This is a genomic window from Acidaminococcales bacterium (genome assembly GCA_031290885.1).
In the GTDB taxonomy this organism is placed as follows: Bacteria; Bacillota; Negativicutes; order Acidaminococcales; family JAISLQ01; genus JAISLQ01.
Map to the genome: position 1 here is coordinate 1 of JAISLQ010000065.1, position 54,366 is coordinate 54,366.

A 54,366-nucleotide genomic window follows, 5' to 3' on the forward strand; every position below is an offset into this window, starting at 1 on the left:
AATAGTCATTTTTACAATTGCTTCTGCGCCGTGATTGTAAGAACCACCGTGACCATATAGCAAGAAATTCTTCATCTTCTCCGCGCTATCCTCAAATAAGCTGTTCTGCCGGTTCGAATCGCTTAGACTTTCCCGAAAAACCATTGCAATACTCGCAAGCAGAAAGATACTCTGAAGATACCATTCTGATTATCTTATCCTGGATTTCATTTATTGAGGACGATTCATCCATCGTATCTACAAAACTATCGGAATCTTTAGTAATGCGTCCAGCGAGCATTGTCGAATACGAACGGGCACAGCGATGCAGTAGCCCATTAGTCATCGCCAAGTACGGAATTAGCAACGCATTTTTAATGATTTTGTTTGGCATTGGTGTATACGTGCCGGTATGTTGTTTTGGAGTTGTTGCTATTACACATTCGCGCAACAAAGCTTTAGTCTCGTTATGCGAATGTTTATGAGTATAATCACCTAAGTCTACCCAACCGCCCATATGGGCGTTCGTTCCATGATAGATTCTGACCTTGTGATTTATCCCTTTTTCGTTTAATATTGCGTCAATTTTTTCAGCATTCGGAGAATGCTTTCCGTAGTTATCTATCATCACAAACATAGTGTCTTTATTTTTTTGCAGTATGTCAAGTACCGCATCTTTAGGAACTATTGTTCCATTTGTAATTATTTCCAATATATCAAACTGTTTCTTGTACTCCAATATAGCTTCGACTATTTCTGGCAAATCCGTCCTTAACATTGGTTCTCCGCCACCCAACGATAGTTTACGGATATATTTGACTGTCTCGAAATATCGCTTTACACAGTGCTCAATGCTTTTGACGCTAAAATGCGGAGGTGGATTTTGATACGGCGATGCCGTACAACACAGTTTGCACTTTAAATTACACCTTAAAGTCAGTATAATTGCGCTCGTGTCAATTACGATTCCAGAATATGTTCTCATGTTATAATCACTCCTGCGTAAAGTATTAAGATATTGTGACATCAAAAAAAGCGTAATTTTACAGTACACGAGGACGAGTTGCTCGCACGACAGTACTTGGCCCGTACGGCTTTGTTACCCGGCATATTCCTTTAACTGCTTTATTTCAAAATCCTGTATGTGCCCACATTCTAAAAAATCCCTGCGACATATCGCCAGTTCCCGCTGCAACCTCGCCGCAAACTGTTTGCAGTCCACAAGCCCGAGCCGGTCAACCTTTTCCACCATGCTCAGCCAAAACGACCACTCAAAATATCTCCATGCGGACGCGCTGTCCGGGAACTTCCGGCACAGCCAATCGGTGCGCTCGCGGTAGACCGCAAGATACTCGGAAAGCGTCGCGGCGTCAAGCAGGCTGTGATCGGTTGTCCACGCGGAGTTGTTGCCGGGATGTCGATGAAAGGTATACTTAGGCAGGCCATGGAACGCGACCTTGTTGGCTTTGGCCAGCATTTTGGGCATGAGCTCAATATCGTCGTATTTGGCGCTATCCGAGAACCGATTGCCATCAAACAGCTTGCGCCGCAACAGCTTTGTGGGGAACTGTACATTGAACCTCTTGCGCCAAAGAAGCTCAATAACGGCTTCTTCCGCAGAATACACGCGCCTTTCGTCAAATTCTCTATCCACCGCCCCGCAAATAGCGATGTCCGCGTTGTTTTCCATCGCCAGATTGTGTAAAAACGCTAAGAAGTCCGGTTCACACCAGTCGTCATCATCGACGAAAGCGACCCATTCGCCAACTGCCGCGTCCAGCCCGGCGTTGCGGCCTATGCCGATGTTGCCGCGCTCGCGGTGAAGTACGCGGATGCGCGCGTCACGTTTGGCGTATTCGTCCGCAATAGCGCCGCTGCGGTCAGAGCTGCCGTTGTCCACGATGACAAACTCAAAGTCGCCAAACGTCTGCGCGAGGACGCTTTCGATGGCGCGGCTCACCAGCGTTTCGCGGTTGTAGGTCAGCATTATCACGGAAATGACAGTCATAGCGCATATCACCACTAAACTGCATACAGTATAGTATCCCAACAACCATATTTGTGCTGCCGCAGACAAAATTTATAATCGTCGCGTATCGAAAGTAGCGTTTGCGGAAGTTCGTAAACATCCTCAATTTTGTGATACGCGCAAATCGCGAGTTTCGGTTTCGCTTTTTTTATTATGTTCGCGGCGCCGATAAGCGCCTCTTTTTCCGCGCCCTCAATGTCCATTTTTATGAACGTCGGCAGCTGCGGCTTGTCCGCAAAAAAGGCATCAAGCGAGGTGACAGGTACGCGAACCTGGTCGGCGTCCGTAGCAATCACGAATGACGAACCCGCCATATTTTCCGGATTTGGCGTGAACAAAAGCTCCGTTTCACGGCTCCACAATCCCTTTTGCGTGAGCGTAACGTGCTCGTACTTGGCAAGATCTTGCGCCGCTTTGGCATAATTTTCCGGATCAGGTTCGAACGAGTATACGTGATACCCAGCAACATTGTTTCTTTTTATAAAATCTTCCGCTGTGTCCCCCGTATACGCGCCGCCATCGACAAACACCTCGTTAGTGCCGAGCGCAATAACTCCCTCTTCATAATAACAAGCTGATTTTGTGTTCGGCTTCAGCGGCCTATCTAACAAATACAAACGTATTTTGTCAAGCACAAGGGCTTTTGACGACTCGTCGGAGAAAAAGCTGTACGCCCAAGCATAGCCACTAACGTACCGCACAAAACCTTTTACGGCCAAATAATTCCCAAACTCAATCGGGCAACCGATAATTCGTTCATCCGGGAAACCAAGCCCGGAGAGCGTATTCATGATGTCATCTTTGTATGCCTGAGAGCACACCATAACCAGCGCATCGCTAAACTCGCGCCGAAGCCGGTCCGCGTCAATAACCGGAATGCCGTCTACGGCATCGATAGCCCTTCGGTCACAAAACGCGGCTACGGCCAAGCCCAGTTCACGGCAAGCGTCCAAAAACGCAACGCCTAACTGACCAGCGCCGTACAACACTAACGGGCGCAACCCGATGTTTGCCTTTATTTTCCTCAGCAACGAAGCGATCTTGCTGTTTGGTATTTCCGACTTTATTTCTTCAAACTTTTGCGCAAATATGTCCGACATTGATTTAATCCTCCCATACTTTCCATTGTGCCCGGCCATCCGCCCACATCGCTTCCAGCGCGCTTTTGTCCCTGGCCGTGTCCATGCAATGCCAGAAGCCGCCGTGCTTGTAGACGCCAAGCTTGCCGTCCGCCGAAAGCCGCTCCAGCGGGGCGCGTTCCAGAACCGCCGCGTCGCTGTCCAGATAATCGAAAATGCCCGGCTCCATTATCATAAAACCGGCGTTTATCCAGTTGCCGTTTTCTTTTGCTTTCTCGCGAAAGCCGGTAATCGTCCCATCGCGGTCGTTAATGTCGAGTACGCCGAAGCGGCCGCCCGGTTGAATCGCCGAGAGCGTTACCGTCTTGCCGGACTTCTCGTGCGCGAAAATCAGCTTCGTCAGATCGACGTCGCTCACGCCGTCGCCATAGGTCACAAGGAACCGCCCGTCCCCGATGTATTTGCGGACGCGCCGTATGCGCCCGCCGGTTTGCGTTTTCAGGCCGGTATCCACCACCGTCACGCGCCAAGGTTCGGCGACATTGTTATGCACTTTTATCGCCCCGCCGGCGGAAAAATCAAAAGTCACGTCGCTGCGATGAAGATAGTAGTCGGCAAAATATTCTTTTATAATATGCCCCTTGTAGCCGCAGCAAATTATAAAATCGTTCACGCCGAAGTGGGAGTAGTATTTTAAAATATGCCACAGAATCGGCGCGCCGCCAATCTCAATCATCGGCTTGGGGCGAAGGTGGGACTCTTCGCTTATGCGCGTACCGTACCCGCCGGCGAGGATAACAGCTTTCATTTTATTACCATTCCTGTCCTGCGCAGATCAATAATTAACATATCGCCACTACCCTTGAGAGTTCGCGTATCAAATCGCGGCCGTCCCAAACAAGCGAGAAATCCATTGTCCTGCCGACCGGGACGATCCGGTCGACGCCGGGCGGCGCGTTTGCCAATATGAAATCGCGCAGCTTTGCCGCGTCAAGGCCTATATAGGAAAGCGTCTGGCATTTGCCGCCGCAGAGCGGGAGTATTTCGTCAAGCGCTTTCGCGTCGTATTCATAGAAATAGCCGCTGTTTTCCAAATTGTCCAATATGCTGCGGCCAAGCTTTTTCACAGCGACCCGCATAAGTTTGCAATCGTCCGCTTTGGCCAGTTTGCAAGCCGAATTGGCCGCAAACCGGTAAAACGTTGACAGTTTGTTTACCGTCTGCGCCGGCTTTAGTTCATAGCCTTCGAGTTGATCGGACAAAGACGCCCAAAATATTTCCCTGGCCTTTTCGATTTCCCCGCCGAGCCAGATAACGGCGCGCGGCGAAGTGCAGGCGTTCTGGTCGGTCAAATAGGTGTCGTTGTAAAAATCCCGCGCTGCTTTTGCTTTGTCGTAATCGGCCAAGTACTTGTCAGAGTTTATGAGACAGATTGAGTAGCGGTCGGAGAAGGTTATCTCGTTCGCCCGCGGCGGCAGGGGCGACTGGCGGATTTGCGCCACGGTCGCATCGCCGCCCCAGATGATGCGGGAATTGCAAAGCGCGCTTAAAGCGTCCGTGGTTTTTTTGTCGCGGGCGTATTTGACAAGGCACAGACGGGCGGCGATGTCCGTGAATTCGCCGCTGTAGAGCAGCTTCGTTATCGCCTCGCACAGCGGCGCTATCTGTTCAAAGTCTTTGGACGGCAGCCGCACGACATTTGCGTTGCCGGCCAGCATGCCGACCGCCATCGAGTACGCGAAGTTCAGCGGCACATTGGACGGAGCGATGTGGAACGCAACGCCTCTGCCCAATCTGTCGCTGTCGTCATACTGTTTCCGCAGCAACAAAAGGTTGGCTTTGCGGCACCAGAACGCGAATGTTACCGCGTCGGGAAACCGCCTCGCTTTCGCGGACTTTAATATTTCGCCGGACAGCGCGCGCAAAAACGCGGTAACCCTCCCGTCGAATATCCGCATTGCCGGTTGCTTTTGCATATTGGCAAGAACATCCTCGCTGCCGGCTATATAATCAACCTGTTCAAAAACTTGCCGCATATGCATCGCTGCATCCTCTTATCTCCGCGTCTTTCAGCCTGCCGAGCACTTTAAAATATTTGCCTTTGCGTCCGCACGGGCAGTCGTCCTCGCCAAGGATTACGCCTTCGTCTTCCGTTAAGAGGACGTGTCCGCAATATGATTTCGGCAACGCCGACACTACCTCAATAATGCCCGCCTCGCCGTAATCGCAGACGGACAGATCCGCCCGGCGCGTAATTACGTCCGAGAATACGCTCGCATGCAAATGCCCCTTCTCACATTCCATATACACGCAGCCCGTCTGCTCCACCATGCCGTAATAATTGTGGACATGGTCTATGCCGCACACGGCTTTGAGTTCCGACTTGAATACGCCGGGGCTTACGCTCTGGCCGGCGAGTTTTTTCCACCCGCCGCCGTGAATAAGCACGCCGCCTGACAAGTCCGCCATGCCCGAAAGATTTTTCAGTTTTGCGCAGAAGTGTTGCCATACCATAAAAGTAAAGCCAAACAGCAGGATGCGTTTTCCGCTGTGTTTTGCCAAAAAAGCGGCCAGGGCTTTTACGTCAAGGTTCATATCGTCGTCCAGCGCGTATATCTTATCGTTCCCGAATATGGAAAAGCCCAATATTGCCGCGCCGCGGGCGGAAAACATCCGCCGGTCCCTAACGGACGACGGGCAGTCGATTATGATCATCGGCAGCCTTGCCGTACCTAAAAACGACGCCACTATCCTGACGAGCGCCTTTTGCTGCTGTCCGGCCGTCGCGCGGTCGAGAAAAATCCTAGAAGTCGCCTGGCCTGTAGTGCCGGAGGACGTCATAGTTTTAAATATTTCCGCATCGCTGACGCTTTTCAGCGTCAGTTCCTTGAACAGACGGACGGGCAAGAACGGCAAATCGCGGCAGCCACCAGTAGCGCCGCGAGGGTCAAAGCCCAGCGCGTCAAGCATGGAGCGGTACTCGCGGCAGTTGTCGTAGTGAAACGCCGTCAGGTCCAAAAGCGCGCGCGCCAATATTCGCTCTTTGTCCGTTTTCAAAAGCGAAAACGGCTCTACATTCATCAGCTCGTCAATCATGTCAATCATCCAATGCCGAATACAAAGTTTTCCCCGAGTCGTTTTTCGGGATGGCACCAATAACCTTGACTTCAAACGCGGAAAAGTGCAGCCCGGTTTTCTCCGCTATGAATTTCCGTAAGTACCGGACAAGCGCGGCATCGGTCACATACACTTTCATTTTGTCGTCTACGCCGGCGCAGGCGCACTCGCAACCGCACGCCGTCTTGACGAGACGTTCAGCCTCGTCAAGGTTGATCCTGTTGCCGAATATTTTCAGAAACCTTTTTTTGCGTCCGACAATATAATAGTACCCGTCGCCGTCGCGTTTTGCCATGTCGCCGGTAACAAGGACGCCGCCGCGCTCGTCGCCTTTTTGTAAATCATCGCCGCGTTCCGCGTAGCCGAGCGTTACGTTGGCGCCTTTGTACACAAGTTCTCCGACAGTTTCGCTTGCGGCGATTTCCTTGCCGTCCGCGTCAATCAGGCTGAACTCGCCGCCCGGTATGGCTATTCCCATGCTGCCGTACTTTTCAAGCGATTTCTCGTAAGGCAGGTATGACATTCGCGCGGTCGCCTCGGCCGATCCGTACATAACGACAAACCGGCGCCCCGTGTCCTTCGCGTACTCCGCAAACTTTTTGTGAAGTTCCGGCGAGAGCTTTCCGCCCGCCTGCGTCATTGTCCGCAAAGAGGGCAGCTCCATGCGGAAGAAACGCAATCTGTCAAGCATTTCAAAAGTATACGGCACCCCGCCGAACGAAGTCGCTTCGTAATCTTTGAACTGCTGCCAGAACTCTTTCCCGATAAGCGTCTTTTGCGTCAGGATTATGGACGCGCCGGCCCAAAGATGCGAATTGATTATTGACAGCCCGTATGTGTAACTCATCGGGAGCGTAGTAATCGGGCGCTCCGCTTCGTCAAGTTCCAAGTACCGCACAATTGACGCAGTGTTCGCCCGGATGTTATTGTAGCTTTGCCGCACAAATTTCGGGCTGCCGGTTGAGCCGGAGGTCGTCAGCAGCAAGGCCAGATCGTCGTTTAACGCGAAAGCGCGGGCATGACGGGTTTTTAGCAGGGAGTAGCCCCAAGCCGCATAAACGTTCCCGCAATCGCCGAACCTATCCGCCATATCCGAAGGAAGCCACAAATAATCGGGCCTATAGTTTTCGAGCAAAGCGTCAAGCATTTCGCGGTCAATATCGGCGTTCAGCAGGAGCGGGACGATGCCGTGGTTTATGAACGACGCGTAGCCAAGCGCCGAGCCTTTCTCGTTCCGGCACAGTACGAACGCGAGACAGCGGCCGCCGGCCGCCGCCGCCAGCTGCTCCCCCTCGCGCGCCAGCTCGGCATAATTAGTTTTGCCGCCGTCCTCGGCAATGAACGCGGTATTTTCCGCAAAGTCCTCAAATTTCCACATCATACTTTTTCAGGATCTCCTTGCCTTTTTCAAACGAACCGAAATCAATAATGTCCTCCGTGTCAAGCATTATATCGAACGCCGCTTCCAGCGCGGCCATAAGGGTCATGTGCCCCACGCTGTCCCAGTTCGCGACTTCCTGGTACTTTGCCGTCTTTGCCTCGCCCTCGCTGATGCCGAAAGATTCGGCAAAGGCTCGGCTGTATTTTTCGAGATTTGTCATTTTGATCCCTCTCCCTGAAGATTTCCGAATTTTATTGTTTGTATTCTTCTAATATGCTTTGCGCTAATTGAGCCGGCAACAGCCCGGCTTTATCCAGCATATAACTGTATCCGCCCGCGTGCGGGTAACCGTCGGCAATGCCGATTATCCGCTGCGGCGGCTTGCGCTTTACTCTTGCGAGGTATTCGGCGACCGCTCCGCCCAACCCGCCGGCTACGCGGTGTTCTTCAACCGTTACAATCAGCCCCGCGTCAAGGGAAGCGTCAATCGCGTCCGCATCAAGCGGCTTGATTGTGTGCATATTTATCACGGAGCAGGAAACATCATGGGTTTCGAGTATTTTAGCCGCCTCAAGCGCGTAATGGACCATGCTCCCTGCCGCCAGCAGCGCAATGTTTCGCCCTTCTTGCAACTTTACGGCCTTTCCTATCCTAAACTCATAGTCGCCTTTATAAACGATGGGATTATTGGCCGCGCCCGTAAGCCGCAAATAAACAGGCTCGTCTAAAGTTGAAATTGTCTCGACTGCCTTGACTGTTTCGAGCGCGTCCGCCGGGGAAACTATGTTTATATTTGAAATCGGGCGCAATGCCCCGACATCTTCCAATCCGTAGTGCGTATATCCTAAAACACCCATGCCGAAGCCCGCGCCAAAACCGACAAGTTTTACCGGCGAACGCATATAGCCCATAAAGTGCTTGGCGAACTCATTTGCCCGCAGCGCGGCAAAGTTGGCAAAGGTCGCGGCAAAAACATTGTACCCGGCATCAGCTAACCCTGCGGCAATCCCGACCATGTTTTGTTCGGCTATGCCGACGTTGGCAAACCTGCCGGGGTAATTTTTCGCGAACCGGCCAAGCCCCGCGCTATTTTGCACATCCGCCGCCAAAGCGAATATTTTGTCATTGCCTGCCGCCAATTTATCAAGCGTCGCGCCGAATGCGCCACGCTGCCCGAGCATTGAAAGCGTCCGGATTTCGGATGGTTTATATTCCAACGCGCCCTACCTCCTTCGCGGCTTCTTCATATTGCTTGTCCGAAAGGCGGCTGTGATGCCACGCGCTATTGTTCTCCATAAACGATACGCCCTTGCCCTTGACCGTTTTCGCCAAAACCGCCTGCGGGGCAGCGGCGGGGGAAACATCAAGTTCCTCCCGCAACGCGCTTAGCGAATGTCCGTCACACGCCGCCGTCTGCCAGCCCGCCGCTTTCCACATGGCCGCCACGTCAACGGCCAGAATGTCGGCGGAAAACCCATCAAGCTGCATTCCGTTATAGTCCACGACGGCGACTAAATTATCCAGTTTCTGATGGGCGGCAAACATTGCCGCTTCCCAGTTTGACCCCTCGTTTAATTCGCCGTCGCCCAGCAATACATATATATTTTTGTCCTTGCCCTGCTTTTTCGCCGCCAAGGCAAGCCCACAGGCGTAAGACAGCCCCATCCCCAAACTTCCGCTCGAACAAATAATTCCATTATGTATATTTTTAGACGGGTGCGCCAAAAAGCCGCTGCCATTGGTTTCAAAAGAGTCCAATTGTTCTTCCGTAAGCAGCCCGGCTTCTTTAAGGACGGCATAATAGGCCAAACCGGCATGCCCCTTGCTTAAGATAAACGCATCCTGCGGCCGGAGAACGCCGAAAAACAGGGCGGTCAATACCTCAACCACGGAAAGCGAAGGGCCAATATGCGTCCCGTTTCCGCCTTTGTTTGCTTGATTGGCCAGTCGCAGTATATTCAGCCGCGCGTTTTTGGCGGCCGACTCGATTCTTTCATTCATTCGATATACCCCCCTCCCCCGTCAACTTTCAAAACTTGGCCGGTAATAAATGACGCTTCGTCAGAGGCCAGAAAGTATATCGCTTGCGCGATTTCGTTCGGTTTTCCCAATCTGCCGAAAACAGAATGGCGCAAGGTGCTTGCCCGTAATTTTTCTTCCATTTCCTGCGCCATGTCGGTTTCGGTAAGTCCCGGCGCAACGGCGTTGACCCGCACTTTGCCCTGCAATTCCGCTTGCAGCACCTTTGTCCAGGCGATCAGCGCCGCCTTGGAGACGCCATAGGCGCAGTTGCCCGCCCGAAAATCAATCCCCGCTACGGACGCGACATTTGTAATGCTGGCGTTCTCCTTGGCCATAATCTTTAAGATAAGCTGCGTAAGTTCCATATGCGCAAACAAATTTACGGCAAACACTTCTTTTATCCGGGCGACGGGCGTCATTTGAAACAAGCCGCCGTGCGCGACGCCCGCGTTGTTCACCAGCGCGTCAATGGTTATCTTGTCTCTCCGGAGCTGCTTGACACATTCTTTCATCAAAGCGGCGTCAAGCATGTCGAAACAAACGGGAAGAACATTTTCTGTATCTATTTCCCGTGGTTTGCGGGAATGGGCAACGACGCGCCAACCATTTTCCAGAAACTTTTCCGCCGCAGCTTTGCCTATTCCCCGGTTAGAACCGGTAATAAATACAGTTTTCATTTATAGGATATAGCCCCCGTCCACGCCCAGCACCTGAGCGGTAATATAGTTGGAGCTGTCTGACGCAAAGAACAAGACGGCGTTCGCGATATCTTCGGCGGTTCCGACGCGGTGCATTCCGACGTTGTTGTCCACGTAGCCTTTCAATATTTTATCATCCGTGCTTTACGTATACATAACGCGCTGACGTTATTTGACCTCCAAGATACAAATTCATTCTCAATGACGACATATTGTTGGAGGAAACTGCGCCGCATAAGGTCTTGGCACCAGCTTCCGCCGCGTGCCTAAGCTGCGCAGCGAGAACGCTTGTCCCGAAGCCGGCGGCCTCGAACTCCTTATACACTCCTATAAACAGGCCATGGTTGCCATCCTTTTTCAACCGCGAAACAAAAAAACCAACGGCTTTGCCTTTAAACATGCATTTGTATGGTTCGTAGCCGTTTTCAAGCGCGTCTGCAATCCAGCCCATATAGCGCTGCGCCGACTGCTCCTTTGTAAAGTGCGGGTCGACATACACCCGGTCAGTATGAAAAACGCCCAGCTTTAACTGACGCTTCAGCTCGGCCAAGTCCGCATCGGCCATCCGCCGGTAACTGATGCTGTCCGCAAACCTTTTTGTTATGCGATCGAGCGTTGCGCCGATATTTTTAAGGTCGTGCCGAACGGCAAACATCGTTTCTATATAACGATAGCCCATATCCTCCAGCTGGAACATCAATTCAATGGCTCCCGCCGGTACCCTCGCGACGGCATACTCGCAGTCAAGCCCGCGAAGCTGCTCTAAATCGGAAAGCGTGTCGTTTGCGGCAAGGTTGATTTCTTTGGCGACAACCCCGAGGTTTCTTTTTTCCCAAACGGCGTCAATAATTTCCATTTCACCCTATCCCCTAAGTTTTGCACACCCTGCCAATTTATTGTTATATAAGGCACAGCCTTTGATAGCAAGCTGTTTTGCCGCAGCAAAAGCCCTATCCGGCAATAAAATTGCCGAACTGACTGAGGGCAACTTTGCCATATTGCACCGCGCCAGTAAATATATTGCCATATATAAAGCAATTCCGCCGAGCTGCCAAACAAAAACAGCAAGGCAGATTGTTGAGCGATAGTAAAGAAATTTTTAAGGACAATGGGTTGCGGTACGTTAGGGCGTAACAGGAGGGCAAACAAAACAGAAGCAAAAGAAAAGCAAAACCCGCCGCCGCACGGCAAAAAACAAAGCCTGCGGCGTTGGAGCGGACATGCGTCAGCTATCTTTTTTGCAGGCTTTGCGCGCGAAAGCAAACCCGAAATTTTCGCAATCCGACAGTTCCGCGGCGTTGGGCGCCCAATTAAGCGTAAGCGCCGGCTCCAGCGACATGCCGGCTTTTTGCAAAAGCTCGTCCATTTCTTTTTGCGCGCCGCCGCTCCAGCCGTAGACGCCGAAAGAAGCCGCCAGTTTGCCCACCGGCTTCAAGCCTTTCAGATAAAGGAGCAAGGCGCCGACAGAGGGCATCATGCCGTAATTGAGCGTAGGCGACCCAAAAAGCGCGCCGGCCGCATCCAGCAGTTCGGCGACTATACGGCTGTTTTCCGCATGCCCGGGTTTATACAGCCGGGCGTCAACGCCCGTTTTGGCCGCGCCTTCCCAAATGGCTTTCGCCATGCGTTCGGTCGCGCCCCACATGCTGTCGTAAACAACCAGCACTTTGTCTTTGACTTTGCCCTGTCCCCAAAAGGCGTATTTATCCAAGATTTCTTTTATATGGGAACGCCAGATGACGCCGTGGCTGGGCGCAACCATGTCGATCGCCAGCCCCTGCGCCTTGTTGAGCGCGCCGCCGATCAGCTTGCTGTACGGCATGAGAATGTTGGCGTAATAGTTTTGCGCTTCTTCCATGATGGCGGATAGCTCGCTCCCGCTGTCGAAAGGGTCGCTGGCGCAAATGTGCTGCCCAAAAGCGTCGTTGGAAAAAAGTATTTTTTTCTCGGGCAGATAGGCCGCCATGCTGTCAGGCCAATGCAACATGGGCAAGGCAACAAAATGCAGGCTGTTTTCGCCAAGCGCAAGTTTGTCGCCCTCTTTTACGATATTATAATCGTACTGTCCGTAAAGCCGCGCCGCTTCTTTTGCCCCGGCCGCGGTAATGACGATTTTCGCGCCGGCGGCTTTGCCTATGACCTGCGGCAAAGCGCTGGCGTGATCGTTCTCCACATGGTTAACCACTATATAGTCGATTTTTTCCGGCGGCACGATTGAGGAAATCCGCGCCAGCAACTCATCGGCAAAAGTATTTTTCACTAAATCGACCAAGCAGATTTTCTCGTCAACGATCAAATAAGCGTTGTAGGTTACGCCGCGCCCCGTGGTAAACCCGTGAAAGTCCCTCAGTTTCCAGTCTTTGCAGCCGACATAATATATGCCTTTAGCCAATTCTATTTGCTTGATAAAAATCACTTCCTAACTGAAAATAAAGACGCCGCTCATATACGTCGTCTTTATTTTAATCAAGTTAGGCTAAAATGTCAATAATATTGCCGGGGAAATTGCCAAGCGGCGCGGGAGCTGGTTCGACGGATTCGGTCATTTTCAATATGTCCTGCCCGGACTGTTCGGCCAGATCGAGCGCCATTTTCATTATGCTGAAGCTGGCCTGTTCTTTTACGGATTGATACTTCATTTTGACAGCCATGTCAACGATTGGATCCAAGCCCAAAGTTATCACCTCCCTATCTATATATCGTATGAAAAGGATTTTTTATTAAGGGGATCTTGAATCAACGAAATCAACGGTTTTCCCATTCTGTAAGCAATGTTTCCCATTCCGCCGTAAGGGAATCGATGCCGGCTTTTTGCCGGGCATATTCCGTGGAGAGGGCGCGGCTGGCGGCGAAATCGGCGTGTTCCGCCGGATCGGACAGGCGCTTTTCCAAGACCAAAAGCAAACCCTCTTGTTCGCGCAGGGACAATTCCACCGCCGCCAACCGCCTTTCCACGCTGCGCGTTTTGGGGCTTTCCTTGACGGTTTTTGCCGCCGCCCGCGCCAGCGCGGGCGGCGGCATATCTTTGGGGCGCGCGTTTTTTTGCTCGCGGCAATAGCTGTAGTTGCCGGGATAATCGAAAAGCCTGCCGCCTTCAATTTCCCATACCCGCCCGGCTATCCGGTCAATGAAATAGCGGTCATGGCTGACCAGCAACATGCCGCCGCCCCATTGCCGGAGGGCTTCCTCTACCGCCGCGCGGGCGGCGGCGTCCAAATGGTTCGTCGGCTCGTCCAGCAAAAGAAAATTCGCCCCGCCGAGCAAAAGGCGCAAAAGAGCCAGCCGCGCCCTTTCGCCGCCGGAGAGGTCTTCGAGTTTTTTAAATACATCGCCGCCGCGAAACAGCATGCCGCCCAAAAATGTTCGGGCCTGCTCCTCGGATAGGCCGAAACCGGCGAGTATGTTTTCCAGAATGTTTTCCCCGCCGGACAAGCCCTCATGTCCTTGCGAGAAATAGCCGACCTTTACCCGCCCGCCCGCCGTTACGCGCCCGGACAGGGCGGGCAGGATGCCGGCTATGGTTCTTAAAAGAGTGGTCTTGCCGGCGCCGTTACGTCCGATGACCGCTATCTTCTCGCCTTTTTGGATGGTAAAATCAATGTCTTTTAAAAGCGGGCAGCCGTACCCTACCGTTAATTTTTCCAGCGTCAATAGCCGGTCGGAACATTCGGGCGGAACCGGCAGTTTAAGTTTTAAGCCGTCCGAAGGCGATGCGGGGGCGACCCTTTCCAGCCGGTCAAGCTGCGCTTGCCGCCCGCGAGCCTGCCGGCTTTTGATGCCGGCTTTGTTGCGCCTTATATATTCTTCGGTTTTTTTTATATGCGCGGCTTGTTTTTCCCAAGCCGCCGCTTGTGTTTTGTCTTCCGTTTCTTTTTGTTTTTCATACAGGCTGTAATTGCCTTTGTAGATTTTTACCCGTCCCGCTTCCAGGAGCGCGATCTTGTCCACCGTCCGGTCAAGAAAATAACGGTCATGCGAAACCAGGAGCAGCCCGCCTTTAAATTCGCGCAGATATCCTTCCAGCCATTCGGCCATGGCTATGTCCAAATGGTTGGTGGGCTCGTCCAAAAACAAAAAATCCGGTTCGCCGAGAAGCGCCGCCGCCAAAAGCATCCGCGTTTTCTGCCCGCCGGAAAAATCTTTTGCCCGCCGGCGCAGGTCTTCGTCGGAAAACCCTAGGACGAAAGCCGCCTTGCGCGCCTTCAGTTCGTGATCGTAACCGCCTTGCCGTTCATAGTCCTGCCTGAGATCGGAATATCGGGCAAGAAGTTTCCCCCGGGCGCGCTCGTCGGGCTGCCCGCCGATTTGTCCTTCCAAGTCGCGTATTTGCCGCGAAAGGGCAAACAGTTCCTGCCGGGAAGCCGTCAACTCCTCCCACAACGAACCGTCGGCCGGCCGGGCGTCTTGCGCGGCATAGCCTATTTTAGCGGCCGGGTCGGAAAAGACGCGCCCGCCGTCGTATTCGTCAAGCCCCAGGATGCAGCGCATGAGGGTGGTTTTGCCCGCGCCGTTGTTGCCGATCAGTCCAATTTTGGCGCCTTTTTCCAAGCGAAGGTTCACTTGGCGGAAAATTTCCTTCCCGCCAAAACATTTAGTAAGATTTTCGGCCAATATCGACATGTTTTGCTCCCGCGCACGCGCCACCGACAGCGCCCGCCGCCGGGCACTGAAAGCAAGCGACAATTTTCAAGCTTTATCGCCGCAATCGGCCGGCGCCGGACGGGGGACGATCCTGTCGCGCAGAGAAGGCCCGGGCGGCTAAAGGCGCGGCTTGAATGCCTTTCCGTCTGTCCGCAGCATGGAAAAGAAAATTTCCCCGCTGACTATTATCGACAAAACTAACAGAACAACAGAAACAACCGGGATGAACGAATGCCCTTCGCCAAAGAACCAGCCCGAATAAATGGCGTTAAACAAAGTCCAGTTGGACATCATCAGCATAATGACGGACGGCACGAAGGAAACCAGCCATACTGCAGACTGCGGACGGCTTTTCATCAGCCAGAAAGATACGCTGGCAAGCACAAGCGCCGCCAGCAATTGGTTGGAAGCGCCAAAGGTATTCCAAAATACCCGCCACACCGGGACGATCCGGCCATCGCCGTCCACGATGGTCTGGAAAATCAAAAAGCCCGGCGCGCACATGGTCAAGGCCGCGCCCAGGAAGCCGCCCGCGCGCCCCCTCCAGCCGGTTATTTCTTCCACGACGTAGCGCCCGAGGCGCGTGCATACGTCAAGCGTATCGTAAACAAAGGTAGTGAAAGCCAAAAGGCCAAAGGTTATGCCAAATACTATCGGCACGCCGATAAATTCCATGAAACTGCCGATGCCGGTCGCGTAAACGAAATTGGGCGCCTTGCCCAAGATGGGCGAATCTTTGGCCATTATCATTACGCAGACGATAGATATAACCGCGACCATGCCTTCCAGCAGCATGCCGCCGTAGCCTACCGCCCTGGCGTCCGTTTCGTATTCTAACTGCTTGCTGGTGGTTCCCGAGGACACAAGCGAGTGAAAGCCGGAACAAGCTCCGCAGGCAACGGTAACGAAAAGCAGCGGGAACATCGGGAGCCAAAAGCCGCCGCCGAAAAACCCTCCGGCGCCAAGCATGGTAAAAGCCGGATATTCTATTGAATAGTCGCCGAAAATAATGCCGATGCCGGAAACAAACAAAGAAACATACAAAAGGTATCCTCCCAGCAAGCCGCGCGGCTGCACCAGCAGCCATATCGGCAGCATGGAAGCGGCAAAGCAATAAATCAAAATGATGGCGCCCCAAATTTTCTGCTGCGAAGAAACATCGGAGAAAGGCAAAGAAACCGGGAAAACCTGTCCGGCCCAGATGCATAGCACCGTAAGTGACAGGATGGCGATGTTGGCAATATACGCGTTTATTTTAAAATAACGGGTCATAAGGCCTATAATGGCCGGAAAAACAAGATACATAAGCGACGAGCTGGCAATATGCGCGCCCATTACCGTATCGCCTGCCCTTATCTCAATGTTGCTGACAAAAGAACTGGCGGTAATGTCGGCGAACACTACGATCAGGTAAACGAGGGTCAGCCAGATAAAAATCATAAAAAGCAGCCAGGCCCTTTGCGAAATGTTCACCCGCACTATTTCGGTTATGGACTTGGCGTTGTAGCGGACGGAGGCTATAAGGCTTCCCATATCTTGGACGCCGCCGACGAAGACGCTGCCGACCAGTACCCAAATCAGCGCCGGCGCCCAGCCGAAAAGCATGGCGGCCAAAATAGGGCCGTTGATCGGGCCGGCGGCAGTAATCGTCGAAAAATGCTGTCCCAGGAGCGCGTATTTCGTGGCAGGAACGAAGTCAAGGCCGTCATTTAACAAAACCGCCGGCGTAGCCGCGGCGTCGTCAAGCTGAAAAACACGCTCGCCCAGAAACCGGCCGTAGATATAATAAGCCGCCGCAAATAAGGCCGCCGCGCCTATTACCACCGGAAGAACATTCATCTGTTTTCCTGCTCCTTCACAAAGCGTATTGACACACGGCCATTATAGCACAATCGATACAATACGCAAAATGTATTTTAATGCTGCCACCATCGGCTAAAGGCGCCCACAGATGACCACACGGTCGGAGCCTTCGTCAGTTTCGCGCAGGCAAACGCTGATAATTTCGCTTTTGCCCGTAGGCACGTTCTTTCCCACATAGTCGGCGCGTATCGGCAGTTCCCGATGTCCGCGGTCAATAAGCACGGCCAATTGTATGGCCTTGGGCCGGCCAATGTCCATAAGCGCATCCAAGGCGGCTCGGGTAGTCCGGCCTGTATAAAGGACGTCGTCTACCATGATGACGACTTTGCCCTCAAGCGGAAAATTTATCTCCGTCCCGTGTACAACGGGCTGATAAGACAAAGTGGAAAGATCGTCCCGGTAAAGAGTTATGTCCAAAAGGCCGACAGGCGCTTCCACGCCTTCGATTTTCTTTATTTCCCCGGCTATGCGGCCAGCCAGGGGCGCTCCCCTGCTCCGGATGCCAACCAAGGCGATGTCGCGTGACCCTTTGTTGCGCTCGGCTATTTCATGGGCTATGCGTATCAGCGCCCGTCTTATGGCGCTCTCGTCCATTATCACGTTTTTTTCCGTTATCTGCGCGCTTTTTTCCATTGTCCGGCCTCCTTGGATGCTGGTGTCCGGGAAACGGTTTGGCAACCGCTAAGGAGCGGAGGGAAAATCCCCGGGGGCGGTCAGCCGCATTTTGGCTTCAGGCGCGCTCTGGCGCCGGCCAGCAACATCTATGTGCATAATAACATAACGGCGGCGATTTTACAATCGTCCGCGCCAGGCAAGGCCGCAAAAGAAAAGCGCCCTGAATATTTATCGGAAACATCCAGCAGCGCCGTTGCGCCGGATGTTTTCCCGCCCTTTGCGGGCCGCCGCCCGAACAAAGGGCGGCCTGCGGTACATTTTCGCGCGCCTGCGGACACAAAGCCGCTGCCGTCACGCCATGCGAAAAGGCATCCCGCCTTGCACTGCCCCCGGATTAAAACACCCCTTTAAGATTTGCGCGATAATTTGCCGCCTTGCGCGGCGCAAAACTCAGACGAACCTATAAGTCCGGCGAGTATTTAAGGCAAGGCAGTAAATTGGCTGCGGCGGCAGTATGATTCCAATCTGGGAACAGCAAGAATCCGCAAGCGTTTATTTGGATGTCCCCTGTACATTTGTCGGCACATAAACCACTAAACCCCGCAAGGCGCAAAAATGATCCTTGCGGGGTTTTTGGCCTTGCCGGAAAAGCTGCCCTTGCCAAACGCGTTGTAAGGCATCGCGGATGCCCATTATCCAAGTTTCAACCGAAAAACATCATGGTTGCCAATACTTGCTGCCTTCGTCGGTCAAATCCTTAAAAAGCACGGTGGACAAGTAACGTTCCCCGGTATCGGGCAGAAGCGCCACGATGGTTTTGCCCTCGTTTTCCGGGCGCAGGGCAACTCTGGCCGCGGCAAAGGCCGCCGCCCCCGACGATATGCCGACCAGCAGCCCTTCGGTTCTGGCGAGCACGCGCGCGGTGTCGATCGCTTCTTCATTTTTTACTTTGTAGATTTCATCAACTACTTTAAAGTCAAACACTTTAGGCACAAACCCGGCGCCGATACCTTGTATTTGATGCACCCCCGGCGCCCCGCCCGACAGGACGGGGGAGTCCGCCGGCTCGACGGCGACGATCTTGACGGCGCTTTTTCTGCTTTTCAGCGCCTCGCCCACGCCGGTAACGGTGCCGCCCGTACCTACGCCGCCAACGAAAACATCCACTTTGCCGTCCGTGTCCCGCCAGATTTCCTCGGCGGTAGTCGCCCGGTGTATGGCGGGATTGGCCGGATTGTTGAATTGCTGCAATATAATGGCGGACGGTACGGAAACGGAAAGTTCTTCCGCTTTCCTTATGGCGCCTTTCATGCCGTCCGCGCCGGGCGTCAGCACCAGTTCCGCGCCCAGCGCCTTGAGCAGGGATCGCCTTTCCAGGCTCATGGTGTCGGGCATGGTCAGGATGATCCTGTAGCCGCGAGCCGCCGCCACAAAGGACAGCCCGATCCCGGTGTTGCCGCTGGTCGGCTCAATAATAACCGAATCGGCGCGCAGCAGCCCTTTTTCTTCCGCATCCAGAATCATCGACAAAGCTATTCTGTCCTTCACGCTGCCGGCGGGGTTGAAATATTCCAGCTTCAGCAGAAGGTCCGCTTTTATCCTGGCTAATTTCAAAAATGATTTCGGCCGCAAAAGCGGGGTATTGCCGATCAGGTCAGTTAAAGAATCCACAGCGGTGGCCATTTGCATACTTCCTTTCTTTGTTGAATTATCACAGTTGCGCTTCTTTTATATTATCAAAAGGATTGCTTTCGTACCACTCCTTTCGGAAAGGCAAGGCTACGTTGGCCGCTATTTTTTTCGCCAGATTGGTATTTTGGAAAGCCCTCGCCGCTTTTCTGGCCAGCTCAAAGGCGCCCGAATAGCCCATGTAGTTAAAGGACTGCCCATAAAGCGGCGTAGTCGTCAGCCCCAGTTTCGTCGCCCAGCCGTTGGCGCCGCCGTGCCCGACATATAAATCGGGCTTAAGTTTTTTCAAAATGACCATCTCTTCCGCCGGTTGGCCTGGCGCAACGTCAATAACGGCGTCCTGGTCGTTTATTTCCTCAATCATCGGCACGGCGAAATGATCGAAGTTGTGCGGTTTTAAGCCCAGCACCCTCATTCCCAGCGACTGATAAAATTCGGCGGTGGTAAATATGCGCGTTTCCCCGCCGCCGACAAATACAGTCTTGTTCTTGAGCGCCGCTTTCAGCGGCTCCAGCGCCTCCGTCAGTTGGCTTGTCTCCAATTGGATGAGGTTCTCGGTTTCTTTTTCCAGGCGCATGGCTTTGCCAATGGCGCGCAGCCATTTGTTGGTATTTTTGATCCCGATTGGCAGAGTGTCTATTATATACTCCGTGCCGAACCGTTCTTTTAAGTGCCCTACCAGATAATCGTCGTGCGTGGCGCAAATGCTTATATTAAGCGCCGCTTCGCCCATGCGGGCGATTTCGTCAATATGCCCGAAAAGCGGCAGCACGTTAACTTTGAGGCCCAGCGCCGTAAGCAGCCTGGAAAGCTCCACCTCGTCGCCATAGCTGGTAGATCCGACGTTTAAAAGGTTGACCGTTCTGTTTCTTACATACTCTTCCCCGGCGTCCAGAAGCGCCGCCCCAACATCGTTCGGCACGGCGCGCCTGTAACGGGCGGGCGGGTCGGCCAGTTTTTTCAGCAGGCCGTGGTAAGCGGCGTCATAGCCGCTGGCGACAAACTTGCTCCGAAACCCTTCGCAGTGTACCGGAACCACGCGGGCGGACAATTGCGCGTCCAATTCGTCAAGCAGCGGGTCTATGTCGTCGCCGATAATGCCCGGGACGCAGCTGTTGCCTACTACGATGACGTCAGGCCGGTACTCTTTTTCGGCGTAAAGCACCGCGTCGCGCAGTTTCTGCTGGCCGCCGTCAATAACGTCGCGCTCGTCAAGATTGGTATGCATCCATACTACATCCTGGACCGGCTTCCCTTTCAGCGCGCGCGCCGTCTTATTAAACCCCGCCAGCCCGATGTTGTTGGAAGCGCAGCCAAGCGGGCCGTGTATGATGACCACGACATTTTGAAAAGTCCGCACTATGCCGAGCGCCAAAGTGAGCTGGCAACCGTTGCCCTGCGCGAATTTCCTGCTGTTGAACTTGAGGCATCCTTGCCCCATGCCCGTCTTCAAGCCGCAGCAAGAACCGCCGAAAGCGGTCGTCGCCTGTATGCGCTCCTCGCGCGTCGGAGCGGCGTCCGCTCCAAGATAATTATAGGTCAAGCCTTTGGTCAATTCGTTTTCCGCCATTTACTTCCCCTCCCCGCGCCGTTCATTTTGCCGAATGTGCGCTTTTCGGCTACCGGTTGGCCACCAGCGCGGAAAAAATGTCCTCCGCCAGCGTCAAGGCGCCCCGATAACCTGTATATCCTTTATTTAAAACCGCCCTGTTGGTAACCGGAAAAACTACCGGCAAAAAGCCCGCGCCCACCTTTTGCGCCGTGCCGGCTTCCAAACTGCTGCCGATGAGAAACGCGGGGCTTAAAGCGTTGTAATATTTATCGTTGCGATTTTGCGGCCAGCTCTCTTTGATATGTTTGAGCAGCTGCCCGGTGTTTTGTTCAAAAACCAGCTTGGGCTTTGCCAAAGAAGTGATGTTTTTATACTTTTTTTCGTATTTTTTCCGGCTGAAGTCGTCCAGTTCCTCGTTTATCACCACCAAGTGCGGTATCCAGCCGAGATCCTCGCTCAAAAAACTGACGAGGGGATAAGCGTAATTAATATCGGCGGAAACTATGGCGTAACGCTGCAGATCAATGTCGCCGTAGATTTCCAGGAAACGCTGGAAATAACTGTAATAATATTTTCTTTCTTCGTTTATGACCGTTTCCAGGTCAACATCTTTAATTTCCAGGGGATCGGCTATTTTGCGCAGGAAGTTTTCCGTTCCCGTGTCGCCGATCGGCAGATCGGTCGTTATATAGGGCATGCCGTGTTTTTCTTCAAAGGTTTGCGCGGCCTGCAAACCGTGTTTTTCCGAAAACACTATATTAAGGCCCGCGCCGCCGTATTCGCGTATTTTGGCGATGGTCTCCCCGTCGCCGAAAAAGCTGTTGGCCTTTATGCCCAATTTGCCGAGCAACTGGACTATATTGCTTATATTGCCCCGGCAAAAAACATCTTGCCCCGGCATGATGCCCAGAATATTTACGGTTTTCTTGTCCTTTTTTGCCTTGGGGCTGATAAAATCGGCGGCGAGCGTACTGAGCACCAGATCGTAGCCCTTGAAGCCATTGCCGGCGAAACCGGGCGTACTCGCGCAAAGCACCGGATATTTCCCGCCTTTGAACCGCCCGGCTACGCTCTGCGCGTCGTCGCCGATAATTTCCACCTGGCAGCCTGTAACGACAAAATACAAATCGCCGTCCATTACCTTGATCGTATGCTCAATTTGCTCTTCTAACCGGTCTTCGCCGCCAAAAACAATATTCTTTTCAATGATGTTGGAAGTCGGGGTCATGGTGCCGCTGCAATAATCCGCCCCCTTGTAAGCGCCGCCAAGATTGTAGGCGGCGGAAAGCGTCTGCGCGCAGCCGCCGGAAGCGTGGACGACGGGGATCGCCCTGGGCAGGGACGAAATAGTTACAAGGGCGCCGCCCAAAGCGCAGGTGGTTTTGGCTCGTTCAATAAAACCTGACACAAAAACATCTCCTTGCTTTTTACTGTTCTATGGCCGCGTTAAGATCGCGCACAAGCCGTACGATGTCTATCCCATGCGCCGCCGCCCCTTGCTCTATGCTCTCAAAATGCGCTATGGCGCAGCCTATGCAGCCCATGCCGTGCCGGGAGAACACTTCTGCGGTCTCCGGATGCCGGCCCACTACTTCGCCGATGCCGTTTTCTTTGGAAATGGACATGTTCCCACCTCATTTTATTTTTGCTCATATGTTTATGGCCAAAGCTTGTTGTTCCTTTTCATGCGCCGCTACGCTCTGCTGGGCGATAATGGCCGCGCCCAGCGCTCCGGCGTAGATGGTGTCAAGGTTGACTTTGCTGAAAGGATATTTTAGAATGTCTTCCAACGCTTTTTTCATGCCGGCGTTATTAGAAACTCCGCCGGTGAAAATGATATCAGGCGCAAGCCCCATCCTATTCAGCAGATTTTTCACGCGGCGCGCTGTGGCTAAATGTATGCCGGCCGCGATATCGGCGCGTTTTCACAGGTTCTTACTTTTTGTAATAAGGATTAAACTCGTTAGTATAAATATCCGATGCTTTTACATCGCCTTTTATCTCATCGAATTCCCGTAACAAATCGATCCACACTGTAATAGTTTCTTCTTTGATTATGCCGTCCGGCGCGTAGTAGCCTTCCGTCATGTCCTGGCCTTTCAAGCCGCCGCCGGCCGCTTTGGCGGATATTTCCATCGCCTTTTCCGGGTTGGCGTTGGCCCAATTGAGCGTCTCAGCTGTAGCTGCGACAAAATTTCTTACTGTCTCGGGATTGCTTTTAATAAACTTGTCGGAGAAAAAGAGCGGGGTAGCGCCGCCAATCGTCCCCCAAATGTCATAATCGGAAAAAAGCACTTTAAACTCGCCGTCTTTGTCTATCTCCGCAGGTATCTTGTGCAACATGATCAAATCAAGGTCGTTCTGCCTGAGTGCCTGTTGCAGTTGTTTTTCCGGCAATATAATGATTTCCACTTTGCTTTTGGGGTTTTCCACGCCGTTTTTTTGCAAATAGGCGTAAGGAGTATATTCATGGCATCCACCTGTTTGGGTTATGCCAATTTTTTTGCCCAAAAGATCCTTTGCGCCTTTGATAGGGCTGTCTTTCCTGATAACGCCAACCATGTGCGGAACGCGTTTGGATGTTTCCTGTCCGCCTACGACCGCCTTGACTTTGGCACCAGCAGAAATGCCGGCTATTGTCCTGTTTATGTGGGAAGGATGCGTAACGTCGACTTTGTCTGCCACTACTGCGGCAATGGCCTGCGATGAAGGGACAGAGCCCACGATCTCTAATTTGATGCCATGTTTGACAAAGAAGCCCTGACTGTTTCCCACCTCGAAAATATCGGGCGTAAGCGAACCGGACTTTTTCGGCACCCTGACGACGGAAAGTTTCCTGCCGCCTGCGTCTGCCGCTTCTTTGCCCGCTTGTTTCCCGGTGGAGCAGCCGGCACATAAAATTAAAACAAAGAATAAGGCAAACCAAAATCGTGTATTCTTCTTCATACTGATATCCCCTTTCCTCTACCGTTTTCCCGCCAACGACCTGTTGCGGCAAAAGCCGTCAGGCCAGCATTTCCACAAAAGCCTTTATCCTTGTCAGCACTTGCCCGCTGGGATTGCCTACTTGGAAAGACCCTTCCAAACTGATGCTTGGTATGCCTTTTTCATGAAAATATTTCCGCCAAAGCTCCCTGTCCACGCTGGCGAAAGAGCAGCCCAAATAGCCATAGAAAATGATTCCCTTGGCTTTTAGCCGCTCCACTTCCGCTTCGATAAAATCGCGGGCATACACGCTGGCACCAGCTCTTTGGCTGTTGTACACATAATTGATTAAAGATTGTATAGGCGGCAGGGTTTCGTCATATAGTTTAGGTATGCTGCGAAAGCCCAAAAGTGCACCGTTGGACTGGTCAATGGCTTCATAAAGGCCAAATTCCTGGCCTGTGCCACCTCCCCAAACCAAAGGAATCACTCGCTTAAGCTCCGATTCATTAACAGGCTGGTTTTCCAATTCAGCCAGCAGAAGATCCACCGCATCCTCAAATTCATCCGGTTTGCCAAAATAATTGCTGACGCCGACATTCAGCATAAGAATAGTGGGCAGGCTACGGATATAAAACGGGTGTTGAACGCGTAAGTCCAATATTTTTTTGACTTTTTTGATCAAACGGTTGCTGCGCAGAATTTCGCCGCGCAATTTTTCTTCGTCAATTTCTCTTTTGCCTGTCAGCCATTCGGCGACATCATAAAGCTGTTCGGCGAAAAAATTGGCAAGCTCCTGCAGCCGGATGCCGGTGACGGAAGGCGCACGATACAGCACATCGTAGTTAAAAACGTCATAACCCTCCCGGCGCATGATTTCCCAAGACAGATTGTAAGGTTCGCAATTGGAACTTCCGCCGAGTATCTTTTTAATTCCGCCGCCCTGTCGGAGATGCCATTGTCCCACCGTACATTTGACCATAGAACAGGTTTCGGCAGGAAACTGGTAGTAATCCTCGGCGATGAGCATTTCATCCATAGTGCTGTAACGGCCCATTTCCGTGTACCCCGCTGGAATGGCGTCAAGGCTGTAGAGAAAAAGCGGCTCCCAATTATAAGTATGGCACCAGACGGCTTGCCTGCCGTTCGCATGGGCTTTCTCCGCATCGGGGATATAAGAGGCCACAAGATTGAGTATCTTTTTCACCGCCGGAGAGTAGTCGTGCAATTTTTTGTTGTAAGAAAGATAATCTTTCTGAAACCCATCCGTTTTCGCGCTGTCCATGCCTTGCACCCATCATCCCTTCTCTCATCTTCTTAAATAATGTGGATTAAATTTATTGGCTCATAAAAACATAAACTCTACAAACTGCCTTTTTCTTGGCGCCCGCTTGTTATCTGACCGCTGCCGCAGATAGGGCTGAATAAGCGCAATCTGCACGGCCAATGAAAACAAAGATTCAAATTGCCAGCCTGCATTTTCTTCCCCTTATCGTTTAATTTTGCCGAGTGCTTTTAGATGTTTATGGCCAAAGCTTCCTGCTCGTTTTCATAATTTTTGATGCTTTGCTGCGCTATGGCAGCCGCCCCCAAAGCACCGGCATAAATGGCGTTCAGCCTAACAGCGATGAATTTTTGCCCGAGCACTTCTTCTACTGCCTGTTTCATGCCTACATTATTGGAAACCCCGCCGCTGAAAAGAAGTTCCGGCACAAGGCCGATGCGGTTAAACAGGTTCTTGACGCGCCGGGCGTTGGCCAGATGTATTCCGGCCGCTATGTCGGAACGTTTTTCATTTTTGGCCCGCAACGAAATTACTTCCGATTCAGCGAAAACCACGCACTGGCTGCTGATATCGGAAGGCTTGGTGGCTTTTAAAGCTTCTGCGCCCAGTTCTTCCGTAGTGAGACCCAGCAGTTCGGCCGCTTTTTCCAAAAAACGGCCTGTTCCCGCCGCGCATTTGTCATTCATGATAAATTCCACGACTTTTCCGTTTTTTTTGTCCACCCGGATCGCTTTAGCGTCCTGGCCGCCGATGTCAACGATGGACTGCACGTCGGCGTTCAGATAGTGAGCGCCCATGGCGTGGCAGGAAATTTCCGTGATTATTTTCTTTCTGATGCCGCCGGCATCGAAGGCTATGCGCCCATATCCTGTGCCGACCACGTACTCTATATCGCCGGCTTCTATTTGGGCTTCGGCGCTGATTTTTCCCAAAAGCCTGTCTACCGTCTGTTGGGTGAAAACCGCCGTGGGTGTTATGGCTGTGTATATTTTTCCCTGGCGCAGCAGCACCGCTTTGCCTGTGCGGGAGCCTATATCAATGCCCAAAGCCGTTGATTCGTCCAGTTCGCCTGCCACGCGCCCGTCCAGCGCGTCCTCAAATTTTACGCCCATGATCTTCCCCCTTGTCCATATTCTGCGCTTTTCTGCTATATTTAAGTATTCGGCCTGTGTACGCATATTGTCTATTGCGCCAAATTCCATAAAAATCCCGATTCCGAATGCCGTTGGCCGCTTAAGCCGATTTTACCTCGCCTTTTTTTCCCCTTTCCCCTAAAACCTCAATAAAAGCCTCCAGCCTGGTTTTCAATTGGCCCTGATCGCTGGCTGAATAATCAAGAGCGATTTCCAGCACGGGAATGCCAAGTTCTTGGTAATGTTTAAAGAATTGATGCTTGATCTGCCCGTAACAGGGACAAAATTTCAGATAAACATATAGTATGCCATCCACTTGGTATTCCTTGGCCAATTGGCCGGATATCTCTATGCGCTCCTGCAAAGGCTTCATTCTGGTGCAGGGCGATTGGTCAAGGTAACCTTCCGCTATCGCCCTATAAGGGTCGATGGTTTCGTCTATCTGATAGCTGACATTCCTCGCCCCCGTACAATGATCCTCTATTACCACGCGGGCGCCCGCGATGTCCTCCACCAATTCCAAAAGCCGCCTGTCTCCATCGGCCACGATGCCGCCCGCCATCATCAGCCTGATAGGCTTTCGGCCATCATCTGCTTTGCTCAGGATTTGGCGGTAAATTTCTTCGTAAAGCGCAAGCAATTCATGGGGAGGCAGATAATAATAGGCCTTGACCAAATCGAGGAAATCCTTGCCCGTGATCGGTGGGTTTTCCCTTTTGCGCAGGTCGGAAATGGTTTTCAAAGATCGCCTGACTTGGTTATAAAGTTTTATTTGCTCTTTCACGGCTTCTGCGGCAATGTTATTGCCGGAGAGTTTTTCCAAGTCTTCTTTAAAATTAAGTATTTCCCTATGATAATAATCGCGGGAAGACGCTTTGTGCCTAAGCCGTGGCAAGGTGAAAATTTCCGAGGAGGTGAAGAAGTCCCCTATGGCCTCCCCCACTTTCTTGATGCAGTCGCAGGTATAGAATGTATAAACTTTGTCCAAGGCTTTGTAGAGCGCTACGCCTTCCTTGAAGGCGCCCAGAATGCTCTTGGTAAAGTCGCAGAAAACGCTTTGCGTGATCAATTCGCCGCTGGCCACTATCTCCGTGTTGCCCATCTTAAAAAGGCGCATTTGATTCACGCCGGCGGCGTTTATCAGCTCCAGCGGCGTATAAGTGCAAAGATAGCCAATGCTTTTTTTTCCGGTTTTTCCCTCAATAATGCTATTTTGGTAAGCGATCAGGCGTTCTTCCAGTTTGCCAAGATTTAGGCTTGCCCTTTCTTTTTCTTTCCGGCCTGCGGACGCGCCTCCTGCCGCCAGAAATTGCCGGGCGTGGATAGCAGCGCCCAGCGCCCCTGCGTATACGGCGTTAAGCTTAAACTCGCTTATAGGATAGCCAACTAAGTCCTCAATGGCTTTTTTCATGCCGACATTGTTGGAAACGCCGCCGGAGAAGGCAATACCCGGTTCTATGCCTACCCTGCTCAGCAGATTGCGCACGCGCCGCGCCGTTGCAAGGTGTATTCCGGCCGCCACGTCTTCGCGGCTGGCACCTTTTGCCCTTAACGAAACCACCTCCGATTCGGCGAAAACTACGCATTGGCTACTGATTTCCGCAGGCGCTTGCGACTCTAGGGCAATCGGCCCGAGCTCTGTCAGGCCAATATCCAACAGTTGGGCTACCTTTTCCAGAAACCTGCCTGTACCTGCCGCGCATTTGTCATTCATGACAAACGACACCACCTTGCCTGTTTCCGGGTCTACCCTGATTGCCTTGGAGTCTTGCCCGCCTATGTCGATAATAGTTTTGATGCTGGCATTCAAATAATGCGCGCCCATGGCGTGGCAAGATATTTCCGTAACTATCTGGCTCGGCAGACGATCGAAGCTCATGGCCACGCGGCCATAGCCTGTGCCGACAATATATTTGATATCGCCGTAGCGCTTCCCGGAAACTTTTAAAAGTTCCGCCAACAATGTATTGGCCGTATCTTGCATGTTCACATCGGTAGGCAACTGCGCGGCGTATAATTCGCCGCCGTCCAAAAGCACAGCTTTGGCTTCCCGCGAGCCTATATCTATGCCCACAACCGTATCGCCACTTATTTCCCGATATAGCCTTGCGTCAATAACCTCGTTTATTTTCATAACATGTTTCCCTTCTTTTCCTCGCGTTTTGCGATATTATCTTTGCTCGTCCGCCGATCTTGCCCTTGAATGAGATCTCATTCAAGGGCAATCTTTCCAGACAGTCAGCTTGCGCTCAAGTTTTACCAAAAGTAAATTAACGATCATGCCAAGGCTAATAAGAGTAATTATGGCACTGTACATTTTTTCTATTTCTTCCTTGTGCTGTGCGTCAAATATCAGATATCCCAGGCCGGAGGACGCGCCAAGCATCTCCGCCGCCACCAGCACCACTATGGAGCGGGTCGCGCTTATTCTAAGGCCTGTCAGGATAAAAGGGATCGACGCAGGCAGCACCACCTTCACAAACAATTGAAAAGTGGAAACGTTCATCGTCCTAGCGGCTTTTATATAGATAGGGCTGACTGCGTTAACTCCTTCTATTGTATTGATAAGGAGAGGCCAAAGCGCCCCCCAGAAAATAATGCCGATCTTGGCTGTTTCGCCCAGCCCGAAAATCAAAAGCACCACCGGATAAAGGGCCAAGGATGCTGTATTTCTGAAAAGCTGAACTATAGGATTGAAAATACGGTTGACACGATTGAACCAGCCCATGGCTACGCCCAATGGAATAGCCGTCGCGACCGCTAAAAAAAATCCTGCCAAAGATCTTTGTAAACTTATATAAATGTGTTCAGGCAATTCCCCAGAGAACATTATTTTAAGCCACTCCGACAGTACGCGCAGGAAAGACGGCAAAGTCCTTTCGTCTATAATGCCAAGCGAAGGGCCAACTTGCCACAAAAACAGCACGAAGCAAATGACGGCGCTTTTTTTCAGCCAGCGGCCAATTCTTGAAGTCCTGAACATGCGGCATCCTCTCATCCTTTGCTGATATCTTCCCGCCATACGGTGAATTTTTTTTCGAGATGGAACAAAAGAGTATTTAACGACACGCCGATGACAGAAAGGATGATGATGCCGCCGTACATTTCCGGCACGGCGTATCTGGCTTCATAATAGAAAATCATGAACCCCAAGCCAGCATTGGCGCCTACCATTTCCGCCGCTATCAGCACTAGGATGGAACTGGCCGCCCCCAATCTGACGCCGGTAATTATATAAGGCAAGGCCGCTGGCAAAAGAACCTTGAAAAGCAGTTCAAAATCGTCAATGCCCATTGATTTGGCCGCTTTGACCAAAATACGGTCGACATTCTTGACTCCGACAATGGTATTAAGCAAAACCACCCAAACAGTTCCCCACATGATAATGGAAATTTTGGCTTTTTCTCCTATTCCAAATAGCAAGATAAAGATCGGATAAAGAGCCAATACCGAACAATTGCGGCAAGCCTGCACTAACGGATCCGCTATCTCTTCGAACTTTCGGAACCAGCCCATAACGATGCCCAAGGGAATTGCCACCAAAAGCGCCGCAAAAAAGCCTATCCCCCAACGAAAAAGGCTGATATTAAAATGCTTGAAAAATTCGCCGGTGTAGATCAACTTGGCGGTATGGCTCACTACTTCGCTGAAAGGGCAAAGGAGGAAAGGGTCTACCAACCCCATCCTTGGGGATATTTCCCAAAAAATAATAAGCACAAATATGATAAAAGACCTTTCCAAGAAAGAAGCTATCGTCTTGGCCGCTCTGCAGTCAGAGCGGACGCTTTCGTCCTTAGCAACTCTGTCGGCTATGTCGGTATTTATATTAACTGGCAACTCATTGCCACCCTTCCCATAAAATTAAAAAGCCAAAAATAATTCTGCTTATTTTTGGCTTTTAGTCATTCTAATCGGCCCGGGCGCTTATTTATTTATTTATTGCATCGTTACAGCACGGCCCTGGCGTCTATTACCTTGGCGATGTCCTGTTCGGGATTGGTTTCCTGTTTTTCCTCCAATTCGCCTTTTTGTAAAAGCTGCCATACCTTGTGCCTGATCCAGCCAAATTCCGCCGAGCCCCTTACTCCCTGGCGCGGCCTGCTAAGTTCCACGTTGAGCGTTGCCTTTATCCTGCCCGGGGCAGTATCCATAACCGCTATGCGATCGGCCAGGAAAACCGCCTCGTCTATGCCGTGCGTAACAAAAACAATGGTCTTTTTGGTTTCTTCCCAAATCCGCAGCAACTCCTCCTGCATGATCTCGCGCGTCTGCGCGTCCAGCGCGGCAAACGGCTCGTCCATCAAGAGCACTTCCGGGTCAAAAGCCAAGGCGCGGGCAATCGCCACCCGCTGTTTCATGCCGCCGGATATCTCATGCGGGTATCTGTTGGCAAAATCCTTAAGCCCCACCAGTTCTATATAATGTCCGCTTATTTCCGCGCGCTTGCTTTTAGGGATTTTCTTTATTTCCAAACCAAACTCCACGTTCGCTTTCACCGTAAGCCAAGGAAAAAGCGCGTAACCTTGCATGACAAAGCCCCTGTCCATTGCCGGGCCTTTTATTACCCGGTCGTCTATGGTTATCTCGCCGGAAGTTGGGTGGTCAAGCCCGGCCATCAGGTCAAGAAAAGTCGATTTGCCGCAGCCGGACGGCCCGACTATCGTCAAAAACTCGCCGGGATACACATCGATATCGACGTCCTTGAGCGCGACAAACTCCTCATAGCCCGGGCCGTCTTCGCGCCTTGTCCGAAAAACCTTGTTGATGCCGCGCGCCTTTATCTTCGCGGCAAGTCCGCCTGTATATTCATCTTGCCGTTTTGTCTGCATATGCTTTTGCTCCTTGCGAAAATTAATATTTCCCCGCGCCGGGCACGTACCCTTGGCGCAAGCTCCGTTCCCTTGCCAACATTAAACCCTACATCGCTGCCACTTTATCATGCCAAACGCCTCCATGACGGCAAAACGCGAAGCCGGACATGCGCGTTGGCGCACATCCGGCCTTTAGTTTGTTCCTAATCAGCCATGAACAACTGCGGGAGAAGCGGCGCTTCAGCGCCTACATGCAATATAGCGTCATTTTACCTCTTTTCGTTTCGCGTGTCAACCTTTTTATTTAAATGTTTGCGCGTTTCTTCGGCGGTTCATTGTAAAATGAAATGCAACAGAAAAAGAAAACAGACAACCATTGGATAATCGGAACGGTCACAAGCAGATCCAGCAGACGAACCCGCAGGCGCAGCGAGGCTTCAGGGCAAAGCATGGCGGAAAATTCGCCCGAAGATGGGCGTTGAACGGCAGCATTAACAGGCTCTGCCATTGTACATCGGATTTGCCATGGATCTTTGTCCGTTCCTTGGAAACGACACTTAATTATGCAACGCGCCCTGTTTAAAACCCTGTTCGCTGCGCGCGAAGTATGTTTTTACGGCTTCCGCCGCTTTTTTGGTCATGCCCGGCACTTTGGCCAATTCTTCTGCCGAGGCTTCCCGGATGGCACGGATGGAGCCGAAGCGCCGCCGGAGCGCGTCGCGCCGCGCCGCGCCTATTTCCGGTATGTTGTCGAGTATTGACGTCAGGTTTCTCCGGGCGCGCAGTTTCCGGTGATAGGAGATGGCAAAGCGGTGCGCTTCGTCGCGGATCCGTCGGAGAAGGAGCAGGGCGGGCGAATCCGGCGGCAGGCAAAGCGGCTCGCTTGCCCCTTCAAGCCATATTTCTTCAAACCTTTTGGCCAAACCGATGGCCGGCGTATCAAGGCCCAGGCCGCGGATGACCTCCAGCGCGGCGCCGAGCTGCCCTTTGCCGCCGTCGATTATGATCAGCTGCGGCAGGTTTTCGTATTTTCGGTAACGCCGCAGCACGACTTCGGCCATCGCCTGGAAGTCATCCGGCTTGCCTTCGGTGGAGCGTATTTTGTAGCGGCGGTAATCGCCGCCGCTGGCCGCGCCGCCTTTAAACACTGCCATGGAGGCGACAGTTTCCGCCCCTTGTATGTGCGATATGTCGAAACAGTCTATCCGTTCGGGCGGCAGAGGAAGGCCAAGCGCGAGCGCCAACGGGTCAAGGGATGCCGTTTGCCGGTTTTCTGCGGCCTTTTTGCGCGCTTTTTCTTCTTGCAGCAAGGCGGAGGCGTTTTCCGCCGCCAGGGCCAGAAGGTCCTTTTTCAGCCCGCGCCGGGGATGGATCAGTTTTACTTTCTTTTTTTTGATTTCGGACAGCCAATAGGAAAGAATCCCGGCTTCCTCCGGCAAAAGGGCGACCGGGCAGATTATTTGCGCGGGAGCGGATACGGCCTTGCTGTAATATTGTTGTATAAAAGCCGCCAAGGCGGCCCGTTCGCTGTTTGCGTCGCCGCCGGTCATCAGGAAATAGTCGCGCCCGCTTATTTTGCCGGCGCGGACAAAAAATACCTGTACGCAAATGTCGCCGCCGTCTTGCGCCAGGCCGACGACATCCGCGTCGCCGGCGATGGTGGCGGCGGTCTGCTGCTGGCGGACGGCTTCTATGGCGTTTATTTGGTCGCGCAGGAGGGCGGCTTGTTCGTAGCGCAGTTCAAGGGCGGCGGTTCGCATGTTTTTTTTAAGCTGGTTCAAGAGGGACTCGCTTTTCCCTTCCAGAAAAAAGCCGACATTTTCGGCCATTTTGGCGTATTCCGCTTTGTCTACCCCGCCGCCGCACGGCGCCAGGCAACGTTTTATGTGAAATTCCAGGCAAGGCCTTTTGCCCATTTTGCGGCAGGTGCGCAAGGGGAACACCTTGCGCAGAAAGTCCAGCGTCCGGCGCATGGCGCCAACGTCGGCGTACGGGCCGAAATAGCGCGAACCGTCCTCAACCAGCCGCCGGGTGGCAAATGCCCTGGGATATTCTTCGCGCAGGGTAAGCTTGATATAAGGGTAGCTTTTGTCGTCTTTCAAAAGGACGTTGTATTTGGGGCGGTATTTCTTGATCAGGTTACATTCGAGGATGAGCGCTTCCAGTTCGTTGGCGGTAACTATGTATTCAAAATCAGCGATCCGGGAGGACAGCGCCTGCGTCTTGCCGCCGGAGGCGCCGCCCGCGCGAAAGTAAGAGCGTACCCGGTTGCGCAATACCGACGCTTTGCCGACGTATATCACGTCCGCATCTTTGTCCCTCATGATGTACACGCCCGGCTGAGCCGGCAAAAGGGAAAGTTTTTCTTCTATCCGGTTTTTGTTATCTTCCATCTTTGCTACTTTACTATCCTTTTTTCAGCATGTTTTTCAGATAAGCGCCGGTATAAGAGCCCTTTGCCTTGGCGATCTGTTCGGGCGGCCCGGCCGCCAGCACTTCGCCGCCCCGGTCGCCGCCTTCCGGACCCAGGTCGATGATCCAGTCGGCAGTTTTGATAACGTCCAGGTTGTGTTCTATGACCAATACGGTGTCGCCGGCGTCCACCAGCCTTTGCAGCACTTCCAGCAGCTTGTGGGTGTCCGCCATGTGCAGGCCCGTGGTTGGCTCGTCCAAGAGATAGAGTGTCTTGCCCGTGCCGCGCCGGGAGAGTTCGGCCGCCAGTTTCACTCTTTGCGCTTCGCCGCCGGATAAGGTGGTCGCCGCCTGCCCGAGCTTGATGTAGCCGAGGCCGACGTCTTTGAGCGTCGCGAGTTTTTTGTGGATGCGCGGCAGGTTTTGGAAAAATTCCACCGCTTCGTCCACCACCATGTCCAATACTTGGGCGATGTTTTTCCCCCGGTAGCGCACTTCCAGCGTTTCATGGTTATAGCGCGCGCCTTTGCAGACGTCGCAGGGGATGTAGACATCGGGCAGAAAGTGCATTTCTATTTTGTTCACGCCGTCGCCCCGGCAGGATTCGCAGCGGCCGCCGCGCACGTTGAAGCTGAAGCGCCCCGGTTTGTAGCCGCGCATCCTGGCGTCCGGGGTCTGGCTGAACAGTTCCCGAATAAAGTCGAAAACGCCGGTGTAGGTCGCCGGGTTGGAGCGCGGCGTGCGACCGATCGGCGATTGGTCTATGTTTATCGCTTTGTCGATGTTTTCAAGGCCTTCCATGCTTTTAAAACCGGCCGGGCGCTGGCGCGCTCCGTGCAGCCTGGCGGCCAGCGCCTTGTAAAGTATGTCGTTGATCAGGGTGCTTTTGCCGGAGCCGGACACGCCGCTGACTACGACGAAAAGCCCGAGCGGTATTTTTGCGTCGATATTTTTGAGGTTATTGCCGCTGGCGCCGCGGATGGTCAGGAACTTGTCCGTGGGGGGGCGCCTTTTCGCCGGAATGGGGATGCGCAATTTGCCGCTTAGGTATTGGCCTGTTACGGAATTTGGCGTTTTCATGATGGCGTCCGCGTTGCCGGCGGCCACGATGTAGCCGCCGTTCTCTCCCGCGCCCGGGCCGATGTCAATAATGTGGTCGGCGGCCAGCATGGTTTCTTCGTCGTGTTCCACTACCAAAAGAGTATTGCCGATGTCCCGCAAATGTCTCAAAGTTGCCAGCAGGCGTTGGTTGTCGCGTTGATGCAGGCCGATGCTCGGCTCGTCGAGGATATAGAGCACTCCCACCAGGCCGGAGCCGATCTGGGTAGCCAGCCTTATGCGCTGGGCCTCGCCGCCGGAAAGGGTACCGGCCGCCCGGTCAAGGGTCAGGTATTCCAGCCCCACATTGTTCATAAAATCCAGGCGCGCCGTTATTTCTTTCAAAATCTGCCCGGCGATCAAGCGTTCGCGGTCGCCAAGCGCCACTTCCCGGAAAAAATTTTTAGCTTCCCGCACGGTAAGTTCCGTAAGCTGCCGGATGTTTTTCCCGCCCACGGTTACGGCCAGCGCTTCCGGTTTGAGGCGCGCCCCCCGGCATTGCGGGCAGGGGCGGACAGTCATGAAAGTTTCCATCTCCGCCCTTATGCTTTCGGACATGGACTCCCGGCGCCGGCGTTCCATCAGCGGGAAAAGTCCTTCAAATCCCGTTTGGTGCCGGCGCGTTTCTCCCATGAGGTTTTCATAGTCGAAGGAAAAAACCCGTTCTGCTTTTCCGTAAAGCGCTATGTTTTTTACTTTTTGGGGCAGGTCTTGCCAAGAGTTTTCCAAATTGTAGCCGTAGTGTTTCAGTACCGCCTCAAACTGGCACATGAAATAGGAGTTGGGGTTTTTGCTCATGGCGGCGATGCCGCCGTCAATAAAGGGTTTTTGGGGGTCGGGGATCGCCAGTTCCAAGTCAAATTCCATGTCCACGCCCAAACCCGTGCAGGCCGGGCAAGCGCCGTAAGGGTTGTTGAAGGAGAACAGGCGGGGCTGTATGTCCGGCAGGCTGACGCCGCAAACGGCGCAGGCGAATTGTTCGCTGTAGAGATGGCTTTCGTCCGCATCCGGGTCGTATACTTCCACAATGCCGTTGCCCAGAGAAAGCGCCGTTTCCAGAGAGTCGCCCAGGCGCTGGTTTATGTCGCCGCGCCTGACCAGACGGTCCACGATGACGTCTATGTCGTGTTTTTTGGTTTTCGCCAGGGTTATTTGTTCCGACAGCTCGCGTATTTGCCCATCTACCCGCACCCGTGCGTAGCCGCCCCGGCGCAGCCCTTCCAGGAGTTTTTGCTGTTCGCCCTTTTTTCCTTTGACGACAGGGGCGAGCAGCATGAATTTCGCGCCTTCGGGTTTGGCCATTATCAGTTCGGCGATCTGATCGACGCTCTGGCGCTCCACCGCCCTGCCGCATACCGGGCAATGGGGGGCGCCGGCGCGGGCGTACAAAAGGCGCAGATAGTCGTATATTTCCGTTACTGTGCCGACGGTGGAGCGCGGGTTGCGGCTGGTAGTTTTCTGGTCAATGGAGATGGCGGGCGACAGCCCCTCTATTGACTCGACGTCCGGTTTGTCCATCTGGCCGAGGAACTGCCGGGCGTAAGAGGAGAGCGATTCGACGTAGCGCCTTTGCCCTTCGGCGTATATTGTGTCAAAGGCCAGGGATGATTTGCCGGAGCCGGACAAACCGGTTATGACTACCAATTTATCGCGCGGCAGTTCTACGGTTATATTTTTAAGGTTGTGCTGTTTCGCGCCTTTTACGACTATTTTGTCTTGCATGTTTTTTCTCCTGCTTGCCGGCCGGCGGCCGGCCGAGCTTGCCCCTGACCATTATCAGCTGGTCGCGCAGCACGGCGGCGCTTTCAAAGTCCATTTCGCTTGCGGCCGCCCGCATTTCTTTTTCCAGCCGGACGGCCAATTTTTCCGTTTCGGCTCGCGACAGGGCGGTCAGATCTTTTTGGCGGTTGTATATGTTTGCGTCTTCGGCAATTCTGGTAATTTTGATCAGTTCGCGGACTTTTTTTTCGATTGTCCTGGGTATGATTTTATGTTCTTTGTTGTAGGCGTCCTGTTGTTCTCGCCGCCGCGCGGTTTCTTCGATGGCGGCGCGCATGGAGCCGGTAACGGAGTCGGCGTACATGATCACCAAGCCGTTGCTGTTGCGCGCGGCTCGGCCGATCGTCTGGATGAGCGATATCTCGGAGCGCAAAAAACCTTCTTTGTCCGCGTCCAGTATGGCCACCAGCGACACTTCCGGCAAGTCAAGCCCTTCGCGCAACAAGTTGATGCCAACCAGCGCGTCAAATGCCCCGGCCCTTAGATCGTGGATGATCTCGGCTCGTTCTATGGTCGCTATGTCCGAATGCAGGTACCGCACCCTTATGCCGGCGGCGCTCAAGTATTCGGTCAGCCCTTCGGCCATTTTCTTGGTGAGGGTGGTAATTAGCGCCCTCTCGCCGCGCCCGGCCGCAGCCTTTATCTCGTCGCACAGGTCGTCTATCTGTCCTTTGAGCGGACGGACTTTTATCTTTGGGTCCAGAAGGCCGGTCGGCCTGATTACCTGCCGCGCCACTGTTTCCGCCCGGCCGAGCTCATAGGCGGCGGGCGTCGCGGAAACATAAATGGTCTGCCCTATGCGTTTTTCAAACTCCGCGAAGGTCAGCGGGCGGTTGTCATAAGCCGACGGCAGGCGAAACCCGTATTCTACCAGCATATCTTTGCGCGAGCGGTCGCCGGCGTACATGGCGCGCACCTGCGGCATGGTTACGTGCGATTCGTCAATTACCATAAGAAAGTCTGCCGGAAAGTAGTCCAGCAGGGTAAACGGCGGCTCGCCCGGCGAACGGCCGGTCAGGTGCCGCGAATAGTTCTCTATGCCGGAACAGTAGCCCATCTCGCCCATCATTTCCATATCGTAGCGCACACGCTGCTCCAGCCGCTGGGCATCCGCCAGCTTGCCGGCGGTTTGAAGTTCGGCCAGCCGCTCCGCCAGTTCTTTTTCTATATCGGCCAGCGCCCGCCCCATGTTTTCCGGCGAAGTAACATAGTGGGACGCCGGATAGATGGCGATGTGGCTGCGCGCCGCCAGGATGTTGCCGGTAAGCATGTCGAATTCGTATATTTTATCGACTTCGTCGCCGAAAAGTTCTATGCGCACGGCCCGGTCATGGAAAGAGGCGGGGCACACCTCAATCACGTCGCCGCGCGCGCGGAAAGCGCCGCGGGCAAGGCTAAGGTCGTTGCGCCCGTATTGTATGTCGGCAAGTTTGCGCAGGATCGCCTCCCGCCGTACTTGTTGCCCGGGCCTTAGCGAGAGCACAAGCTTATAATAGTCGTCCGGCGCGCCCAGGCCGTAAATGCAAGACACGCTCGCCACCACTATGACGTCCCGGCGCTCAAAAAGGGAACTGGTGGCCGAATGGCGCAGCTTGTCGATTTCATCGTTGATGGAGGCGTCTTTTTCTATATAGGTGTCGCTTTGCGGCAAATAGGCTTCCGGCTGGTAATAGTCGTAATAGGAAACAAAATATTCTACGGCGTTGCCAGGAAAAAATTCCTTGAATTCGCTGGCCAACTGCGCGGCCAGCGTTTTGTTGTGCGCCAGCACAAGGGTGGGGCGGTTGGCTTTTTCTATGACCGACGCGACGGTGAAGGTTTTTCCCGTGCCGGTAGCGCCTAAAAGCACTTGGTTCTTTTTGCCCGCCGACAGTCCGCGGACGAGCATATCGACCGCTTGCGGCTGATCGCCCGTAGGCGCGAAAGGGGCTTGTAATTTAAAGTCCATGCCGTTTTCCTTTGTAACTTTGAATAGAGATTGCCGGCAAAGAGCGGACGGCCAAAAAGCCAAGGGGAGCCGCCCGGTCAGCGCTTTTTGAAACGGCTGCCTATGTATTTTTTGCAGAACTTTCGCAACAGCGAATGATCCGCGCTGATTTGCGCCAGACAGTCGCGCCCCAGCACCGGCATCCGAATGACGCCCAGCACGCCTTTTCCCCCTTGCGCTTTTGTAACCGGCAGGATTGTCTCGCGGCCGGACCGCGATACTGCCATGTCAAAAGACTGCGGCAAAAAATCCGCCGCCAGCAAAAAGTCATGCTCGCAGCACACCTTGACGCCGTTGAGCCGCAGGATCACATCGTTGGCTTTGAGCCCGGCCTTTTGCGCCGGCGAGCCGTAAACGGCCGCCAGCGCCGCGAATTGCCCCGGTTTGTTTTGATAGATCGGCGTCCGGCGGCTTTCCAGTTTGCGGTCAAGCCTAATGACCGCTTCGTGCCCCAAAAAGGAGAACAGCGCGGCGGCGGCGGCATATAGGGGGCGGCCTATGCTAAGGTAGGACGCCGCAAATAAAATCGCGCTGTAGCAGAAAAGCAAAACGCCGGATTCCAGCCGTTTTCGGGCGGGCGTTGACGTAACGGCCACGCTGCTGTAGCCTAAAGCGGCGACAACGGTAATTGGCGCGAATATGCTTTCGCGGCCGCCGGATGAATCTTGCGGCGGGAAAAGCGGCCACCAAGCCGGCATGTCGAGCATGTCCGGTATGTTTTCCGTCGCAACGCCGGCGCAAACAAGCAATACGAGCGGCACCGGCCAAAAATTTGTCAGCAGGAACCCGCCCACCGCCCTGCCTTTAAAAAACAGATAAACAGGCAGGTCGGCATGGCTGCCGCCGCACAGGACCAATATTCCTTCGGTAACGTGCAGTATCGCGACCAACGCGAGCATGTGCGAAGGCGCAACGTCCGGCCAGCCGAAAAAGACGCTGCTTAGGGCGACAAGGCCGCCGGCGTAAGCGAAACAGACAAAGCGGATGTTCAGCAAAAAGAGCAAAACAGCCAGCGGCCAGATATATTGCAGGCCCATGCCGTTGATGGAAAGGCCGGACAAAAGCGCGAGCATACTGGCGGCAAGGCCGCCCAGCATGCCGAGAGCGGTCGCTTCCAGCGCCGCCCGTCCAACCGGCAGGATTTCATGCCCAAACATTATGCGCTGCCGCGCGGCCAATTTTCGGTACTGCCAGTAAATCATAAAAACAACAAAATAAAAAAGCGGCTGCGCAACAACCGAGATTAAATTGCCTACTGACAGCATAAACAACTGCCGGAGCGGAAAATCAAAAATCACGGTTGAAAATCCCCTTTGCGGGCGCCTTCCCCCGCCAATTGGAGACGCAGCATTTCGACCGCTTTGTCCAATTGGTTGTCGCCATTTTCCGCGCGCGGCAGGTCAACGTCCGGCTTGATGCCAACGCCGTTTATCCCGCGCCCGGCCGGGGTGTAGTAATGGGCGACGGTCAGTTTGATCGCCGAGTCGCCGTCCAAGCTAAAGATGCTCTGCACGGAGGCCTTGCCGTAAGTGGCCGTGCCCACGATAAGCCCCGCTTTGCTGTCCTGGACGGCGCCGGCCACTATTTCGGAGGCGCTGGCGCTGCCTCCGTTGACCAGCACCGCGACTTTGTATTTAGGGTTTGCATTGGCCGACTCCAGAATTTTTTTGTTGCCGCTGCGGTCGACTATGGACACGATCGGCCCACGCGGCACAAAGTGTTCCGCCAGCCGCACGCTGGCGTCCAGCAAGCCGCCGGGGTTGTTGCGCAAGTCAAGCACTATGCCGTTTACGCCTTCCTTTTCCAATTTGCCGAGCTGAGCCAAAAATTCTTCATAGGTACGTTCGGTGAACATGGCCACGCGGATGTAGCCGATCTTGTCCTCGATTTTTTTGCCGCTGACCGTCGGCACTTTTATGAGCGCGCGCATAATTTTCATGGTGCGTTCTTCGTTGTTTGCCGTCAACAGTTCCAGTTCCACAAAAGTGTCCTTGAAGCCCCGTATTTTGCCGACAGCGATATCCAAAGGCATATTGCGCGTTTCTTCCCCGTCTATTTTGACAATGCGGTCGCCGCTCTTTATGCCGGCGGCTTCGCCCGGCGTGCCTTCGATCGGGGCCACGACCGTAAGTGCCCCGTCCTTCCCGCCGACAATCACGCCGATGCCGCCGAACTGCCCTTCCGTCGCCATCATGAATTGATTGAAAACTTCGCCGCTCATGTACATGGAATGAGGATCGTCCAGCGAGCGCACCAAGCCGCCGATGGCGCCGTCAAACAATTTCGCCGATGGCGCGTCGCCGATATAGCCTTTTTGGATCAAGCGCAGGGCGCGGAAAAATTTGACCGTGGATGGCGCGTCGCCTGAAACAAGGTGAAAGAAATACATAAAGGCGCCGGCGGTCAGCAAAAAAGTCGTCAGCGTGAGCGCTATGGCCCCGAAAAAAACTTGCCTTTTGTTAAACAATCTTTTATCCTTTCAGAGCGCGCGGGCAGGATCTGCGTTTTATTGCCGCGGCGGTTTTTTACGGAAGATACTCGAGCGGATTGGCGGTCTTTCCGTGTACGCGCACTTCAAAATGGCAGTGCGGCCCGGTGGCGTAGCCGGTTGAGCCGGCCAGCGCGACCGTTTGGCCTTTCAGCACCGTTTCGCCCACGCTGACGGTAAGTTCGGAGTTGTGCGCGTAAAGGGTAATAATCCCCCCGCCGTGATCGATCATGACCGTATAGCCGTATCCGCCCAGCCAACCGGCGCTGATGACCACCCCTTCATCGGCCGCCTTGATCAGGTCGCCGTAATTGGCCGATATATCAAGGCCGGCGTGGAATTTCTGCGAACCGAAGATCGGGTGTATGCGCCAGCCGTAAGGGGATGTTATAGAGCCGCGGATCGGCCAGTTCATGGAACCGGTGCCTTTGCCGATCGGCTGACCGTCCGCTTCCAGCCGCCGGATCATATCGGTTATGCGTTCGGATATGGCCATTAATTCGTTGTATTCCCGTTCGGCCTGGTTGCGCTCGGCGGCGGCGTCGTCAAAGGCTACGCGCCGCTGCCGGCGGCGGCCGGCTATTTCCTGTTGTTTGGCGGCCGCCCTGTCGCGCAGTTTGGCTATCTCTTCCTGGCCGGCCAGCAAACCCTCCTGTTGTTTTTTCACCAGTTGCCGGTCGCTTTTTATGGCGTCGATAAGGTTTATGTCATTTTTTATTATACGGGTGAGCAATTGAAAGCGCGTGGTAAAATCAGTGAAATCATGGGCGCCCAGCAAAACGTCAAGATAATTTACCTGCCCGTGCATGTAAATGTTGCGGATGCGCTTGTTATAGGCCTCCGTTCTGTCCGACAGCCGTTTTACGGAATCTTGCAGGAATTTTTCGTTGTCCCGCATCTGCGCCTGTACTTTGTTCAGGCTGCTTTGCAATTCCAGCAGCTCCCCTTCCGCCTGGGCCAGCTCCCTTTCCGCCACGCGCAGCTCGTCATAGGCGGTGCGGGCCTTTTCCCGGGTGGAATCAACCGCCTGCTTTTTATCGCCAATCTGGTTTCGGATGCCTTCCAATTCTTCCTGCTTCGCCCGTATCTTCTCCTGGTCTTCAGGCGACACCTGCGCCAGGGCAGATATTTGCAAAAAGCTGAAAACAAGGGCGGCAATGACAGCGGACGCGTAAAATTTTTTCTCAACAAACATAAGCAATTACCTCAAACCTGCAAAAATTTGCGCAATGAGATGCTGCTGCCCAAAGCGCCGATGCCCATGCCGGCAATGACCAGAAAGAACGATGCATAGTATAGGAGGGGCGTCTTCGGCACCAGCGGCAGAAAAGGCAGCGATGCGTGTATTTGATCAGTGATCATGCCATAGAGCCAAGCCAGCAAAACGACGGCGAGCAGCGACCCGGCCAGGCCCAGCAACATGCCTTCCAGCAAAAACGGCCAGCGGATGAACCAATCGGTGGCGCCGACATATTTCATAATGTTGACTTCTTTGCGCCGGGAAAATACCGTTATCCTTATGGTGTTGGAGATGATGAAAAGCGTCGCGAGCGCCAGGAAAACAATTAACACAACTCCGCCGACCCGCAGGATGCGGGTCAGGCTGAACAACTGCTCGATGACTTCCTGCCCGAACACCGTTTCCTCGACATTTTCAAGCTGGCTGATCCGGCTTACCGCCGACTTTACCTGCTCGGGACTGTCCATGCGCACTTCATAGGCATTCGGCAAGGGGTTGTTGCTGCCGAGGCTGTCCAGCAATTCTTTCCGCTCGCCCAACTGTTCGGCAAAACGCCTGAGGGCTTCGTCCTTGCCGACAAAGTCGACCTGCGCGACGCCCGGCAATTTTTTGATTTCTTCCCCCAGCCCGGCCATTTTTTCTTTGTCCGTGCCGTCCTTGATGTAGACGGTAACCTGTACTTGCGATTCCAATATGTTGGCCATGTTGTTCATGTTTATGATCATGAGCGCGAAAATGCCCAGGATAAGCAAAGATATGGCAACGGTGGAAATGGAGGCGACGCTCATCAGGCGGTTGCGCTTGATTGAAAGAATTGCCTCGCGAATAAAATATTCCTTGGTCCTAAGACTCATAGCCGTATGCCCCTTGTACCTCGTCTCTCGCAATCATGCCGTCCTCGATGGCGACGACCCTTTTGTTCATGGTATTCACTATGTCTTTGTCGTGGGTCGCCATGACGATGGTCGTCCCATCGCCGTTTATTTCTTGGAAGATGCGCATTATCTCGCGGCTGTTCTCCGGGTCGAGATTGCCTGTCGGCTCGTCGGCGATGACTAAGTAAGGCTCATTGACAATCGCCCGGGCAATCGCCACCCGCTGCTGTTCGCCGCCGGCCATTTCGCGCGGGTAGGCGCGCGATTTATGCCTTAGCCCCACCATGTCAAGCACAGCGTTCACCCGTTTTTGTATTGTCCGGTAAGGCGCCTCTATCACCTGCATGGCAAACGATATATTGTCGTGTACCGTCCTGTCCGGCAACAGGCGGTAATCCTGAAAAACAATCCCGAGGGAGCGGCGCAGCAAAGGGACTTCTCCCTCCGGCATGCTGGCGACGTTAAGACCGTTGACAAACAGGTTGCCGCTGGTCGGCAGCACTTCCCTGAACAGCATTTTTATAAAAGTTGATTTGCCGGCTCCGCTGGGGCCTACGATAAAAACGAAATCCCCCTTTTTTATATGTATATTTATATCGCGCAAGGCGTAAAGGCCGCTATTGTAACGTTTGCTGACGCCGCTCATGATTATCATTTACATCAATTGCCTCCCGCCGTTTAACAGTTCCACCGCCAGATGCGCGTTCTTCATCGCTCCTGCCCGCAGATCGCCTAACAATTCATGGCGGCGGGCGGCAAGGCTTTTGTCCGCAATGGCCCGCCGCGCCTCGTCCATGATCTTTTCCGCAGTTACCCGCGCCAAATCTCCCGCCGGCTGGCCGCCTATGCTTTCGAGAAAAGCGTCGATTTTAGGGTCGTAAGAGAGCCCTATGACCGGAACCTGCATGAGCGCGCCGAAGATCAGCGCGTGCAGTCGTATGCCCAAAAGCAGATCCATATTGCCGACAAGCGAAAGAAAGTCGTTTACGCCGCATCTTTTTTCAATCACCGTTGCGCTGTCTTTTTCGGCCATCAGGGAAGCGATTTCTTTTGATATCATCAAATCGCCGGGATATTGCAAAGGCAAAAATATAATTTTGGCGCCGTATTCCCGGACAAGCGCATCGGCCGCCCCTGCCAGTTCTTTCTTAAAGCGCGCCGCCCCTTGCCATTCCCTGGCCGATATGCCGGCCAAAAAGCCGCCTTCCACGCCGTGTTCATGCAATATCGAGCGTCCGCTCCCTTTGTCGGCTGGATGCATGGCCATGACCGGATCGGCGGTCAGAAATGTTTTCTTTTCGTCAACGCCGAGCAGCGCCAGTTCTTTCAGCGACTGTTTGTCGCGCACGGCTATGACGTCGGCCTGGCGACAGACAAACCCGGCCAGCCTGCGCGCCATAGCCGCGCGCAAAGGGCCGATTCCCTGCCCGTAGAGCATGACCGGCTTGTTGAGAAGTTTGGCCAATTGCAGGACGCCGAGATAGTAATACAGGCTGCGTTTGCTCGTAACATCCTGCAAAAGGCTGCCGCCGCCCGAGAGGACGATATCGGCTTTTCTCGCCGCCCAAAACAAGGAAACCGGATCGAACCGATGTATCGCCTTGACGCCGTGGCGCGCGGCCGTTTCCGCAGGATTGCCGGAAAGAACGGAAATGGCGGGGCTGTCCGTCAAGCCGCGCAAGGCATCGATAACCGCCGTGAGCATGGCCTCATCGCCCGCGTTGGCGAAGCCGTAATAGCCGGAAATGAGAATGTTCTTATGTTTCACCGGCATATCTCCCGAGCAGCAGCCGCCCCAGAAAGAACAAAGCGGCGGCGGCCAGCAGCGCGGCAATGCCCACCGCGCCGCCCAGCAAAAGGCCGTCAAAGGCGCGTATTACGGACATGGCAATCGGAGTGCGCATGTGGGCGAAGGTTTCAACAAGGCACCCTTGCCCTATGGTTGCGCCGACAATCAGGCAGTAGTATATAATATGCGGCAATCCGCGCCAGGCGGCGAAAGCCGCCAGGAAAAAGGCCGGATGCCCGACCAGAAATTCTTTTTCGCGCGGACGTGCGTACATTATTTCTTCCAGCAGCAACCGAATCTTTACCTCAACCGCCGGTACGCCAATGCCGGAGGTATGGCCGGTGCGGGCGATGAAAATGTAAGCAACGAGCAGGCCCAAGCCGAGAAGCGCCAAAGTTTTTATTTGCACGGGATAGTCAAGCAATTGTTTTAGCTGGCTGACAAGCCCGGTTTTATTCTCAATTTCCTCGCCCAATACCGTATATCTTTTTAAGTAAACAAGGGTTATGAGAAAAAGCGGCAGCAAAAAAGTGAGTTTGACGCCCCTGTAGATGTCCATTTCGAGAAAGAACCGTATGTCGCCCAGTATGCCGCTTATATAAAGGCCGCCGATCAGCGACAGCAGCACGGTCGCCGTCAGTTGGGCAAAGGTAACGGCCAGCAGCGCGGGGAGAGAATGATTTTTCAGCGCGGCCCCCTTTCCCCAATTGCCCATTTGCCAGGCCATCGCCAGAACCGGGAAGATAACGGCGGAGAAAAACGCCGTCGCTTGGCGCGCCGCGAGCGGCGCGGCGAAAAAGAGCAGGGAAAGCAGCCCGCCCGCCAGCAAGGAAAAAATTATCTGCCGGCGTTTGCTGAGAAGTTCCGTAAGCATGGACAGATACAGTACGCCCGCCGCTGCCGCGCCGAAGATAATCGGGATAAAGAGCGGTCGGTCAGGAAAGCGAGGCTCGAAAATGCCGGCCGGTCCCAAGGAAAAGCCGCGCGCCAATACTTGGTCGCGGATAAGCGCGACATATTCAAGGTTGGTGTCAAGTATGCTTTTGCCCGGAGACGGCACCCAAAAGAACCGTATAAGGTTCATGCGCACATTGCGTTCTTCGTCGGTCAGCGCCCAGCGCCTGACGGCCCGCGGCACATCAAGGGCTTTTTCCTGTTCCTTCTTTTCAATCACATAAAGGCGCGCCGCCTGATAGCCGACCAGTTCCGCCAGTTCCGTCAAACCCGCCTGCTTGTCGAATTGCAGCTGCAAAGGATGCTCGGTCATGCCCAGCGTCCAGCCGCGGCGCTTAATTTCTTGGGCCGTTGCCGGGAGCAGATCCGGGTAGCCCAGCGTTTCCTGCCCGCCGAAAAGTACCCCGGCGACCCGGACGCCGGATTTGTCTATCCGGGAAAATGTGTGCGTTATGCCGCGCAGGGAAGGCGGTTGGTAGTTGCTGGGGCGGACGACTGCCGAAAATCCGTTTTCCCTTATTTTTTTCAGGTCGCTGCTCAACATGCTAAGGCTTTGTTCTTTTACCGCTTCGTAATCGGCTTTGAGCGCCAAAACCCGAGGGCCGTCTTTCTTCAGCACGCGCAGCCTGTCCGGCCCGAACCGCTCCTTTAAGTCTTCCTCTATTTCCTGAAAGTCTTGCCCGGCGGGAGCGTAAAAATATAGCTCGTCAGGTTTTATGCCGCCGCCGGGAACAAGCCTCTCCCAATAGGCTTCGCCGCCCGCCTGGCCGTTTTGCCGCGCCAACGCTTCCGGGCCGGCGACCGTGGCAAAAAAACCTCTCTTTTCCAGCGTTTCCAAGGTGCTTTCGTATATGGAAAGCGAAGTCGCGCCGCTTTCCCGAAAAAGTCGCATAACTTCCTCGACCGGTTTGCCGGACATGCCTGCCAGCAGAAGTATTTCTTCATACTCGCAAATCATGTCCACGCTCTTGTTGGCCCGTTCGATTTTGTGCCGGTTAAAGCTGATGAACAGGCTGGACAAAAGCCCGGCCGCGATCAGTATAAAGATAAGGACGCTATATCCATGCTTTTTCAAAACGTCGACCGTCCGCTATTTTTCATTTTTTCTCCCGCGCAGATACCCTTCAACGAAGCTGTCGATGGCGCCGTCCATGACCGCTTGCACGTTGCCTGTTTCCACTCCCGTGCGGTGATCTTTTACCAAGGAATAAGGGTGAAAAACGTACGATCTTATTTGGCTTCCCCATTCTATCGCCTGGTATTCGCCGGATATTTCATTTTTCAGATCGGCTTGTTTCTGCCTTTCCAGTTCAAAAAGTTTAGCGCGCAAAAGCTGCCGGCAACGTTCGCGGTTTTGTATCTGTGAGCGCTCGCTTTGGCACTGCACCACTATCCCGGTCGGAACGTGCGTCATGCGCACGGCGGAATCCGTCTTGTTGATATGCTGCCCGCCCGCGCCGCTTGCCCTGTAGGTGTCCACCCTGACGTCGGCCGGATTTATGTCCAGATCTACATTGTCGGGAATCTCCGGCATGACGTCAAGCGCGGCAAAGGAAGTATGCCGCCTGGCGTTGGCATCGAAAGGCGATATGCGCACAAGCCTGTGCACGCCTTTTTCCGCTTTCAGGTAGCCGTAGGCGTTATGCCCGCTGACAAACAAAGTAGCGCTTTTAATGCCTGCCTCGTCGCCGTCAAGCATGTCCAGAAGCTCCGTCTTGAAACGCGCCCGCTCGCTGTAACGGGTATACATGCGCAAAAGCATCTCGGCCCAGTCCTGCGCTTCCGTACCGCCGGCACCGGCGTGTATTGTCAAAATGGCGTTATTGGCGTCATATTCGCCGCCCAGCAAAAGATCCAGCTCCAGGCGGTCAATTTCGCCGCCGATAGCCAAAAGGCCGTCTTTTATTTCTCCTTCGAGGCTGGCGTCGTTTTCTTCCATCGCCAATTCCCAAAGAGTTTGAGCATCGTCAAGCTGGCGTTGCAGCGAACGCCATGTTTCCACTTCGCTTTTCAACTGGTCGGCCGCTTGCGTGATTTTTTGCGCTTCCCCGACATTGTCCCAGAAATCCGGCGCGCTCATTTTGTGTTCAAATTCCGCCACGCGCTCGGTTTTGCCGGCAACGTCAAAGGGAATCCCCCATTTCCTTTAGTTTGCGCGCCAGCGCCCGTATTTCCTGTTTGTATTCCTCAAGCAGCACTTTTTTTCAACTCCTAAATTTATTCATTCCCCGCGCCCGCAGCATTGTTTGTATTTTTTTCCGCTGCCGCAGGGACAAAGCTGGTTGCGGCCTATGTTTTCCGTTTTGCGCGACGGCTGTTTTTTGGGCGGTTCGCCTTCGCCCACGTAAACGGCTTGGGCGTTTTTCAGGTGATCCGAAACTTTCGGTTGGGCAATTACGCTCACTCTGAACACATAGCGCACTATGTCGTCCTGAATGGCGCCGGTCATGGCCTGGAACATATCGTAGGCCTCGACTTTATATTCAACAAGCGGATCTTTTTGCCCGTAAGCCCTGAGGCCAATGCCTTCGCGCAACATATCCATGGCGTCAAGGTGATCCATCCATTTGTCGTCGACGACCCTCAGCATGATGATTTTTTCAAGTTCGCGCATGGCGGGCAAACCTATTTCCCGCTCCCGCTCGGCGTAATGCAAAAGCGCGAACTCTTCCAGATGTTCCGCCAGTTCGTCGCGGCTGAACTTAGCCAGTTCCTCTTCCTTGAGCGTCCCCGGCGGGGCATAAAAATCTTCGGCGTTGGCGATAAGGGCGGAAAGGTTCCAATCTTCGGGGTGCACTTCTTTGGGCGCGTAAATTTCCATGGTGTTTTTTACCGCGCGCGCAATCATGTCCACGACGTTCTGCCGAAGATCTTCATCCAGCAAAATCTTGCGGCGCTGGGCGTAAATGACTTCGCGCTGCTGGTTCATGACATCGTCGTAATCCAAGACTTGCTTTCTTATTTCAAAATTGCGGTTTTCCACTTTTTTCTGCGCCGACTCAATGGATCTGGTAACAAGCGCGTGTTCGATCGGCTCGTCTTCCGACATGCCCAATTTATCCATGATCCCGGCAATGCTGTCTGAGCCGAAAAGTCGCATCAAATCATCCTCCAGCGACAGATAGAAGCGGCTGGAACCTTTGTCGCCCTGCCGCCCTGACCGGCCGCGCAGCTGGTTGTCGATGCGGCGGCTTTCGTGCCGTTCGGTGCCTATGATATGCAGCCCGCCCAAATCGGCCACGCCCGTTCCCAATACTATGTCCGTGCCGCGGCCGGCCATGTTGGTGGCAATGGTAACGGCGTCCCTTTGTCCGGCAAGGGCGATGATCTCGGCCTCTTTTTCATGATATTTGGCGTTCAGCACGTTGTGCGGCACGCCCGCGCGCTTTATTGCCCGGGAAAGTTCCTCGGACTGGGCGATTGAAGTAGTGCCGACCAATATGGGCTGCCCGGCGGCGTGCCGTTCGATGATCTCGGCCACAACCGCCCGGTATTTTGCCTGTTTGGTCTTGTAGACGACGTCAGGCAGATCCTCCCGGCGGTTTTCTTTGTTTGTCGGAATCACCAGCACGTCCAGTTTATATATTTTCCGAAACTCGTTTTCCTCCGTTTTGGCGGTACCGGTCATGCCCGACAGTTTGTCGTACATGCGGAAATAGTTCTGGAAAGTGATGGCCGCCAAGGTCTGGCTCTCCCTCTCCACTTTGACGCCTTCTTTCGCTTCGATGGCCTGGTGCAGCCCATCGGAAAAACGCCGCCCAAACATCAGCCGCCCGGTAAATTCATCGACGATGATGACTTCGCCGTTCTTGACCACATAATCGCGGTCAGCTTTCATCAGCGCCTGGGCTTTCAGCGCCTGGGCAAAGTGGTGCGAAAGCTCGACGTTTTCCCCTTCGTAAAGGTTCTTGACGCCCAGCAGTTTCTCCGCTTTGGTTATGCCCTTTTCGGTCGGGGCGACGGTATGCGCCTTCTCGTCGACCGTATAGTCCTCTTCCGGCGCCAATTGCGGCACAATGCGCGCCAGCGTCTTGTACATATCGGTGGATTTCTCGCCCGGCCCGGAAATGATCAAAGGCGTGCGCGCCTCGTCGATCAATATGCTGTCCACCTCGTCGACGATCGCGTAACTCAAGTGCCTTTGCACCATCTGCTCCGGCCTGACGACCATGTTGTCGCGCAAATAATCAAAGCCAAATTCATTGTTGGTGCCATAGGTGATGTCTGCGGCGTAAGCCGCCTTGCGCTGCGGAAAATCCAGCCCGTGGACGATAAGGCCGACCGACAGGCCGAGAAAGCGGTAAACCTCGCCCATCCACTCGCTGTCGCGCTTGGCTAAATAGTCGTTGACCGTTATGACGTGGACGCCTTTGCCGGACAAAGCGTTTAAATAAACCGGCAAGGTCGCGACCAGCGTTTTCCCCTCGCCTGTCCGCATTTCGGCGATCCGTCCCTGGTGCAGCGCCACGCCGCCGACGACCTGCACGTCGAAGTGCCTCATGCCGAGCGCGCGCCTGGCGGCCTCCCGCACGGTTGCAAACGCCTCCGGCAAAAGGCTGTCCAAGGTTTCCCCTTTGCCTAAACGCTGTTTGAATTCCACCGTGCGGCCTAAAAGTGCCGCGTCGCTCATTTTCGCTGTTTCATCTTCCAGGCGGTTTACCGCGTCCAAACAAGGCTGGATTTTTTTTAGTTCTTTCCCGTTGCTGTCGCCGAAAATTTTACCCAAAAATCCAAACATTTTATAAAATCACTCCCAAAGGGCCGAAACATTCGCAAGATAGCCAAATTAATACCATTGTGAAATTATACCAGAATTTACCCCAAAAGTCCATGACCCGCGATTATTCGTTGCGGATTTGGCAAGAGGGACCAAAGGGCCCTTTTGCGGCGGCGACAGATGGGAACTCTTTTTGTTTCCCGCCGTTTTCTCGGCGGGAAACAAAAAACGAATCGCGGCGCCAGCCGAAATCCGCTTGTGTATTGGTGGGCGATGACGGGATTGAACCGCCGACATCCTGCTTGTAAGGCAGGCGCTCTCCCAGCTGAGCTAATCGCCCCAACCTGTCCGGCCATGAAACGCCGACCAGCACAATATTTGAATTTTGGTGACCCGTGGGGGAATCGAACCCCCGATACCGCCGTGAAAGGGCGGTGTCTTAACCTCTTGACCAACGGGCCGCTTGGCTCCCCGAGCAGGACTCGAACCTGCAACAACTCGGTTAACAGCCGAGTGCTCTACCATTGAGCTATCGAGGAATATCACTGCAATGCAATTCATTATAACTGCAAGATTAAAAAAAATCAAGGATTTTATCTTTGGCCAATTGAAAACCGTAAATCGCAAGTTTAATTGCCTGCCCTTGCCCCGCTCCGCCAATATTTCGTTCGCGTTTTTGTGCCCCGGGATTTTGCGTGGGTAATTGTTCGCCCGGTCCTCTATCCATTGTAATTCTTTGTCGGCCAGTTTTCCAATGTCTGTGCCTTTTGGCGCGAACCGCCGGAGGATTCGGTTGCCGTTCGCGTTGCTGCCGCGCTCCCAACTGCTATAGGAGTGGGCATAATGGACTTCCCGGCGTCCCGCATCCTTCTCAATTGCCTCGCTGCCGTTGTCCGCCGTGATTGTTTTAAACACTTCGGAAAAGTCGCTGCCTGCGCGCATCCTCGTCCTACTCCCCCCGGACCACTTCCTGCTGCGTCTTGTTCTTCACCGGGGAGCACAACGATTTCCGCGTTTTGCGTTCCGCAAGCGTCAGAATCGCCGGCTTTGTGCCTTGCTTGCCCACGACCGGGTCACTCTCCCGGTGTCCTTGCGCGCTGCGCCCATCGACTTTTTGGGGCGTTCCGTTAGGTTCCTGCCGTTTTTGTTGTTCAGCGCCGCCTTGCGGTTGTCTTGGTAGTCCCGTTTCTTGCCGCCATCCTTTTTGCCCATAAATCTTTGTTGGATACCCCACGGAAGATCCCTCGGCCGCTGTAATTGCAGACCGTCTTTGTGCAACTGGCGGTTTTGAACTGCATCCTGTTCGCTTTATATACTGTTTTGATGACGTACAGCGTCTCGCCTTGGCATTTGCGCGAACTTTGAAAATTGATTTCCGTGGTTTCTTGCTCTATCAGCTTGACAAAACTTTGCAAGTTGTATTAGTATAATACGAAGGTGTAAATTGTTTTGGACATTTTGTATTTTGCATGATATTTATTGCGATAACAAACTGCGGGTAACATAATATAAAGAATGTTACCTTGCGCTTTTCTGTTTTCCCGATAAACAGGGCGATTTATATGCCTGCCGTTTTTTTGAATCGAGGGAAACATCTTGCCGTAAACCCGACAAACCGCTTAGCAGGCGGTTATTTTTATTTATTTTAGGTAACATTCTTTATATTGTGTTACATGTTATGAGCAATATCGTGGCAATTGCCGGAAAATCACGGAATATTCTATCTACAGCGTTTATGTTTTAAAAACAAAATTGCGGCTGAACGAAAACATTCGCAATCGGCGGTTGATTCGGTGCGTATCCGCATTATTGCCCGGCGTCTGCCCTTAGGCGGATTTTCCGGCACATTTTGTTGAAAAATATTTTTCTGGACAAAGCTTCATTTAGCGGGAGGCCTAAAAAGCGCTGAATGTCCGTCCGTAAATTTCAACGGCCCGGGTACTTGGCGAGACGGTTTAGCGGCAAGCCAATTATGTCTTTTGTTTTTCGCTGCGCCTGATAAGCAATCCGTCCCCGAAATGGGTATTTTCGTTAGCGTGAATGCGCCCTTTTATTGCCGAGGCCTGACATTGTATCAGAACATTATTTCCAGGAGGGGCATCTGATGGACTGCACGAATCCTTTTTGCGCCGCTTTGGACGCCGCGACCCGTGAAATCCTTTGCGCGGCCAAAGTAAGATTTAAATTTGGCCCTAAACAGGACGGTTTTTTCTACATCGGCGAAGGCCAATTGATTTTAATCGATCACGGACACATACTAACTGTGCGTCAGCGCAGCGACGGGAAACAAAAAGGCATTGAAGTTTTACGGGGCGGGGATATACTGGGGCTGTCTCAACTTTGCGATACTATACCGGACAACACCATCCTGATCATGGCCAGGGAAAGGACGGAGGGCTGTTTATTTACAAAAGAGTTCTTCCGCTCGCTATGTTTAAAAAATGGCACTTTTGCAAATTTCGTCCTGGCCAATATCTGCCGCCGCTTTTCTGACGCTGTCGCGCAAATAGAGCATCTGTCCTTAGACAACAATATGGGGAAATTGTTATTTGCCATTGAGCGCGTTCAACCGGAAATAAAACTTACGCATGAGGAATTAAGCGTATTGGCCGGCATGAATAGGGTTACCGCAACTAAAATCATGCAGATAATCAAGAAAAAATCCTTGTCATCGAATAAACCTGTTGCCCCGAAAAAAGAGTAACTTATACTGTTTCGCAAATTAAAATCATACTGTCTTTGCGGCCAATTTACCGCCCTCTTTGCCCTAAAGCCGCGCCGAACCTACGGGCTCGCCTGCGTTTTGCTCCGCGCAGGGCGGCAAATTGATTGGCAGGGCCGATAGGCAGGCGCCCTGCAAAATCACGGAAGGGATGTCGCCTTAACAAGGCCATTTTGACATGGCACGCAAAAATTTTCAGCAAAAATTTCGCGCGGGCCACTCCCAAAGACTATAGCGGCTGTGTGGTTTAGCACAGGCCATTCTGACAATTTGTAGCCAGTGCTACAAATTTTTTATATATTTAGCAAAATTTTCAGTTTATTGGCTACATAGATTTTGCCTGCGGCTACTGCCAAAAATCACCGCCTATAGGATGATTTAAGCATCAGGGCGCTGATGCGCAAACCAAATATGGGAGGGTTGATTGTTTATGGGAGACGTGAAAATCAATAACTTGCGGGACTGGTTGGGCGAAGTGGAAAAAATCGGTGAACTGGCGAGAATCAAAAAAGAAGTTGACCCGGTGCTGGAGATGAGTTCTTTGGCTTATCTGAACGGCAGGAATCCGGGACATTCCACGTTACTGTTTGAAAAACCCAAAGGCTTTAATACGGGCTCGGTCCTCTTTAACCCCATTGGCGGCAGCTACAACCGCCTGGCCCTGTCTTTCCGGGAGAAACCGGGCCGGCGGCCGCTGGAGTTGGTACAGCAAATAAAAAATAGCTTCAAAAAGGTTTTGCCCGAATATGTAACCGAAAAAGACGCCCCTGTTTTTGAAAATTGTTTGGCCGGAGACCAGATTGACTTGTTTAAATTCCCCATTCCGCAGCATTGGCCGCGCGATGGCGGCAAATACATCGGTACCGGCGACATCGTGATAACGCAAGACCCGGAAAGCGGGCGTTTTAATGTCGGCACCTACCGCCAGATGGCTATGGAAAAAGACAAGGTCGGCTTTTTTACCTCGCCGGGCAAAGGCGGCGGCTTGGATCGGGAGAAATGGTGGGCGCAAGGCAAACCCCTGCCGGTCGTCAGCGTCTACGGCGTAGATCCCTTGCTGATGGTCTTAGGGTCCACCGGTTTTGCCAACCACGAGTCGGAATTTGATTATGCGGGCGGCTTCGCGGGCGGCCCGATCAAACTGGTCAAAGGCAAAGTTACAGGCATCCCTTTCCCGGCCGAGTGCGAATTTGCCATCGAAGGCTATGTCTATCCTGATCGGACTTTGTCGGAAGGGCCGTTTGGCGAATTTACCGGCTACTATGGCAAACCGGGCGACAAATGCCCCTACATACAGATTGAAGCCGTCTATCACCGAAACAATCCTATTTTTACCGCCGCCATGATGGCCGATAAACCGGGCGCCAACGAACAGAGCGTCTTTTTGGGCGCCATGCGTTCCGCCAAGATTTGGCGCGACATGGAAGCGGCCGGAGTCGCCGGCATCAAAGGCGTATGGTCGCCGCCGAGATCGGAAGAGCACACG

44 protein-coding genes and 3 tRNA genes are annotated in these 54,366 nt (G+C 53.4%); 2 read left to right on the forward strand and 45 right to left on the reverse strand.

Going from position 1 to position 54,366, the window contains the following annotated elements:
• Positions 1–91 precede the first annotated feature (91 nt).
• From LBO03_08025 to LBO03_08245, 45 genes are all read right to left on the reverse strand, one after another.
• Positions 92–964 (reverse strand): radical SAM protein, encoded by an 873-nt coding sequence (locus LBO03_08025; GenBank protein ID MDR3349529.1) that lies wholly within the window; start codon positions 962–964, stop codon positions 92–94.
• A 114-nt stretch (positions 965–1,078) separates the two neighbouring features.
• The gene (locus LBO03_08030; protein ID MDR3349530.1) at positions 1,079–1,987 is read right to left on the reverse strand and encodes a glycosyltransferase; all 909 of its coding nucleotides are present in this window, start codon (positions 1,985–1,987) and stop codon (positions 1,079–1,081) included.
• A gap of 14 nt (positions 1,988–2,001) precedes the next feature.
• Positions 2,002–3,108 carry an FkbM family methyltransferase gene (locus tag LBO03_08035; protein MDR3349531.1) on the reverse strand — a complete coding sequence of 369 codons (1,107 nt, stop codon included), beginning with the start codon at positions 3,106–3,108 and terminating at the stop codon, positions 2,002–2,004.
• A 4-nt stretch (positions 3,109–3,112) separates the two neighbouring features.
• Positions 3,113–3,895, reverse strand: a complete 783-nt coding sequence (gene rfbF, locus LBO03_08040; protein ID MDR3349532.1) for a glucose-1-phosphate cytidylyltransferase — start codon at positions 3,893–3,895, stop codon at positions 3,113–3,115.
• A 34-nt stretch (positions 3,896–3,929) separates the two neighbouring features.
• Entirely contained in the window at positions 3,930–5,123 is a 1,194-nt protein-coding gene (locus LBO03_08045; GenBank protein ID MDR3349533.1) for a hypothetical protein, read from the reverse strand.
• Entirely contained in the window at positions 5,107–6,183 is a 1,077-nt protein-coding gene (locus tag LBO03_08050; protein ID MDR3349534.1) for a hypothetical protein, read from the reverse strand. The genes LBO03_08045 and LBO03_08050 overlap by 17 nt, the downstream gene beginning before the upstream one ends.
• A 1-nt stretch (position 6,184) precedes the next feature.
• The gene (locus tag LBO03_08055; GenBank protein ID MDR3349535.1) at positions 6,185–7,585 is read right to left on the reverse strand and encodes an AMP-binding protein; all 1,401 of its coding nucleotides are present in this window, start codon (positions 7,583–7,585) and stop codon (positions 6,185–6,187) included.
• Entirely contained in the window at positions 7,569–7,805 is a 237-nt protein-coding gene (locus LBO03_08060; protein ID MDR3349536.1) for a hypothetical protein, read from the reverse strand. The genes LBO03_08055 and LBO03_08060 overlap by 17 nt, the downstream gene beginning before the upstream one ends.
• Positions 7,806–7,836: 31 nt before the next feature.
• A complete protein-coding gene (locus LBO03_08065) occupies positions 7,837–8,802 on the reverse strand; it encodes a hypothetical protein (protein ID MDR3349537.1) in 966 nt (321 codons plus the stop codon).
• Positions 8,792–9,586, reverse strand: a complete 795-nt coding sequence (locus LBO03_08070; GenBank protein MDR3349538.1) for a transketolase — start codon at positions 9,584–9,586, stop codon at positions 8,792–8,794. The genes LBO03_08065 and LBO03_08070 overlap by 11 nt, the downstream gene beginning before the upstream one ends.
• Positions 9,583–10,284, reverse strand: coding sequence for an SDR family oxidoreductase (locus tag LBO03_08075; protein ID MDR3349539.1), 702 nt, complete (start codon positions 10,282–10,284; stop codon positions 9,583–9,585). The genes LBO03_08070 and LBO03_08075 overlap by 4 nt, the downstream gene beginning before the upstream one ends.
• Complete coding sequence (locus tag LBO03_08080; GenBank protein ID MDR3349540.1) at positions 10,285–10,431, reverse strand: SDR family oxidoreductase; 147 nt, start codon at positions 10,429–10,431, stop codon at positions 10,285–10,287. It abuts the gene before it with no gap.
• A 7-nt stretch (positions 10,432–10,438) separates the two neighbouring features.
• A complete protein-coding gene (locus tag LBO03_08085; GenBank protein ID MDR3349541.1) occupies positions 10,439–11,161 on the reverse strand; it encodes a hypothetical protein in 723 nt (240 codons plus the stop codon).
• Between the two features lie 369 nt (positions 11,162–11,530).
• Positions 11,531–12,721 (reverse strand): FprA family A-type flavoprotein, encoded by a 1,191-nt coding sequence (locus LBO03_08090; protein MDR3349542.1) that lies wholly within the window; start codon positions 12,719–12,721, stop codon positions 11,531–11,533.
• A 55-nt stretch (positions 12,722–12,776) separates the two neighbouring features.
• Positions 12,777–12,980 carry a YjfB family protein gene (locus LBO03_08095; GenBank protein MDR3349543.1) on the reverse strand — a complete coding sequence of 68 codons (204 nt, stop codon included), beginning with the start codon at positions 12,978–12,980 and terminating at the stop codon, positions 12,777–12,779.
• Positions 12,981–13,050: 70 nt separating this feature from the next.
• Positions 13,051–14,925 carry an ABC-F family ATP-binding cassette domain-containing protein gene (locus tag LBO03_08100; GenBank protein ID MDR3349544.1) on the reverse strand — a complete coding sequence of 625 codons (1,875 nt, stop codon included), beginning with the start codon at positions 14,923–14,925 and terminating at the stop codon, positions 13,051–13,053.
• A gap of 138 nt (positions 14,926–15,063) precedes the next feature.
• Complete coding sequence (locus LBO03_08105) at positions 15,064–16,785, reverse strand: hypothetical protein (protein MDR3349545.1); 1,722 nt, start codon at positions 16,783–16,785, stop codon at positions 15,064–15,066.
• 96 nt (positions 16,786–16,881) lie between these two features.
• Positions 16,882–17,424: a bifunctional pyr operon transcriptional regulator/uracil phosphoribosyltransferase PyrR gene (gene pyrR / locus LBO03_08110; GenBank protein ID MDR3349546.1), complete on the reverse strand. Its 543-nt coding sequence runs from the start codon at positions 17,422–17,424 to the stop codon at positions 16,882–16,884.
• Positions 17,425–18,141: 717 nt separating this feature from the next.
• A complete protein-coding gene (cysK, locus tag LBO03_08115) occupies positions 18,142–19,107 on the reverse strand; it encodes a cysteine synthase A (GenBank protein MDR3349547.1) in 966 nt (321 codons plus the stop codon).
• Positions 19,108–19,135: 28 nt separating this feature from the next.
• Positions 19,136–20,683 carry a hypothetical protein gene (locus tag LBO03_08120; protein ID MDR3349548.1) on the reverse strand — a complete coding sequence of 516 codons (1,548 nt, stop codon included), beginning with the start codon at positions 20,681–20,683 and terminating at the stop codon, positions 19,136–19,138.
• A 49-nt stretch (positions 20,684–20,732) separates the two neighbouring features.
• Positions 20,733–22,073: a hypothetical protein gene (locus LBO03_08125; GenBank protein MDR3349549.1), complete on the reverse strand. Its 1,341-nt coding sequence runs from the start codon at positions 22,071–22,073 to the stop codon at positions 20,733–20,735.
• A gap of 19 nt (positions 22,074–22,092) precedes the next feature.
• Entirely contained in the window at positions 22,093–22,290 is a 198-nt protein-coding gene (locus tag LBO03_08130; GenBank protein ID MDR3349550.1) for a DUF1858 domain-containing protein, read from the reverse strand.
• Between the two features lie 24 nt (positions 22,291–22,314).
• Entirely contained in the window at positions 22,315–22,578 is a 264-nt protein-coding gene (locus LBO03_08135) for a hypothetical protein (GenBank protein ID MDR3349551.1), read from the reverse strand.
• A 22-nt stretch (positions 22,579–22,600) separates the two neighbouring features.
• Complete coding sequence (locus LBO03_08140; protein ID MDR3349552.1) at positions 22,601–23,611, reverse strand: ABC transporter substrate-binding protein; 1,011 nt, start codon at positions 23,609–23,611, stop codon at positions 22,601–22,603.
• A gap of 58 nt (positions 23,612–23,669) precedes the next feature.
• A complete protein-coding gene (locus LBO03_08145; protein MDR3349553.1) occupies positions 23,670–24,875 on the reverse strand; it encodes a 2-hydroxyacyl-CoA dehydratase family protein in 1,206 nt (401 codons plus the stop codon).
• 230 nt (positions 24,876–25,105) lie between these two features.
• Positions 25,106–25,987: an acyl-CoA dehydratase activase gene (locus tag LBO03_08150; GenBank protein ID MDR3349554.1), complete on the reverse strand. Its 882-nt coding sequence runs from the start codon at positions 25,985–25,987 to the stop codon at positions 25,106–25,108.
• A gap of 121 nt (positions 25,988–26,108) precedes the next feature.
• Complete coding sequence (locus tag LBO03_08155) at positions 26,109–28,142, reverse strand: acyl-CoA dehydratase activase (protein ID MDR3349555.1); 2,034 nt, start codon at positions 28,140–28,142, stop codon at positions 26,109–26,111.
• Positions 28,143–28,223: 81 nt separating this feature from the next.
• On the reverse strand, positions 28,224–28,991 hold the full coding sequence (locus tag LBO03_08160; protein MDR3349556.1) for an ABC transporter permease: 768 nt from the start codon (positions 28,989–28,991) through the stop codon (positions 28,224–28,226).
• An 11-nt stretch (positions 28,992–29,002) separates the two neighbouring features.
• Entirely contained in the window at positions 29,003–29,845 is an 843-nt protein-coding gene (locus tag LBO03_08165) for an ABC transporter permease (GenBank protein MDR3349557.1), read from the reverse strand.
• Positions 29,846–29,955: 110 nt separating this feature from the next.
• Positions 29,956–30,837, reverse strand: a complete 882-nt coding sequence (locus LBO03_08170) for an ABC transporter ATP-binding protein (GenBank protein ID MDR3349558.1) — start codon at positions 30,835–30,837, stop codon at positions 29,956–29,958.
• Positions 30,838–31,376: 539 nt separating this feature from the next.
• Entirely contained in the window at positions 31,377–33,212 is a 1,836-nt protein-coding gene (uvrC, locus tag LBO03_08175; GenBank protein ID MDR3349559.1) for an excinuclease ABC subunit UvrC, read from the reverse strand.
• Between the two features lie 13 nt (positions 33,213–33,225).
• On the reverse strand, positions 33,226–36,051 hold the full coding sequence (uvrA, locus tag LBO03_08180; protein ID MDR3349560.1) for an excinuclease ABC subunit UvrA: 2,826 nt from the start codon (positions 36,049–36,051) through the stop codon (positions 33,226–33,228).
• Positions 36,005–38,056, reverse strand: a complete 2,052-nt coding sequence (gene uvrB, locus LBO03_08185) for an excinuclease ABC subunit UvrB (protein ID MDR3349561.1) — start codon at positions 38,054–38,056, stop codon at positions 36,005–36,007. The genes uvrA and uvrB overlap by 47 nt, the downstream gene beginning before the upstream one ends.
• 77 nt (positions 38,057–38,133) lie before the next feature.
• Positions 38,134–39,393: a M50 family metallopeptidase gene (locus tag LBO03_08190; protein ID MDR3349562.1), complete on the reverse strand. Its 1,260-nt coding sequence runs from the start codon at positions 39,391–39,393 to the stop codon at positions 38,134–38,136.
• The gene (locus LBO03_08195) at positions 39,390–40,562 is read right to left on the reverse strand and encodes a S41 family peptidase (protein MDR3349563.1); all 1,173 of its coding nucleotides are present in this window, start codon (positions 40,560–40,562) and stop codon (positions 39,390–39,392) included. The genes LBO03_08190 and LBO03_08195 overlap by 4 nt, the downstream gene beginning before the upstream one ends.
• A gap of 58 nt (positions 40,563–40,620) precedes the next feature.
• Positions 40,621–41,778, reverse strand: a complete 1,158-nt coding sequence (locus LBO03_08200; GenBank protein ID MDR3349564.1) for a peptidoglycan DD-metalloendopeptidase family protein — start codon at positions 41,776–41,778, stop codon at positions 40,621–40,623.
• A gap of 11 nt (positions 41,779–41,789) precedes the next feature.
• Positions 41,790–42,677: a permease-like cell division protein FtsX gene (gene ftsX / locus LBO03_08205; protein ID MDR3349565.1), complete on the reverse strand. Its 888-nt coding sequence runs from the start codon at positions 42,675–42,677 to the stop codon at positions 41,790–41,792.
• Entirely contained in the window at positions 42,667–43,353 is a 687-nt protein-coding gene (gene ftsE / locus LBO03_08210) for a cell division ATP-binding protein FtsE (protein MDR3349566.1), read from the reverse strand. Before ftsE ends, ftsX begins: the two co-directional genes overlap by 11 nt.
• Positions 43,354–44,466 (reverse strand): polysaccharide pyruvyl transferase CsaB, encoded by a 1,113-nt coding sequence (gene csaB / locus LBO03_08215; protein MDR3349567.1) that lies wholly within the window; start codon positions 44,464–44,466, stop codon positions 43,354–43,356. It lies immediately after the preceding gene.
• Positions 44,456–46,516, reverse strand: coding sequence for a DUF5693 family protein (locus LBO03_08220; protein MDR3349568.1), 2,061 nt, complete (start codon positions 46,514–46,516; stop codon positions 44,456–44,458). Before LBO03_08220 ends, csaB begins: the two co-directional genes overlap by 11 nt.
• Before the next feature lie 15 nt (positions 46,517–46,531).
• Positions 46,532–47,639 (reverse strand): peptide chain release factor 2 gene (gene prfB, locus LBO03_08225; protein MDR3349569.1). Its coding sequence is split into 2 segments (ribosomal slippage): positions 46,532–47,566 and positions 47,568–47,639, totalling 1,107 coding nucleotides; the frame shifts between segments, so codons are not numbered across the junction.
• A gap of 23 nt (positions 47,640–47,662) precedes the next feature.
• Complete coding sequence (gene secA, locus LBO03_08230; protein MDR3349570.1) at positions 47,663–50,179, reverse strand: preprotein translocase subunit SecA; 2,517 nt, start codon at positions 50,177–50,179, stop codon at positions 47,663–47,665.
• Between the two features lie 243 nt (positions 50,180–50,422).
• Positions 50,423–50,498, reverse strand: a tRNA-Val gene (locus LBO03_08235).
• Positions 50,499–50,544: 46 nt separating this feature from the next.
• Positions 50,545–50,619 (reverse strand) — tRNA-Glu (locus LBO03_08240).
• Between the two features lie 3 nt (positions 50,620–50,622).
• Positions 50,623–50,697 (reverse strand) — tRNA-Asn (locus LBO03_08245).
• A 1,565-nt stretch (positions 50,698–52,262) separates the two neighbouring features.
• On the opposite strand from LBO03_08245, the gene LBO03_08250 reads away from it, so the two are divergent.
• Complete coding sequence (locus LBO03_08250; protein MDR3349571.1) at positions 52,263–52,862, forward strand: hypothetical protein; 600 nt, start codon at positions 52,263–52,265, stop codon at positions 52,860–52,862.
• Between the two features lie 448 nt (positions 52,863–53,310).
• Positions 53,311–54,366: UbiD family decarboxylase (locus LBO03_08255; GenBank protein MDR3349572.1), on the forward strand; the 1,056-nt coding region annotated here is incomplete at its 3' end.

Excerpts from the sequence above, each read along its gene's own strand:
- LBO03_08050 (MDR3349534.1), bottom strand. The coding sequence starts at position 6,183 with ATGATTGACGAGCTGATGAATGTAGAGCCGTTTTCGCTTTTGAAAACG.
- LBO03_08155 (MDR3349555.1), bottom strand. The coding sequence starts at position 28,142 with ATGAAAATAAACGAGGTTATTGACGCAAGGCTATATCGGGAAATAAGT.
- LBO03_08200 (MDR3349564.1), bottom strand. The coding sequence starts at position 41,778 with ATGTTTGTTGAGAAAAAATTTTACGCGTCCGCTGTCATTGCCGCCCTT.
- secA (MDR3349570.1), bottom strand. The coding sequence starts at position 50,179 with ATGTTTGGATTTTTGGGTAAAATTTTCGGCGACAGCAACGGGAAAGAA.
- LBO03_08160 (MDR3349556.1), bottom strand. The coding sequence starts at position 28,991 with ATGTTCAGGACTTCAAGAATTGGCCGCTGGCTGAAAAAAAGCGCCGTC.
- LBO03_08055 (MDR3349535.1), bottom strand. The coding sequence starts at position 7,585 with ATGATGTGGAAATTTGAGGACTTTGCGGAAAATACCGCGTTCATTGCC.
- LBO03_08035 (MDR3349531.1), bottom strand. The coding sequence starts at position 3,108 with ATGTCGGACATATTTGCGCAAAAGTTTGAAGAAATAAAGTCGGAAATA.
- LBO03_08130 (MDR3349550.1), bottom strand. The coding sequence starts at position 22,290 with ATGTCCATTTCCAAAGAAAACGGCATCGGCGAAGTAGTGGGCCGGCAT.
- LBO03_08140 (MDR3349552.1), bottom strand. The coding sequence starts at position 23,611 with ATGAAGAAGAATACACGATTTTGGTTTGCCTTATTCTTTGTTTTAATT.
- LBO03_08170 (MDR3349558.1), bottom strand. The coding sequence starts at position 30,837 with ATGCAGACAAAACGGCAAGATGAATATACAGGCGGACTTGCCGCGAAG.
- LBO03_08145 (MDR3349553.1), bottom strand. The coding sequence starts at position 24,875 with ATGGACAGCGCGAAAACGGATGGGTTTCAGAAAGATTATCTTTCTTAC.
- uvrA (MDR3349560.1), bottom strand. The coding sequence starts at position 36,051 with ATGCAAGACAAAATAGTCGTAAAAGGCGCGAAACAGCACAACCTTAAA.
- LBO03_08120 (MDR3349548.1), bottom strand. The coding sequence starts at position 20,683 with ATGGCGGAAAACGAATTGACCAAAGGCTTGACCTATAATTATCTTGGA.
- LBO03_08085 (MDR3349541.1), bottom strand. The coding sequence starts at position 11,161 with ATGGAAATTATTGACGCCGTTTGGGAAAAAAGAAACCTCGGGGTTGTC.
- LBO03_08025 (MDR3349529.1), bottom strand. The coding sequence starts at position 964 with ATGAGAACATATTCTGGAATCGTAATTGACACGAGCGCAATTATACTG.
- rfbF (MDR3349532.1), bottom strand. The coding sequence starts at position 3,895 with ATGAAAGCTGTTATCCTCGCCGGCGGGTACGGTACGCGCATAAGCGAA.
- uvrB (MDR3349561.1), bottom strand. The coding sequence starts at position 38,056 with ATGGACTTTAAATTACAAGCCCCTTTCGCGCCTACGGGCGATCAGCCG.
- uvrC (MDR3349559.1), bottom strand. The coding sequence starts at position 33,212 with ATGGAAGATAACAAAAACCGGATAGAAGAAAAACTTTCCCTTTTGCCG.
- LBO03_08060 (MDR3349536.1), bottom strand. The coding sequence starts at position 7,805 with ATGACAAATCTCGAAAAATACAGCCGAGCCTTTGCCGAATCTTTCGGC.
- LBO03_08030 (MDR3349530.1), bottom strand. The coding sequence starts at position 1,987 with ATGACTGTCATTTCCGTGATAATGCTGACCTACAACCGCGAAACGCTG.
- LBO03_08100 (MDR3349544.1), bottom strand. The coding sequence starts at position 14,925 with ATGTCGATATTGGCCGAAAATCTTACTAAATGTTTTGGCGGGAAGGAA.
- ftsX (MDR3349565.1), bottom strand. The coding sequence starts at position 42,677 with ATGAGTCTTAGGACCAAGGAATATTTTATTCGCGAGGCAATTCTTTCA.
- LBO03_08250 (MDR3349571.1), top strand. The coding sequence starts at position 52,263 with ATGGACTGCACGAATCCTTTTTGCGCCGCTTTGGACGCCGCGACCCGT.
- LBO03_08070 (MDR3349538.1), bottom strand. The coding sequence starts at position 9,586 with ATGAATGAAAGAATCGAGTCGGCCGCCAAAAACGCGCGGCTGAATATA.
- LBO03_08045 (MDR3349533.1), bottom strand. The coding sequence starts at position 5,123 with ATGCGGCAAGTTTTTGAACAGGTTGATTATATAGCCGGCAGCGAGGAT.
- LBO03_08075 (MDR3349539.1), bottom strand. The coding sequence starts at position 10,284 with ATGAAAACTGTATTTATTACCGGTTCTAACCGGGGAATAGGCAAAGCT.
- ftsE (MDR3349566.1), bottom strand. The coding sequence starts at position 43,353 with ATGATAATCATGAGCGGCGTCAGCAAACGTTACAATAGCGGCCTTTAC.
- LBO03_08150 (MDR3349554.1), bottom strand. The coding sequence starts at position 25,987 with ATGGGCGTAAAATTTGAGGACGCGCTGGACGGGCGCGTGGCAGGCGAA.
- cysK (MDR3349547.1), bottom strand. The coding sequence starts at position 19,107 with ATGGCCACCGCTGTGGATTCTTTAACTGACCTGATCGGCAATACCCCG.
- LBO03_08105 (MDR3349545.1), bottom strand. The coding sequence starts at position 16,785 with ATGAATGTTCTTCCGGTGGTAATAGGCGCGGCGGCCTTATTTGCGGCG.